At 55.6% G+C, this 57671-nt stretch carries 51 protein-coding genes and 1 riboswitch (2 of these 52 cut by a window edge); of the genes, 26 read left to right on the top strand and 25 right to left on the bottom strand.

Translation table 11 applies throughout. The features are described from left to right. From mntP to manX, 5 genes are all read right to left on the bottom strand, one after another. Positions 1-282: the 5' end (the start) of a manganese efflux pump MntP gene (mntP, locus tag QLG09_RS09485; protein WP_014170601.1), read on the bottom strand. The gene continues 285 nt to the left of window position 1, outside the view; the window shows 282 of its 567 coding nt (coding positions 1-282); it begins with the start codon at positions 280-282; the stop codon falls past the left edge of the window. 10 nt (positions 283-292) lie between these two features. Further along, a riboswitch (yybP-ykoY riboswitch) is annotated at positions 293-482 on the bottom strand. Between the two features lie 198 nt (positions 483-680). Then, complete coding sequence (locus QLG09_RS09490; protein ID WP_014170600.1) at positions 681-1139, bottom strand: DUF986 family protein; 459 nt, start codon at positions 1137-1139, stop codon at positions 681-683. 54 nt (positions 1140-1193) lie between these two features. Next, on the bottom strand, positions 1194-2045 hold the full coding sequence (locus tag QLG09_RS09495) for a PTS mannose transporter subunit IID (protein WP_006810994.1): 852 nt from the start codon (positions 2043-2045) through the stop codon (positions 1194-1196). A 12-nt stretch (positions 2046-2057) separates the two neighbouring features. Beyond that, positions 2058-2858, bottom strand: a complete 801-nt coding sequence (gene manY / locus QLG09_RS09500; RefSeq protein ID WP_014170599.1) for a PTS mannose transporter subunit IIC — start codon at positions 2856-2858, stop codon at positions 2058-2060. Positions 2859-2905: 47 nt separating this feature from the next. After that, positions 2906-3868 carry a PTS mannose transporter subunit IIAB gene (gene manX / locus QLG09_RS09505; RefSeq protein ID WP_014170598.1) on the bottom strand — a complete coding sequence of 321 codons (963 nt, stop codon included), beginning with the start codon at positions 3866-3868 and terminating at the stop codon, positions 2906-2908. 462 nt (positions 3869-4330) lie between these two features. Here manX and yoaE point away from each other — a divergent pair, with 462 nt between their 5' ends. After that, a complete protein-coding gene (gene yoaE, locus QLG09_RS09510; protein ID WP_040017767.1) occupies positions 4331-5890 on the top strand; it encodes a CNNM family cation transport protein YoaE in 1560 nt (519 codons plus the stop codon). A gap of 6 nt (positions 5891-5896) precedes the next feature. Here the strand turns inward: yoaE and QLG09_RS09515 are convergent, their stop codons facing one another. The 4 genes from QLG09_RS09515 to pabB all read right to left on the bottom strand — a co-directional run bounded on the left by QLG09_RS09515 (position 5897) and on the right by pabB (position 11117). Beyond that, positions 5897-7495, bottom strand: a complete 1599-nt coding sequence (locus QLG09_RS09515; protein ID WP_044865663.1) for an EAL domain-containing protein — start codon at positions 7493-7495, stop codon at positions 5897-5899. A 141-nt stretch (positions 7496-7636) separates the two neighbouring features. After that, positions 7637-9001, bottom strand: coding sequence for an L-serine ammonia-lyase (gene sdaA, locus QLG09_RS09520; protein WP_020883424.1), 1365 nt, complete (start codon positions 8999-9001; stop codon positions 7637-7639). Positions 9002-9185: 184 nt separating this feature from the next. After that, positions 9186-9764, bottom strand: a complete 579-nt coding sequence (locus QLG09_RS09525) for a CoA pyrophosphatase (RefSeq protein ID WP_014170594.1) — start codon at positions 9762-9764, stop codon at positions 9186-9188. Positions 9765-9770: 6 nt separating this feature from the next. Continuing rightward, a complete protein-coding gene (gene pabB / locus QLG09_RS09530; RefSeq protein WP_049023866.1) occupies positions 9771-11117 on the bottom strand; it encodes an aminodeoxychorismate synthase component 1 in 1347 nt (448 codons plus the stop codon). Positions 11118-11178: 61 nt separating this feature from the next. On the opposite strand from pabB, the gene QLG09_RS09535 reads away from it, so the two are divergent. Continuing rightward, a complete protein-coding gene (locus tag QLG09_RS09535) occupies positions 11179-11361 on the top strand; it encodes a YoaH family protein (RefSeq protein ID WP_020883426.1) in 183 nt (60 codons plus the stop codon). A gap of 6 nt (positions 11362-11367) precedes the next feature. On the opposite strand, the gene QLG09_RS09540 is transcribed toward QLG09_RS09535, so the two are convergent. Further along, complete coding sequence (locus tag QLG09_RS09540; RefSeq protein WP_014170591.1) at positions 11368-11712, bottom strand: RidA family protein; 345 nt, start codon at positions 11710-11712, stop codon at positions 11368-11370. Between the two features lie 131 nt (positions 11713-11843). Here QLG09_RS09540 and QLG09_RS09545 point away from each other — a divergent pair, with 131 nt between their 5' ends. The 5 genes from QLG09_RS09545 to rnd all read left to right on the top strand — a co-directional run bounded on the left by QLG09_RS09545 (position 11844) and on the right by rnd (position 18222). After that, positions 11844-13754 carry an ATP-dependent DNA helicase gene (locus tag QLG09_RS09545; RefSeq protein WP_049023865.1) on the top strand — a complete coding sequence of 637 codons (1911 nt, stop codon included), beginning with the start codon at positions 11844-11846 and terminating at the stop codon, positions 13752-13754. Positions 13755-13820: 66 nt separating this feature from the next. Then, a complete protein-coding gene (gene tsaB, locus QLG09_RS09550; protein WP_014170589.1) occupies positions 13821-14516 on the top strand; it encodes a tRNA (adenosine(37)-N6)-threonylcarbamoyltransferase complex dimerization subunit type 1 TsaB in 696 nt (231 codons plus the stop codon). Between the two features lie 37 nt (positions 14517-14553). Then, positions 14554-15135, top strand: a complete 582-nt coding sequence (locus QLG09_RS09555; protein WP_044867701.1) for a Slp family lipoprotein — start codon at positions 14554-14556, stop codon at positions 15133-15135. A 202-nt stretch (positions 15136-15337) separates the two neighbouring features. Further along, positions 15338-17023, top strand: a complete 1686-nt coding sequence (fadD, locus tag QLG09_RS09560; RefSeq protein WP_032669980.1) for a long-chain-fatty-acid--CoA ligase FadD — start codon at positions 15338-15340, stop codon at positions 17021-17023. A gap of 83 nt (positions 17024-17106) precedes the next feature. Continuing rightward, a complete protein-coding gene (gene rnd, locus QLG09_RS09565; protein WP_123266851.1) occupies positions 17107-18222 on the top strand; it encodes a ribonuclease D in 1116 nt (371 codons plus the stop codon). Between the two features lie 78 nt (positions 18223-18300). Here rnd and minE read toward each other — a convergent pair whose 3' ends face one another. The 3 genes from minE to minC are packed head-to-tail and all read right to left on the bottom strand — an operon-like array spanning position 18301 to position 20117. Further along, entirely contained in the window at positions 18301-18570 is a 270-nt protein-coding gene (minE, locus tag QLG09_RS09570; RefSeq protein ID WP_008500504.1) for a cell division topological specificity factor MinE, read from the bottom strand. 3 nt (positions 18571-18573) lie between these two features. Next, on the bottom strand, positions 18574-19386 hold the full coding sequence (minD, locus tag QLG09_RS09575; RefSeq protein ID WP_014170584.1) for a septum site-determining protein MinD: 813 nt from the start codon (positions 19384-19386) through the stop codon (positions 18574-18576). 23 nt (positions 19387-19409) lie between these two features. Continuing rightward, on the bottom strand, positions 19410-20117 hold the full coding sequence (gene minC, locus QLG09_RS09580) for a septum site-determining protein MinC (protein WP_020883433.1): 708 nt from the start codon (positions 20115-20117) through the stop codon (positions 19410-19412). A gap of 124 nt (positions 20118-20241) precedes the next feature. Here minC and QLG09_RS09585 point away from each other — a divergent pair, with 124 nt between their 5' ends. From QLG09_RS09585 to QLG09_RS09595, 3 genes are all read left to right on the top strand, one after another. Continuing rightward, on the top strand, positions 20242-20517 hold the full coding sequence (locus tag QLG09_RS09585; protein WP_020883434.1) for a YcgL domain-containing protein: 276 nt from the start codon (positions 20242-20244) through the stop codon (positions 20515-20517). Positions 20518-20564: 47 nt separating this feature from the next. After that, positions 20565-21224: a fumarylacetoacetate hydrolase family protein gene (locus tag QLG09_RS09590; RefSeq protein WP_049023862.1), complete on the top strand. Its 660-nt coding sequence runs from the start codon at positions 20565-20567 to the stop codon at positions 21222-21224. A 93-nt stretch (positions 21225-21317) separates the two neighbouring features. Further along, positions 21318-21761, top strand: a complete 444-nt coding sequence (locus QLG09_RS09595) for a YcgN family cysteine cluster protein (protein ID WP_020883436.1) — start codon at positions 21318-21320, stop codon at positions 21759-21761. A 27-nt stretch (positions 21762-21788) separates the two neighbouring features. On the opposite strand, the gene dsbB is transcribed toward QLG09_RS09595, so the two are convergent. Both dsbB and nhaB read right to left on the bottom strand, forming a co-directional pair. After that, on the bottom strand, positions 21789-22319 hold the full coding sequence (gene dsbB / locus QLG09_RS09600; RefSeq protein WP_020883437.1) for a disulfide bond formation protein DsbB: 531 nt from the start codon (positions 22317-22319) through the stop codon (positions 21789-21791). A gap of 143 nt (positions 22320-22462) precedes the next feature. Next, positions 22463-24001, bottom strand: coding sequence for a Na(+)/H(+) antiporter NhaB (gene nhaB / locus QLG09_RS09605; RefSeq protein WP_020883438.1), 1539 nt, complete (start codon positions 23999-24001; stop codon positions 22463-22465). A gap of 201 nt (positions 24002-24202) precedes the next feature. Between nhaB and fadR the strand changes: the two genes are divergently transcribed. Further along, positions 24203-24922, top strand: coding sequence for a fatty acid metabolism transcriptional regulator FadR (gene fadR, locus QLG09_RS09610; protein ID WP_025203875.1), 720 nt, complete (start codon positions 24203-24205; stop codon positions 24920-24922). A gap of 67 nt (positions 24923-24989) precedes the next feature. On the opposite strand, the gene QLG09_RS09615 is transcribed toward fadR, so the two are convergent. Then, positions 24990-26522 carry a SpoVR family protein gene (locus QLG09_RS09615; protein ID WP_020883440.1) on the bottom strand — a complete coding sequence of 511 codons (1533 nt, stop codon included), beginning with the start codon at positions 26520-26522 and terminating at the stop codon, positions 24990-24992. Between the two features lie 321 nt (positions 26523-26843). Between QLG09_RS09615 and QLG09_RS09620 the strand changes: the two genes are divergently transcribed. Then, positions 26844-28142, top strand: a complete 1299-nt coding sequence (locus QLG09_RS09620) for a D-amino acid dehydrogenase (protein ID WP_020883441.1) — start codon at positions 26844-26846, stop codon at positions 28140-28142. A gap of 9 nt (positions 28143-28151) precedes the next feature. Beyond that, positions 28152-29222, top strand: a complete 1071-nt coding sequence (gene dadX / locus QLG09_RS09625; RefSeq protein ID WP_025203876.1) for a catabolic alanine racemase DadX — start codon at positions 28152-28154, stop codon at positions 29220-29222. A gap of 60 nt (positions 29223-29282) precedes the next feature. Here the strand turns inward: dadX and QLG09_RS09630 are convergent, their stop codons facing one another. Beyond that, on the bottom strand, positions 29283-31016 hold the full coding sequence (locus QLG09_RS09630; protein WP_014170573.1) for a potassium/proton antiporter: 1734 nt from the start codon (positions 31014-31016) through the stop codon (positions 29283-29285). Positions 31017-31112: 96 nt separating this feature from the next. Continuing rightward, positions 31113-32027, bottom strand: a complete 915-nt coding sequence (ldcA, locus tag QLG09_RS09635; RefSeq protein ID WP_063435151.1) for a muramoyltetrapeptide carboxypeptidase — start codon at positions 32025-32027, stop codon at positions 31113-31115. A 107-nt stretch (positions 32028-32134) separates the two neighbouring features. On the opposite strand from ldcA, the gene emtA reads away from it, so the two are divergent. Then, positions 32135-32746 (top strand): membrane-bound lytic murein transglycosylase EmtA, encoded by a 612-nt coding sequence (emtA, locus tag QLG09_RS09640; protein WP_014170571.1) that lies wholly within the window; start codon positions 32135-32137, stop codon positions 32744-32746. A gap of 37 nt (positions 32747-32783) precedes the next feature. Here the strand turns inward: emtA and QLG09_RS09645 are convergent, their stop codons facing one another. Further along, complete coding sequence (locus QLG09_RS09645; protein WP_020883443.1) at positions 32784-33515, bottom strand: flagellar brake protein; 732 nt, start codon at positions 33513-33515, stop codon at positions 32784-32786. Between the two features lie 207 nt (positions 33516-33722). Here QLG09_RS09645 and QLG09_RS09650 point away from each other — a divergent pair, with 207 nt between their 5' ends. Both QLG09_RS09650 and QLG09_RS09655 read left to right on the top strand, forming a co-directional pair. Continuing rightward, on the top strand, positions 33723-33977 hold the full coding sequence (locus QLG09_RS09650; protein WP_010432765.1) for a GlsB/YeaQ/YmgE family stress response membrane protein: 255 nt from the start codon (positions 33723-33725) through the stop codon (positions 33975-33977). A 111-nt stretch (positions 33978-34088) separates the two neighbouring features. Next, positions 34089-36191, top strand: a complete 2103-nt coding sequence (locus tag QLG09_RS09655) for a TonB-dependent siderophore receptor (RefSeq protein ID WP_104440065.1) — start codon at positions 34089-34091, stop codon at positions 36189-36191. Between the two features lie 72 nt (positions 36192-36263). Here the strand turns inward: QLG09_RS09655 and QLG09_RS09660 are convergent, their stop codons facing one another. Together QLG09_RS09660 and QLG09_RS09665 are read right to left on the bottom strand one after the other, a co-directional pair. Continuing rightward, positions 36264-37949, bottom strand: coding sequence for an alpha,alpha-trehalase (locus QLG09_RS09660; RefSeq protein ID WP_047955757.1), 1686 nt, complete (start codon positions 37947-37949; stop codon positions 36264-36266). A gap of 362 nt (positions 37950-38311) precedes the next feature. After that, positions 38312-39268 carry an AraC family transcriptional regulator gene (locus QLG09_RS09665; RefSeq protein ID WP_025203880.1) on the bottom strand — a complete coding sequence of 319 codons (957 nt, stop codon included), beginning with the start codon at positions 39266-39268 and terminating at the stop codon, positions 38312-38314. Between the two features lie 115 nt (positions 39269-39383). On the opposite strand from QLG09_RS09665, the gene QLG09_RS09670 reads away from it, so the two are divergent. Then, a complete protein-coding gene (locus tag QLG09_RS09670; protein WP_044867390.1) occupies positions 39384-40571 on the top strand; it encodes an MFS transporter in 1188 nt (395 codons plus the stop codon). 70 nt (positions 40572-40641) lie between these two features. Here the strand turns inward: QLG09_RS09670 and gap are convergent, their stop codons facing one another. Further along, the gene (gap, locus tag QLG09_RS09675) at positions 40642-41652 is read right to left on the bottom strand and encodes a type I glyceraldehyde-3-phosphate dehydrogenase (RefSeq protein ID WP_049022657.1); all 1011 of its coding nucleotides are present in this window, start codon (positions 41650-41652) and stop codon (positions 40642-40644) included. 78 nt (positions 41653-41730) lie between these two features. Next, positions 41731-42711 carry a helix-turn-helix domain-containing protein gene (locus QLG09_RS09680; protein ID WP_044867387.1) on the bottom strand — a complete coding sequence of 327 codons (981 nt, stop codon included), beginning with the start codon at positions 42709-42711 and terminating at the stop codon, positions 41731-41733. A gap of 165 nt (positions 42712-42876) precedes the next feature. Here QLG09_RS09680 and QLG09_RS09685 point away from each other — a divergent pair, with 165 nt between their 5' ends. Next, positions 42877-43848, top strand: coding sequence for a fatty acid desaturase (locus QLG09_RS09685; protein WP_044867385.1), 972 nt, complete (start codon positions 42877-42879; stop codon positions 43846-43848). After that, positions 43841-44593 carry a PhnD/SsuA/transferrin family substrate-binding protein gene (locus QLG09_RS09690; protein ID WP_282488854.1) on the top strand — a complete coding sequence of 251 codons (753 nt, stop codon included), beginning with the start codon at positions 43841-43843 and terminating at the stop codon, positions 44591-44593. The genes QLG09_RS09685 and QLG09_RS09690 overlap by 8 nt, the downstream gene beginning before the upstream one ends. A gap of 12 nt (positions 44594-44605) precedes the next feature. Here QLG09_RS09690 and QLG09_RS09695 read toward each other — a convergent pair whose 3' ends face one another. Both QLG09_RS09695 and QLG09_RS09700 read right to left on the bottom strand, forming a co-directional pair. Then, the gene (locus tag QLG09_RS09695) at positions 44606-45508 is read right to left on the bottom strand and encodes a LysR family transcriptional regulator (RefSeq protein ID WP_044857110.1); all 903 of its coding nucleotides are present in this window, start codon (positions 45506-45508) and stop codon (positions 44606-44608) included. Positions 45509-45531: 23 nt separating this feature from the next. Next, the gene (locus QLG09_RS09700; protein ID WP_049022655.1) at positions 45532-47820 is read right to left on the bottom strand and encodes an FdhF/YdeP family oxidoreductase; all 2289 of its coding nucleotides are present in this window, start codon (positions 47818-47820) and stop codon (positions 45532-45534) included. Positions 47821-48822: 1002 nt separating this feature from the next. On the opposite strand from QLG09_RS09700, the gene QLG09_RS09705 reads away from it, so the two are divergent. The 7 genes in view from QLG09_RS09705 to tssA are tightly spaced (at most 28 nt apart) and all read left to right on the top strand, a layout consistent with a single transcriptional unit that may run on beyond the window. After that, positions 48823-49317 carry a hypothetical protein gene (locus tag QLG09_RS09705; RefSeq protein ID WP_014170557.1) on the top strand — a complete coding sequence of 165 codons (495 nt, stop codon included), beginning with the start codon at positions 48823-48825 and terminating at the stop codon, positions 49315-49317. A gap of 23 nt (positions 49318-49340) precedes the next feature. Continuing rightward, on the top strand, positions 49341-49844 hold the full coding sequence (gene tssJ, locus QLG09_RS09710) for a type VI secretion system lipoprotein TssJ (protein ID WP_014170556.1): 504 nt from the start codon (positions 49341-49343) through the stop codon (positions 49842-49844). 28 nt (positions 49845-49872) lie between these two features. Further along, positions 49873-51216, top strand: a complete 1344-nt coding sequence (gene tssK / locus QLG09_RS09715) for a type VI secretion system baseplate subunit TssK (RefSeq protein ID WP_044867005.1) — start codon at positions 49873-49875, stop codon at positions 51214-51216. Between the two features lie 17 nt (positions 51217-51233). Beyond that, positions 51234-52472, top strand: a complete 1239-nt coding sequence (locus QLG09_RS09720) for a DotU family type VI secretion system protein (RefSeq protein ID WP_020883455.1) — start codon at positions 51234-51236, stop codon at positions 52470-52472. 2 nt (positions 52473-52474) lie between these two features. Beyond that, positions 52475-56095 (top strand): type VI secretion system membrane subunit TssM, encoded by a 3621-nt coding sequence (tssM, locus tag QLG09_RS09725; protein ID WP_282488856.1) that lies wholly within the window; start codon positions 52475-52477, stop codon positions 56093-56095. Positions 56096-56111: 16 nt separating this feature from the next. Beyond that, a complete protein-coding gene (gene tagF / locus QLG09_RS09730) occupies positions 56112-56828 on the top strand; it encodes a type VI secretion system-associated protein TagF (RefSeq protein WP_020883457.1) in 717 nt (238 codons plus the stop codon). An 11-nt stretch (positions 56829-56839) separates the two neighbouring features. Beyond that, a protein-coding gene (tssA, locus tag QLG09_RS09735) for a type VI secretion system protein TssA (RefSeq protein WP_020883458.1) crosses the window boundary here: on the top strand, positions 56840-57671 show its 5' portion. The gene runs 185 nt beyond the window's last position; the window shows 832 of its 1017 coding nt (coding positions 1-832); its start codon is at positions 56840-56842; its stop codon lies off the right edge, out of view.

The raw sequence follows: 57671 nt of genomic DNA on the forward strand, positions 1-57671 counted from the left end.
ATCGCCATTGCCGCGAAAACCTTCAATCACCATTCGCCCCCCCAGAAATACGAGCAGCACGAAAGCGATCCAGTGGTTCCACTCCAGTATGAACTGGCTTGCCAGCATACCAAGACCCCAGCCGATGAGCGGTGTCAGCGTTTCGATAGCACCAAAGATAAGGCCTGTGCGTAGCGCTTCAGAGAATTTGGGTTTGTGCAGCGAGGCACCTTTACCGATGGAAGCGGCAAAAGCGTCCATGGACATACCGAAAGCAAGAAGAAGGGTTGCGGAGATATTCATTAAAGCGTCCAGACCGGGGGATATCCATATGACACATCACTGCCCCCAGTAAACAGCAGTTGATGTATCTATGGTCTCGCCTGACCGCCTTGCACAAATCTGTGCGGCAAACGGTCCGTACGTGCCACGTTTTTCAACGAGTATGTTGACACGTACATTTCCTGCGAACAGGAAATCAGCTACTCCCCAACGACGGGCGCAACCTTAACATATTTTGAGAATATAAAACAACAATGAAACGGCATTATTTCGTCAAGGTGTTGATAACGATTTTCATTTAGATTTATGCGTGAAAATAACGTTAATAAATATAAGAGAAATGACAGAATGGAATATAGCTTTGGCTATATCAGGTGCGCAAAATAAACGCAGAATATAGCCAAAGCTATGTGGTTAACTTACTGAGTTTTAAGCATAAGTTTGTATATTCTTTCCAGGTCGTCAATATTCTTGACCCGAATAAGCAGCCGGCGTTGCTCTAATTGCATCACCAGTACACCATCTTCCGATAAATTCATCTCTTTAATACGGTTATATTCTATCCATACATTGGCGAAGAAAAACCCGCGGCTTTTAAAAATGATTTTCGGAACACGGATCCAGAACAGATAAATCGCCATTAATGCCAGCGCACATAATAACCATGTGGTTAATATTGCACCATGACCGGTCACGTTGTTGTATATAAGAATGACGATGAGACCGGCGAAGATAAACGCATCCACGCGGCCGCGTCGCAGAAGGGGCAGGGAGAGCAGCGTTTCGCCGTGGCGGCGGGGCATGATGAACTCGTCATAGATCGCATATGCCAGAAGGGCCACAATAAACAAAACCAGTACGATGTCCGTGACAGTCATTCATCCTCCAGATAAAAAAACCGGGGGCAAGCCCCCGGCGTATTACGTGATGTCTTACAGGCCCAGCAGACCGACAGCGTAGCCCGCGATACCGATGACGAAGAAGCCAACAATGATCCACAGCGGGTTAACTTTCTTACGCAGCAGCCACATACAGGCGAAGGTCAGCAGCAGCGGTACCAGACCCGGCATCAGCTGGTCCAGAATCGTCTGCACGGTGGTAACACGGGTCTGACCATCCTGACCGGTGATGGTGGACACCACCAGCGGGATGTTCACGTGCGTCCACTTGTTAACCAGTGCCCCCATGACAAACAGGCCGAGGATTGACGCCCCCTCAGTCAGTTTCTGCAGGAAGCCGCCGCCCATATCCTTAACGATGTCCACCCCTTTACGGTAACCGTAAGCCACACCGTAGTAACGGGTCAGCAGACGCACCGCGTTGAACAGGATGAAGAACAGCAGTGGCCCAAGCAGGCTTCCGCTCATGGCGATACCGGCACCCAGCGCCGCGAAGACCGGACGCACGGTACCCCAGAAGATTGGGTCACCGACGCCTGCCAGCGGACCCATCAGACCGACTTTGATACCGTTGATGGCACCATCGTCAATCTCTGCGCCGTTTGCACGCTGCTCTTCCATCGCCAACGTCACGCCCAGAACCGGAGCCGCCACATAAGGATGGGTGTTAAAGAATTCCAGGTGACGCTTAATCGCCTGACGGCGCGCTTCGTTGTTTTCCGGATACAGGCGTTTGATAGCCGGTACCATGGAGAAACAGAAGCCCAGCGCCTGCATACGTTCGAAGTTCCATGAACCCTGAAACAGGTTAGAACGGATGAACACGCCACGAATATCACCCGGAGTGAGTTTTTTCTCGGTGGTAGTTTTTGTCATATCAACCATTTCGCTCACCTGCTAGTCCAGTTCGTTATCGAGATCGTTATTACCAGCAGCCTGCGCTGGGGCACCCGCAACGCGGTTATATTTCGGGCTGAGCTGGATGTAGAGAATCGCCATCACTGCACCAATCACACCCAACGCAACCAGGTTGAAGTTGGTGAACGCAGCAGTAACGAAGCCGAGGTAGAAGAACGGCATCAGGTAGCCTGCGCGCATCATATTGATAACCATCGCATAACCAACCACCACAATCATACCGCCTGCGATGTTCAGACCGCCGGTGACCACTTCTGGAATGGCGTTCAGCATGCTCTGTACTTCACTGGTACCGACGGAGATCGCAACGATAACGGCCGGGATCGCGATACGCATCGCCTGCAGGAACAGGGACGATACGTGGATCCAGGAGAGCGCCGTCAGGTTGCCATTTTCGGCCGCCTTATCCGCCGCGTGCTGGAAAGCCACGGTGATAGTACGCACGATGATGGTCAGTACCTGACCTGCTGCTGCCAGCGGGATGGCCAGGGCAATACCTGCACCGATACTCTGGTGACCGGCAATAACCAGAACCGTAGAAATGATGGACGCCAGCGCGGCATCAGGCGCAACTGCCGCACCGATGTTCATCCAGCCCAGGGCAATCATTTCCAGGGTACCACCGATGATGATCCCGGTTTTCATATCACCCAGAACGGCACCAATCAACGTACAGGCCACCAGAGGGCGGTGGAACTGAAATTCATCAAGTACGGATTCCATACCCGCAATACACGCGACGATGAACACCAGCACAATCTGAAGAGTGGTAATCTCCATTGTACTTCTCCTATTACATAAGCTTTATGTGAAAAACCGGCGCGGGCTTATTTCCCAACTTTACCGATCAGATCCATCATTTTCAGTTTCTGATCCGTGGAAACCTTACGGGCTTCCAGTTCGATACCGCGTGCATTCAGCTTGTTGAATGCCTCGATATCTTTCGCATCGACTGAAATGGCGTTGTTGACCTGCGTTTTGCCCTGACGGAATGCCATACCACCAATGTTTACGGAGGTAATTTTCACGCCGCCTTCAACCAGGCGTTCAACGTCTGTCGGGTTTGTGAACAGCAGCATCACGCGCTCGCCCGCATATTTCGGGTTGTTATAAACGCGGATCATTTTGGCGACATCCACCACGTGCGCGGTAACGCCAGGAGGAGCAACCTGTGTCAGAAGGGTTTTACGTACGGTATCAGCAGCAACTTCATCGCTGACGACAATAATGCGTCGAACGTTGGTCTCTTTGGTCCAGCGCGTTGCCACCTGGCCGTGGATTAAACGGTCATCGATACGGGCAAGGCCGATCACCATGTAATCATTCGGGCCCATGGGCTTCGCCGGGGCTGCGGCTTTTGGCGCCGCGGCCACTGGAGCAGGCTTCTCAACCGGTTGTGCTTTCAGCGCTTTCACGCCTTCGCGACCGGTTTCAACTGCCAGAGCGACCAGTTCATCGAAACTCGGATTGTCGTCGCGTGCCATGAAGGTTTCCACCAACATCGGGATATTCACCCCGGCGACAACTTCATAATGCTCTTTATCGACGACAATGCGGCTGGCAGCATTGAACGGACTGCCTCCCCATGTATCAACGAGAAACAGCACGCCTTTGCTGGTATCCAGTTTCTGCAGTTGAGCAGTGTACTTCTCAATCAGCGTTTCAGCGTTTTCACCGGGAACGAAATCGATCCAGCCGACGTTTTCCTGCTCACCCAACAGCATCTCTGCTGTTTTGAGTAACTGCTCTGCAGCCCAACCATGTGTGCCTATGACAATAGCAATGGTCACTTGCTACCTCCTTTTATTATCATTAATACGCCTGCCAGGCAGTCGCACTGTGAATCGTATCTGGCCAACCGAATCGATTCAGAAAAGGGTTAGAGTTAAAAAACTAAGACTTCCGCGAATTATTTTAGATAGTGAAAAAATAATTTATGTGATGAAGATCCGTAATTTAGCTATGGGTTACAGAATTATCTGTAAGGTAAAGCAGCTGTGTTACAGATCTTTGCAAAGGAACGTAAATCTTTGCTAAAAACGCATTGTCTCTGATATGTTTAGCATCCGTTTAATTGTTCAGGAGTATAGGGCTAAAGCCCACTATATGGACCGTCACCGACGTCAGTCATCCTCCAGGCCATTCCGCGCCTGTTTCACCGGCGATCCTCGCCACGTATCGACTCTGTCTGCCTCTGTTTTTCCCACGTTGAGTGGGGCACCGTTTGGTCATTCCGTTAGCAGGAGCGTTTCATGGAATTCTTAATGGACCCGTCAATCTGGGTGGGATTGCTCACGCTGGTCGTGCTTGAGATTGTTCTCGGCATTGATAACCTGGTGTTTATTGCCATCCTTGCGGACAAACTGCCGCCAAAACAACGTGATAAAGCGCGTCTGATCGGTCTCTCTCTGGCACTGGTCATGCGTCTGGCACTGCTGTCCGTGATCTCGTGGATGGTTACGCTGACGAAGCCGCTTTTTTCCGTCATGGATTTCACTTTCTCCGGCCGTGATTTGATCATGCTGCTCGGGGGGATATTCCTGCTTTTCAAAGCGACCACAGAGCTTCACGAGCGGCTGGAAAATCGCCAGCACGATGATGGACACGGTAAAGGCTATGCCAGCTTTTGGGTCGTGGTACTGCAGATCGTGGTGCTTGATGCGGTCTTCTCGCTGGATGCGGTGATCACGGCTGTCGGCATGGTGAACCACCTCCCGGTGATGATGGCTGCGGTGGTTATCGCGATGGCGGTGATGCTGCTGGCGTCTAAGCCACTGACGCGCTTTGTGAATCAGCATCCGACGGTCGTGGTGCTCTGCCTTAGCTTCCTGCTGATGATTGGTCTGAGCCTGGTGGCGGAAGGTTTTGGCTTCCATATACCAAAAGGCTACCTGTACGCAGCCATTGGCTTCTCGATCCTCATCGAGCTGTTTAACCAGATTGCACGACATAACTTTATCAAGCAGCAGTCTACCCAGCCGCTGCGTGCGCGTACGGCTGATGCGATTCTGCGTCTGATGGGCGGTCGCCGTCAGGTCAACGTGCAGAATGACAATGAAAGCCGTAACCCGGTTCCCGTCCCGGAAGGGGCATTTGTGGAAGAAGAGCGCTATATGATTAACGGCGTGCTCTCCCTGGCCTCCCGCTCGCTGCGCGGCATTATGACCCCGCGCGGTGAAATCAGCTGGGTCGATTCCCGCCTGAGCGTTAATGAGATTCGCCAGCAGTTGCTCTCTTCACCGCATAGCCTGTTCCCGGTATGCCGGGGTGAACTGGACGAGATCATCGGCGTGGTGCGTGCGAAAGAGATGCTGGTGGCGCTGGAAGAAGGGATTAACGTCGAAGCCGTCGCCGCCGCATCACCGGCGATTGTGGTGCCGGAAACGCTGGATCCTATCAACCTGCTTGGCGTCCTGCGCCGCGCACGCGGTAGCTTTGTTATCGTCACCAATGAATTTGGTGTGGTGCAGGGTCTGGTGACGCCGCTCGACGTGCTTGAAGCCATTGCCGGTGAATTCCCGGATGCGGATGAAACCCCGGAAATTGTCTCCGACGGTGACGGCTGGCTGGTGAAAGGCACCACCGATCTGCACGCGCTACAGCACACGCTGGGTCTGGAAAACATCATCAACGATGAAGAGGACATTGCGACCGTGGCTGGGCTGGTTATTGCCGTTAACGGACAAATCCCGCGGACCGGCGATATCATTGAACTGCCTCCGCTGCAGATCACGATAATCGAAGCGAATGACTATCGCGTCGATATGGTGCGCATTGTTAAAGAGCAGTCGGCCCACGACGAAGAAGAGTAACTGAGCCTAGCGTAACGGCATCAGCGGAACGATATGCCCGTTACGCGGTGCTGGCGGAGACGAACTCTCCGCCAGCCATTGCGGAAATTCCCTCAGCGGCATAGGCTGCGCAAACAAAAATCCCTGCAGTACCTCTACCCCGTGATGACGCAAATACCGCGCCTGCTCGGGCGTTTCTACCCCTTCAGCCACCAGCTCAATGCTAAGCCGTTGTCCGAGCGCAATGATGATGTCCGTCACCGTGGAGTTCACGGCATCAGTGCCGATAGCGCTGGTAAAGGACTTATCAATTTTCAGCACGTCCGGATGCAGCTTTTCCAGCCACGAGAGTGAGCTATTGCCGGTGCCAAAATCATCAATGGCCAGCTTCACGCCCTGACGGTGTAACTCTCTTACAATGCGATAATCCACGTCCTGCAGCGCGTCACGCTCCGTCAGCTCAACAATCAGCTGCTGGGTGGGATGCGCACTGAACCAGTAGCGGTTCAGGTCCTGAATGAGCGTTCCATGCCGGAAATGGCTGGCGGCGGCGTTGATGCCAATGTGGAAGCCGGGCGTTGCCGGAAAATAGCCAATCTGACTCACCGTCTCGTTAATGACGTAACGTGTGAGGGGGATAATCAGGTTGTGCTCTTCGGCGAGCGGAATAAAAACGTCCGGGGAGATCCATCCCTGACGGGGGTTGTTCCAGCGCAGCAGGATCTCCACCCCCACGCATTTCTGCGTGCGGGCATTCAGCAGCGGCTGGCAAAACAGCTCAAATTCACGCGCGGCCAGGCCAAGGTTAATTTCCCAGGTAAAACTCATGCGGTTCGCGGTCGCAAGCCAGGCGACGTAACCCATCAGGAGACTGAGCATCAGCGCCAGCGGCAGCTGAGAGGGCAAATATATCAACGCCAGCTCGCTGGCTCCCGGGCCACTGACGGTAATGGTGAACGGGAAATGGCTGGATTGCTGGCGCAGAACCCTCTCATCATCGTTTATTGTCAGCGAGTCGGAGACATTTTCACCGTAGCGCAGGTATTTATCCCCTACGGTCAGGGCCACGTCGGTGATAAGCGGGCGCTGTGGCTCCAGCATCAGGCGAGTGATGAGATCGATATTCACAATCTGCATCACACCATCTTCTCCGCTATCAGAAACCGGATACCACTGGATCAGGATCGGGCTTCCCTTGAGCAAGGATTTGTCGGTGGAGAGCACCAGTTTTGTTTCGGCGGAGGGCAGGGCAGGCTGAATCTCTCGCAACGGGACGTCGCGATTGCCGAAAATACTTGAACAGTAAAGGATACCGTCTTTGACCAGTGCAATTGAGCGCACCGTTTGCAGTGAGGCCGCCTGTTTTCGTAACACTAAATGCGCTTGAGAGCAGGGCGCTCCAACCAGCGCCAACAGCGGGCTGCGCCCTTTTTCCAGCGGCAATAAGACGTTATCCAGCACGTTGACGGAGTGCGCCGCAAAGTTCAGGGTGTTTTGCTGATTTACGTTACGCTGTGAAATAAAGCGTATACCCAGCGTAATGATGAGCGTAAGAAGCGCAACCATCACGCAGACGATGACGCGTTTTCGGCGATACTTTTTTATGATCCTCTGTGCTGTTTGCATGGGAGGCCGCCCAATACGCCTTCAGCACCAAAAGCCGAGGCAACACAGCAAGTGTAGTGGGGAAATATTAAGTCGACGAGAAAGGGATAAAAATTCGCCCATCCGTGGAAGATGGGCGAGAGAGGCGTTGAGGCGAAACGGTTAGTCGCACTGCACCTTTATCGCCAGACCGCCGCGGGAGGTCTCACGATATTTGGCGTTCATGTCTTTACCGGTTTCGTACATGGTCTCGATAACCTTGTCCAGCGAAACGCGTGGCTCGCTGGTACGGCGCATGGCCATACGCGTGGCGTTGATCGCTTTTACCGACGCGATAGCGTTACGTTCAATGCACGGTACCTGCACCTGACCCGCAACCGGATCACAGGTGAGACCGAGGTTATGTTCCATACCGATTTCAGCCGCCACGCAGACCTGCTCCGGGCTGGCGCCCAGCAGCTCTGCAAGACCGGCCGCGGCCATAGAACAGGCCACGCCCACTTCACCCTGACAGCCCACTTCAGCGCCAGAGATTGACGCATTCATCTTGTACAGCGCACCAATCGCCCCTGCTGCCAGGAAGTAGCGAATGTAGATATCAGGCGTTACGGGTTCAATAAAGTGATCGTAGTAGGCCAGTACCGCCGGAACGATACCGCACGCGCCGTTCGTTGGTGCAGTCACCACCCTGCCACCCGCGGCGTTTTCTTCGTTCACCGCCAGCGCAAACATGTTCACCCAGTCGACCACGTTCATCGGGTCGTTAGAGAATTTGTCTGTGGTGACCAGCATACGGCGCAGCGCAGAGGCGCGACGCGGTACGCGCAGTGGCCCAGGCAGTACGCCTTCGGTATTCATGCCGCGATCGATACAGGCCTGCATGGTTTGCCACACGTTCGCAAAATAGTCTTCAATCTCTTTTTTGCTGTGCAGCGCCAGTTCGTTCTGCATCACCATGCCGGAAAGTGACAGACCGGTTTCATGGCAGTAGTCCAGCATCTCTTTGGCGGACTTGAACGGGTAAGGTACGTTCACATCGCCCGTTGTATCTTTGCCGAAGTGTTCCTCATCAACGATAAAACCACCGCCAATGGAGTAATAGGTTTTGCTGTAGATCACTTTGTCGCCGTTAAAGGCGTGGATCTGCATACCGTTTTCATGCAGGGAGAGGTTATCGCTACGAAAACGCATGCCGTCATCATGCGGGAAATCCACTTCATGCTGACCGTTTGCCAGCAGCAGGCGGCCGCGCGTTTCCACGTCGCGGATAAATGCCGGAATGGCATCAATATCTACGGTATCCGGCATATTGCCCGCCAGACCCATAATAATGGCGATATCGGTGTGGTGGCCTTTACCCGTTAATGACAGTGAGCCGTAAACATCCACGGCGACACGGGTAACGCTTTCCAGTAATCCTTTTTCGACCAGATCATCGACGAACTGTTTACCGGCCTTCATCGGGCCAACAGTATGGGAAGACGAAGGGCCAATTCCCACTTTGAACATGTCGAATATACTAATCACTTTCACACTCCTGACAGGGTTACCGGGGTTCCAGTAACGATGTTATAACTGCGCATAGTGTAAGAGGGAAGACCGACCTCGGCTTAACTATTCACATGAATTAAACTAATGGTTAACGATGGTTTTGCTAATAGCGCGACGCCGATCGCAAACCTGGCAGAAGAGGGTGGAATGTAAAGTATAGTCAAGGCTTCAGGCCGATTTGCAGCGCCAGTTCACGAATGATGCCCGCCGTCATGCCCCAGACAAAATAATGCTGATACCAGGACAACCACACCCGGTGCGCATGACCCCGACGCTGGATATCCAGCGGATGATAACGCCCGAGCCGAAGAGCCTCTTCCAGTGGCATCTCAAACACCGCAGACACTTCATCGACGCTGGCGTGATATTGCAGATCCGGTGGGATAATGCCGACCACCGGTGTGACCTGAAAACCGGTCACGCTGTCGACCGGCGGCAGCACGCCAATGATCTCAACCGCTTCAGGCGGAATGGCGACCTCTTCCTGGGCTTCACGCAGCGCGGCGGCAATCAGCGAGGCGTCAGAACTGTCCACGGCACCACCCGGAAAGGCGACCTGACCGGCATGCTTACGTAAATGTGGCGAACGCTGGGTGAGCAGCAGGCCCGGCTGCTCACGACGGACCACCGGGATCAACACCGCTGCCTGACGTTGATTGAGGGCTTCGCGGCTCACGTTGGGCCGCAAAAGCTGAAAGCGCGACAGAAAATCATCCAGCGTCAGGTTCTCTTTTTCCACCCGTCATTACTCCAGTTGTTTCAGGATACGGTTAACTTTATCAAAGGTTTCCTGATATTCCGCATCGACCTGGCTATCCGCAACAATTCCGCCCCCTGCAGAACAGTACAGATTCCCGTTACAGGCGGTCAGCGTTCGAATGGTGATGCTGGTATCCAGCGTACCGCAGAGACTGATATAGCCAATGCTGCCGCACCAGGCGTTTCGACGATGCGGTTCCAGCTCATCGATTATTTCCATTGCCCGCACTTTAGGCGCGCCGGTTATCGAGCCCCCCGGGAACGCGGCGCGAAGCAGATCGCAGGCCGTGCGCGAGGCGGGCAGTTGCGCGGTAATGGTGCTGACCAGGTGATGCACCGCGGGGAACGGCTCGACGACAAACAGTTCAGGGACACGCACGCTTCCCGGTACGGCGACCCGGCCAATGTCGTTACGCATGAGGTCGACAATCATCAGGTTTTCAGCGCGATCTTTTAACGAGGCCGCCAGTTTTTCCGCCTGCTGGCGGTCGGCAACAGGATCGGCCAGCCGGGGAAGCGTGCCTTTAATCGGTCGCGTCTGAATAGTGCCATCGGCAAGATGAATAAAACGCTCGGGCGAGAGGCTCAGGATAGCGCCCTGTTCCAGGCGCAGAAATGCACTGAACGGTGCCCGGTTACTGGCGTTGAGGCGGGTAAATGCCTGCCACTCATCGCCTTCACAGGTTGCCTGAAAACGCTGGGCAAGGTTGACCTGATAGCAATCACCGCTCTGCAGATAGCCCTGAACCCGCTCAAACTTCGCGGCGTACTCCTGCACGGTCATGTTGGCGCGCCACGCAGAGGTCAGGTGGAAATCCGCTGTTGCGACGGGGACCTGTGCCTCAAGCCAGGCAAGCCGGGCGGACACATCCTGATGGCTGAGCAGAGAGACCGCCTGCTTGTGGTGATCGACGATTATTGCCCAGTCGTAAAGCCCCACCGCCATATCCGGCAGCGGAATGTCGTCCTGTGCAGTCTCCGGCAAGGTTTCGAAGCGGCGACCTAAATCATAGCCGAACAAGCCCAGCGCACCTCCCTGGAAGGGAAGGTCGGGATTTTGCGGAACGGTTAAGCCCAGCGCGTCCAGCGCCTGCTGAAGTAATGACAGCGGATCGTCCGTTGACTGCGTTTCGCCCGTCGTAGTCACATTCCCTTGTGTTATCAGGGTCTGCAGAGGGTCGGCGACCAGAATATCAAAGCGGCTATAGGGATGATCCGCATAACCGGAGTGCAGCAACATCGCAAAAGGAAGATGGCTGAGACGGGCAAACCAGAATTCCGCGGCGTCTGAACGCCAGGGTAATGAAATGACTGTAGGGGGTAACGGGTTCATGTGTGGCATACTACCGGGCAGCGTGAAATAATTAGCGCGGATAATTTAGCAGGAGTTGACAATGTTTGCAGGTTTACCTTCTCTGAGCCATGACCAGCAGCAGAAAGCGGTTGAGCGTATTCAGGAACTGATGTCCCAGGGGATGAGCAGCGGACAGGCGATCACGCAAGTTGCTAATGAACTTCGCGCCACCCACACCGGCGAGCGGATCGTGGCGCGTTTTGAGGATGATGAAGAGGAGTAATCCGGCTTAAACCGCCGCGATAATCTTAATTTCGACTTTGTATTCCGGCTTCATCAGCGTCGCCTGTACGGTACACCGTACGGGCGCATGTCCCGCCACAACCCAGGCATCCCAGGCTTTATTCATCGCCGCAAAATCGTCTTTACTGGCAAGAAAAATGGTCGCATCCAGAATGCGTGATTTGTCGCTGCCTTGCTTTTCCAGCACGGCGTCAATCTGCGCCAGCGTATTCGCCGTCTGTTCGAAGGCATCTGCGTCGAGATTTTCCGGTACACCGGTGTAGTAAAGCGTCTGGTTATGGATGACCACATCAGACCAGCGTGCTTCGGCATCAATGCGCACAATTGTCATAAACGTTTCCTCGTTATTTTCATGTCAGTCGGCAAGACTGCCATATTGTGTTCCCCTCGTCACTATTTGGGGTGGCACTGGAGAGGATGGGCTGACATAATCCCTGTGCAAAAATACAGTGAGAGAGCAACGTGGCAGACGATTTTTCCCCAGAAGGTCAGTTAGCACAGGCGATTCCCGGTTTTAAACCGCGTGAACCTCAGCGGCAGATGGCGCATGCCGTGGCCCGCGCAATCGACACCGCGCAGCCGCTGGTGGTGGAAGCCGGTACCGGCACGGGCAAAACCTATGCCTACCTGGCGCCAGCGCTGCGGGCTAAAAAGAAAGTGATCATCTCCACCGGGTCTAAAGCGCTGCAGGACCAGCTTTACAGCCGCGATCTGCCCACGGTCGCCAACGCCCTGAAGTATAAAGGCCGCCTGGCGTTGCTGAAAGGCCGCTCCAACTACCTCTGCCTTGAACGGCTTGAGCAGCAGGCGCTGGCGGGCGGTGATCTGCCGGTGCAGACGCTCAGCGATGTCATTATTCTTCGCGCCTGGGCCAATCAGACGGAGGAGGGGGATATCAGCACCTGCGCGAGCGTGCCGGAAGACTCTCCCGCCTGGCCGCTGGTCACCAGTACCAACGACAACTGCCTGGGGAGCGACTGCCCGCTGTATAAAGATTGTTTTGTGGTGAAAGCGCGTAAAACCGCCATGGATGCGGATGTCGTGGTGGTCAACCACCATCTCTTCCTTGCCGATATGGTGGTTAAAGATAGCGGCTTTGGCGAACTGATCCCGGAAGCGGACGTGATGATCTTCGATGAAGCCCACCAGCTTCCTGACATCGCCAGCCAGTATTTTGGCCAGTCGCTCTCCAGCCGCCAGCTGCAGGACTTAGCGAAAGATTTCACCATTGCCTACCGCACCGAGTTAAAAGATACCCAACAGCTGCAGAAGTGTGCTGACCGCCTGGCGCAAAGTGCGCAGGATTTTCGCCTGCAACTGGGTGAGCCGGGCTATCGCGGTAATCTGCGTGAGCTACTGGCAGACAAAAATATCCAGCGCGCGCTGTTGCTGCTCGATGATGCCCTTGAGCTTTGTTACGACGTGGCGAAACTATCGCTCGGCCGTTCCGCACTGCTGGATGCCGCCTTCGAGCGCGCCACGCTCTATCGGGCACGCCTCAAACGGCTGAAAGAGATAAACCAGCCGGGGTTCAGCTACTGGTATGAATGCACCTCCCGCCATTTCACGCTGGTCCTGACGCCGCTGACGGTAGCGGATAAATTCAAAGAGGTGATGGCGCAAAAACCGGGAAGCTGGATCTTCACGTCGGCAACCCTTTCGGTGAATGACGATCTACACCACTTTACCGGGCGTCTGGGGATTGAGGAGGCGGAGTCGCTGCTGCTGCCCAGCCCGTTTGATTATGAAAAACAGGCGTTGCTCTGCGTTCCGCGTAATCTGCCTCTGCCTAACCAGCCCGGCGCGGCGCGCCTGCTGGCGGCAATGCTCAGGCCGATGATCGAGGCCAACAACGGCCGCTGTTTTATGCTCTGCACCTCCCACGCGATGATGCGCGATCTGGCGGAGCAGTTCCGCGCCACCATGACTTTGCCGGTTCTGCTTCAGGGCGAGACCAGCAAAGGGCAACTGTTACAGCAGTTTGTCAGTGCCGGTAACGCCCTGCTGGTAGCCACCAGCAGCTTCTGGGAAGGGGTGGACGTGCGGGGAGATACCCTGTCGCTGGTGATCATCGATAAACTGCCGTTTACCTCACCGGACGATCCGCTGCTGAAGGCACGTATGGAAGACTGCCGTTTGCGCGGCGGCGATCCTTTTGATGAGGTCCAGCTACCGGACGCGGTGATCACCCTTAAACAAGGGGTAGGGCGCCTGATTCGCGACACAGACGACCGCGGCGTGCTGGTCATATGCGATAACCGGCTGGTGATGCGCCCTTACGGTGCGACCTTCCTTGCCAGCTTGCCGCCCGCGCCGCGCACGCGGGACATTAAACGCGCGGTTCGCTTCCTGGCAAACCCAACGGCGGAGTAATTTGCCCGTGAGTATGCTAAGATGCGCGCCATTTTGTGACTGACCATTGCGAGAGCGCGACGACTGATGCGAATTCTGGCTATTGATACCGCGACAGAGGCCTGTTCTGTTGCTCTGTTGAACGACGGTGCTATCTCTGCTCATTTCGAAGAGTGCCCACGAGAACACACCCAACGCATTCTGCCTCTGGTTAAAGAGATTTTAACCCGGGGCAACACCACCTTAACCGACCTCGACGCACTGGCCTTTGGCCGTGGCCCCGGCAGCTTTACGGGCGTACGCATTGGAATTGGCATTGCTCAGGGGCTGGCGCTGGGCGCAGAACTGCCGATGATCGGTGTTTCCACGCTGGCAACCATGGCGCAGGGCGCATGGCGTATGACCGGGGCAACGCGCGTTCTGGCGGCCATTGACGCCCGAATGGGAGAAGTTTACTGGGCAGAATACACCCGCGATGAAAATGGCATCTGGCACGGTGAAGAGACCGAGGCTGTCCTCAAGCCGGAAGCGGTGACCGAGCGGCTGAAACAGCTGTCCGGCGAGTGGGCGACAGTAGGCACCGGCTGGCCGGCATGGCCAGAGATGGCTAACGGTACCGGGATCACGCTGACAGACGGCAATATGCTTCTGCCCGCCGCAGAGGATATGCTTCCCATCGCCTGTCAACTGCTTGAGGCGGGCAAAACCGTGGCCGTTGAACATGCGGAGCCGGTTTATTTGCGAAACACCGTCGCGTGGAAGAAACTTCCGGGCCGGGAATGAATCTCAGTAACAGGAACTGAGAAAAAGGAGTCGCATCATGGCGGTTCAGACTAAAGTTGTACGCCTTTTTATGGCAGGCGCAGTGGCCATAGCACTGAGCGGATGCGTTTCCGTTCCTGATGCGATTAAGGGCAGCAGCCCCATGCCACAGCAGGATCTGGTTCGCGTGATGAATGCGCCTGAGCTTTACGTCGGCCAGGAAGCGCGCTTTGGCGGCAAGGTTATCGAGGTGCAAAACCAGCAGGGGAAAACCCGTCTGGAGATTGCCACCGTTCCGCTGGATAGCGGTGCGCGGCCCATCCTTGGCGAACCTTCCCGCGGGCGTATTTATGCCGACGTGGGCGGTTTTCTCGACCCGGTCGATTTTCGCGGACAGCTGGTCACCGTCGTCGGCCCGATTACCGGTTCGGTAGAGGGCAAAGTCGGCAACACGCCGTATAAATTTATGACCATGCAGGTCAACGGGTATAAGCGCTGGCGGCTGATACAGCAGGTCATCATGCCACCTCAGCCGATGGATCCGTGGATGTGGGGTCCACATCCTTATCGGTATGGCTACCCGGGCTGGGGCTGGTATAACCCGGGACCTGCACAGGTTCAGACAATCGTTACTGAGTAACTCCCTGTAATTGTTAGAAAAGAGACAGCGGCTCAGCCGCTGTCTCTGTTTTTTACGAATAAAACGAAAAAAAAGAGTGACGCGCTTCGCAACCTTAAATCTGAACAATTAATAAACTGGTACGCTGAGTTAATATAATGTTAACAAACTGTTTATTATCGGGGTTGTGATGACGACGAACACTCATTTCAGAGGTGATGCATTGAAGAAGGTTTGGCTTAACCGTTATCCCGCAGATGTTCCTGCCGAGATCAATCCTGACCGTTATCAATCCCTGGTTGAATTGTTTGAACACTCGGTGAGGCGTTACGCAGACCAGCCTGCTTTTGTGAATATGGGCGAGGTCATGACGTTCCGTAAACTTGAGGAGCGTAGTCGGGCGTTCGCCGCCTATCTGCAGGAAGGGCTGGGGCTGCAAAAAGGGGACCGCGTCGCGCTGATGATGCCGAACCTGCTGCAATACCCGGTGGCGCTGTTCGGTGTCCTGCGTGCCGGGATGATTGTTGTCAACGTTAACCCGCTGTATACGCCGCGGGAGCTGGAGCATCAGCTAAACGACAGCGGTGCCGCCGCCATTGTGATTGTCTCTAACTTTGCCCACACGCTGGAAAAAGTGGTCGACAAAACCCAGGTTAAACACGTTATCCTGACGCGTATGGGGGATCAACTCTCTACCGCCAAAGGCACACTGGTTAACTTTGTCGTCAAATACATCAAACGTCTGGTGCCGAAATACCACCTGCCGGACGCGATCTCCTTCCGCAGTGCGCTGCAGGCGGGCTACCGCATGCAATACGTTAAACCGGAAGTGGTATCAGAAGACCTCGCGTTTCTGCAGTACACCGGCGGCACAACGGGTGTGGCTAAAGGCGCCATGCTGACCCACCGTAACATGCTGGCAAACCTTGAGCAGGTGAATGCCACCTACGGACCGTTGCTGCACCACGGAAAAGAGCTGGTGATCACCGCGCTTCCGCTTTATCACATCTTCGCGCTGACCATGAACTGTCTGCTGTTTATTGAGCTGGGCGGTCAAAACGTATTGATCACGAACCCGCGCGATATTCCGGGGCTGGTGAAAGAGCTGGCGAAATATCCGTTCACCGCCATGACCGGGGTGAATACGCTGTTTAACGCGCTGCTCAACAATAAAGAGTTCCAGAAGCTCGATTTCTCCACGCTGCACCTCTCTGCGGGTGGCGGTATGCCGGTTCAACAGGCCGTTGCCGAACGCTGGATGAAACTGACGGGTCAGTATTTACTGGAAGGCTATGGCCTGACGGAGTGCGCCCCGCTGGTCAGTGTGAACCCGCACGATATCGACTATCACAGCGGAAGCATTGGCTTGCCGGTTCCGTCGACGGAAGCCAAACTGGTTGATGATGACGATAACGAAGTGGCGCCAGGTGAACCGGGCGAACTCTGTGTCAAAGGGCCGCAGGTGATGCTGGGCTACTGGCAACGTCCTGACGCGACCGATGAAATTATCAAAGACGGCTGGCTGCACACCGGTGATATCGCCGTGATGGATGAAGAGGGCTTCCTGCGTATCGTCGATCGTAAGAAAGACATGATTCTGGTTTCCGGTTTCAACGTCTACCCGAATGAAATCGAAGATGTGGTGATGCAGCACAGCGGCGTGCTCGAAGTGGCTGCCGTAGGCGTCCCTTCCGGGAGCAGCGGCGAGGCGGTGAAGATTTTTGTGGTCAAAAAAGACCCTTCTCTTACGGAGGAGGCGCTGATCACCTTCTGTCGTCGTCAGCTGACCGGCTACAAGGTGCCGAAGCTGGTTGAGTTTCGCGAGGAACTGCCGAAATCGAATGTCGGAAAGATATTACGACGAGAATTACGTGACGAAGCCCGTGGCAAAGTAGACAATAAGGCCTGAGCTTCACGCTAATCGCCCAGACGCCGGTTAAGCCGGCGTTTTTTATGGGCGCAAACAAAAGAGAATCCGTTTTGAATTACCAGATGATCACGACCAACGACGAGCTGGCTTCGCTGTGCGAAGTGACGCGCGACTTTCCTGCCATTGCCCTGGATACCGAGTTTGTCCGCACCCGGACCTACTATCCGCAGCTGGGGTTGATTCAGATGTACGACGGTAAACACGTGTCGCTGATCGACCCGCTCGGCATTACCGACTGGACGCCGATGCGTGACCTGCTGCTCGATACTGCGGTAACAAAATACCTGCACGCAGGCAGTGAAGATCTGGAAGTCTTTCTGAATACTTTTGGCGTCATGCCACAACCGTTGATTGATACACAGATCCTCGCGGCCTTCAGTAATCGACCGCTCTCATGGGGCTTTGCCGCCATGGTTGAGGAGTATACGGGCCTGACGCTGGATAAAAGCGAATCCCGCACCGACTGGCTGGCACGCCCATTAACCGAGCGTCAACTGGAATACGCGGCGGCAGACGTGTTTTACCTCCTGCCGATCGCTGGCCAGCTGATGAAAGAGGCGGAAGCGTCAGGCTGGTTGCCCGCCGCGCTGGATGAGTGCCGAATGACGCAGCAGCGTCGTCAGGAAGTGGTTGATCCGAAAGAGGCCTGGCGCGATATCAGTAACGCCTGGCAGCTGCGTACGCGTCAGCTGGCGTGTCTGCAGCTGTTAGCGGACTGGCGTTTGCGTAAAGCACGCGAGCGCGATCTGGCCGTTAACTTTGTGGTACGCGAAGAACACCTCTGGGCGGTCGCGCGGTATATGCCGGGCAGCATGGGCGAACTGGACAGCATCGGGCTTTCCGGCAGCGAGATCCGTTTCCACGGTAAAACCCTGCTTGCGCTGGTGGCAAAAGCGCAGGAAATGCCGGACGAAGCACTGCCGGAGCCACTGCTGAATCTGATGGATATGCCGGGCTATCGCAAGGCGTTCAAGGATATCAAAGCGCTGGTGCAGGACGTCGCGACGCAAAGCAAACTGGGCGCGGAACTGCTGGCGTCACGCCGTCAGATTAACCAGCTGCTGAACTGGCACTGGAAGCTGAAACCTCAGAATGGTTTGCCGGAAATGATGGCGGGCTGGCGCGGGGAATTGATGGCCGATCGCCTGAATACGGTGCTGGAAGGTTATCCGCGATAATGAAAATGCCGGGTCATGCTGACATGCCCGGCACATTTCCCCGGCGGCATACGCTTACCGGGGATACACAATCCCGAACTACGGACGTGACTCTTCGGCTTCCGGGAGCGTAACGTTCAACTCCAGAATCGAAATATCCCCGTCTTTTTGCTCCAGCTGCACCGTGACCATCTCCGGGTCAATCTGCACATACTTACAGATCACTTCCAGGATGTCCTTACGCAGCTGCGGCAGGTAGTGTGGCTCGGCGTCACTACGACGACGCTCCGCAACGATGATTTGCAGTCGTTCTTTTGCGATGTTGGCGGTGTTCTTTTTCCGCGAGAGAAAAAAGTCCAGTAATGCCATAACTTATCCTCCGAACAGGCGTTTGAGGAAACCTTTCTTCTCTTCTTCAATGAAGCGGAAAGGACGTTCTTCTCCCAGCAGACGGTCAACGGTATCCGCGTACGCTTTACCTGCATCTGCCATTGTATCCAGGATCACTGGCTCGCCCTGGTTAGAGGCGCGCAATACGGATTGATCTTCCGGGATCACGCCGACCAGTTTGATGCGCAGGATCTCCAGCACGTCTTCCATGCTAAGCATGTCACCTTTGTTCACGCGACCCGGGTTATAGCGGGTCAGCAGCAGGTGCTCTTTAATGGGTTCTTCGCCATTTTCCGCACGACGCGATTTGGAGGCGAGGATCCCCAGAATACGGTCTGAGTCACGCACGGATGAGACTTCAGGGTTGGTGGTGATGATGGCTTCATCAGCGAAGTAGAGTGCCATCAGGGCGCCCGTTTCGATGCCGGCAGGGGAGTCACAGACAACGAAGTCGAACTCCATTTTTTTCAGCTCGTCGAGCACCTTTTCCACGCCTTCGCGGGTCAGGGCGTCTTTATCACGCGTCTGAGAAGCCGGAAGGATGTAGAGGTTTTCGGTGCGCTTGTCTTTAATCAGCGCCTGGTTCAGTGTGGCGTCGCCCTGAATGACGTTCACGAAGTCATAGACCACGCGACGTTCACATCCCATGATCAGGTCGAGGTTACGCAGACCGATATCGAAATCGATAACGACGGTTTTCTTTCCCTTCTGGGCCAAACCAGTAGCGATGGCCGCGCTGGAGGTGGTCTTGCCAACGCCTCCTTTACCCGAAGTAACAACAATAATGCGTGCCATAGAAATTCCTTGTTAAAAAGGGATCAATTCAACGGTTGAACGGTCAACGCGTCGTCTGCCAGTCGCAGACGAGCCGCTTTGCCATAAAATTCGGCTGGGATCTTGTCGCTCAGCCAATATTCACCTGCGATGGACACCAGTTCCGCCGTCAGATGAGTACAAAATATTTGCGCATCCCTGTCACCACTTGCACCCGCGAGTGCACGCCCACGCATCATACCGTATACGTGAATATTGCCATCTGCAATCAGCTCTGCGCCAGCGCTGACGTGGCTTGTAACAATCAGATCACAGTTTGGTGCATAAATGCGCTGACCGGAACGAACCGGCACATCAATCAATCGCGTTTTTGTGACAGGTGTAACGTTTTGCACCGGAGGAGGAGGCGTTTGGACTGCCGCAGGGGCAGGACGCGCGGCTTTTTCTTTGCCTTCGGTCAGAATGGGCAGACCCGCCCGGTCAATTTCTGCTTTCAGCTCAGCATCTTTGCAGCCGCTGATACCGACGATACGCAGCCCGGTCGCGGCCACGGCTTGCTGGAGAAGTTTCCAGTTAACCGGTGCATCCAGACCACTGACATTCACGACGACGGGGGCATGTTTCAGAAAAGCGGGAGCCTGCGCAATTTTGTCTTCTAACGCCTGACGAATAACCTCGGGTTTTGCATCATGCAAATGTACCACTGATAAGGTGAAGCTACTGCCTTTAAGCTCGATTGGCGTGTTTGACATCCTGGCCTTACTCAATTTGCTATTAACCGCAACACCGCCGTTGCGATATTCCGAAGAGTATCAGGCATGTTATAGTCAGGAGTATATTGAGGCAAGCAACCACCCATTAATTCAGAGTAAAAACATGTTTTGTGTGATCTACAGAAGTACAAGTCGTGACCAGACCTATCTTTATGTCGAAAAGAAAGACGATTTTTCGCGCGTACCTGAAGAATTAATGAAGAACTTTGGCCGACCTCAGTTGGCGATGCTGCTGCCGCTGGATGGCCGTAAGAAACTGGTCAACGCCGATCTGGAAAAAGTGAAAACCGCATTAGCGGAGCAAGGCTATTATTTACAGCTCCCGCCACCACCCGAGAATTTATTAAAACAGCATCTTGAGGTGAACGGGAAAAAATAGTCCCGGCTGTTTTCGGGGTTAACACATCAACCGTTTAGGGGTCGTACATGTATCAACATCATAACTGGCAAGGTGCATTACTGGATTATCCCGTCAGCAAAGTGGTCTGCGTAGGCAGTAACTATGCCAAACATATTCAGGAGATGGGCAGCGCGACGCCAGACGAGCCGGTCCTGTTCATCAAGCCAGAAACCGCGCTGTGCGACATTCGCCAGCCGCTGGCGCTGCCGCAGGGGTTGGGGTCGGTGCATCATGAAGTGGAGCTGGCCGTGCTGATTGGCGCGACGCTGCGTCAGGCCTCCGAAGAGCATGTGCAAAAGGCGATTGCCGGATACGGTGTCGCGCTCGACCTGACCCTGCGTGATGTTCAGGGCAAAATGAAGAAAGCGGGGCAGCCGTGGGAAAAGGCCAAAGGGTTTGATAACGCTTGCCCGATTTCCGGTTTTATTCCGGTAAGTGAATTTACCAACGATCCGCAGAACACCCCGCTCAGCCTGAAGGTTAACGGCGAGATCCGCCAGCAGGGCACCACGGCAGATATGATCCATAAAATTGTGCCGCTGATTGCCTACATGAGCCGCTTCTTTACCCTGAAACCGGGCGATGTGATCCTCACCGGTACGCCAGAAGGTGTCGGCCCGCTGCAGGCCGGTGACGAACTGGACGTCAGTTTTAACGGCCTGTCACTGAAAACTCGCGTGCTGTAAAAGCATCTTGCCGCCTGAAGAGGGCGGCAAAACTTGCAACAACGTGCCAGACTCGTTATAAGGTGCGCTCTCTTTTGACGTGTGGACATCCTGATGAACAACATTCCTTTCTGGCAAAGCAAAACTCTCGACCAAATGACAGACGTGGAGTGGGAATCGTTGTGTGACGGTTGCGGGCAGTGCTGCCTGCATAAACTGATGGATGAAGATTCGGACGAAATCTATTTCACCAATGTTGCCTGCAAGCAGCTGAACATCAAAACCTGCCAGTGTCGCAACTATGAGCGTCGCTTCGAGTACGAGCCGGATTGCATCAAGCTAACCCGTGAGAACCTGCCTACCTTCGAATGGCTGCCGCATACCTGCGCCTATCGTCTGCTGGCGGAAGGCAAAGACCTGCCAAAATGGCACCCGCTGCTGACGGGCTCCAAAGCGGCGATGCACGGTGAACGCATCTCTGTGCGTCATATTGCGGTGAAAGAGTCAGAGGTGCAGGACTGGGAAGATCACATCATGAATCATCCCAACCGTGGATAAGAAAAAACCCGCCGAGGCGGGTTTTTTTTACCTGCCAAACAGGTCGCGTTTCTTGGGTTTGAACGGCTGTGCGATGAGCACCAGCAGCGCCACAATGAAGTAGGCCACAAAAATCCCCACCAGCCACTGCGGCATCTCAAGGCTCAGGAATTCCCACTGGCGCACAGAGCAGTCACCGGAAGCAACAAACACCTGCGGCAGCCACTTATCAAGCGGCAGCCAGCTCGGGAAGCGGGCGGCGAAATCACAGGTCATAAAGGGGGACGGATGCAGCTGCATCATGGTGTGCTGCCAGGAGAGCTCAATACCTTTCCAGGCGCTGTACAGCCAGATGGCAATTGCGGCATAGCGTAACGGCGATTTAGGGGCAATCGCGCCCACCAGACCCGCACCCATAATGCCGAACAATGCACAGCGTTCGTAAATACAGAGTACGCAAGGCTGAAGTCCCATCACATGCTGGAACCACAGTGCGACCATTTCCAGCGCAAAGGCGGTCAGGGCCATTAACAACCACGCTCCGCGACCGCGAGAGCACTGGTTTAAAAATCTCAACATAATCATTTCCCTGGAACATGCTTAGAAAGCGCAGTGTAAACGAATTCGTTTTTCGCGCCACCTGTACCTGACGAAATAAAACGTAATTGGATGTTTATCGTGCGAAAAGGTAAACGGGCAGCAAGCTGCCCGATATATCAGGTTTACTGCGCGGCAAGTATACCCGCTTGTATCAACCATTGCGTACAGGGAATAAGGGTAATTTTGACGCAAAGCAATCCTACAAGCGTGAGCACCAGCGTATAGGGAAGCGCCATCCAGACCATTCGCCCATAAGAAAGACGTATGAGTGGAGCCAGCGCAGAGGTCAGCAGGAACAGAAACGCTGCCTGACCGTTGGGCGTCGCCACCGACGGCAGGTTGGTCCCGGTGTTAATTGCCACCGCCAGCAGTTCGAACTGTCCGGCGCTGATGACGCCTTGCTCCATGGCCGTTTTGGCCTCGTTGATGTAGACCGTGCCAACAAACACGTTATCCGAGATAGACGACAGTAGCCCGTTAAACAGATAAAACAGCGAAAGCTGAGCATCCGGTGCCGCCTGCAAGACAAAGGTAATGATCGGCGCGAAAAGTTTCTGGTCGATGATCACCGCGACGACCGCAAAAAAGACGGCCAGCAGGGCGGTAAAGGGCAGGGCTTCCGTAAAGGCTTTGCCGATCGCATGCTCATCCGTCACGCCGGTAAAACTGGTGGCGAGAATAATCACCGACAGGCCAATTAAACCGACTTCGGCAAGATGAAACGCCAGCGCGGCGATAAGCCAGACGCCAATGACGCCCTGTGCAATAAGACGCAGCGTCTCCTGACGCGTCCGCTGGCTACGGCTTTGTTGGTCGAATTTCTGCAGCTCCTGACGCACGGGCGCCGGAATGTGCGCACCATAGCCAAAGAGGCTGAATTTCTCCACCACCACACAGGTCGCCAGACCGCACACCAGAACCGGTATGCTCACCGGTGCCATTCGCAGGAAGAAATCACCAAAATGCCAGCCCGCAGCTTTAGCAATAATCAGGTTTTGCGGTTCACCCACCATCGTCATCACGCCGCCCAGGGCGGTCCCGACGCCGGCATGCATCATCAGGCTACGCAGGAAGGCGCGGAACTGTTCCAGCACCTCGCGGTGGTCATTATCGACCTGGCTGTCATCAAGCAGGTCATCGCCGGGACGTGAAGAGGCCACCCGGTGATAAATACCATAAAACCCGACCGCGACGCTTATCACCACGGCGACCACCGTCAGCGCATCCAGGAAGGCTGAAAGAAATGCCGCAGCCACGCAGAAAGCCAGCGACAGGAGCGTTTTTGAAGGAATGCTCAGCAGCAGGCGGGTAAAAATAAACAGCAGCAGCTGTTTCATAAAGTAGATGCCGGCCACCATAAACATCAGCAGCAGAAGCACTTCAAGGTTTGAGGCCAGTTCTGCTTTTACATGCTCGGCGCTGGTCATCCCAATGACAACCGCTTCAATGGCCAGCAAACCGCCAGGCAGCAGGGGATAGCACTTCAGCGCCATGGCCAGGGTGAAGATAAACTCCGCGACCAGCAGCCACCCGGCAATAAACGGGTGCACAATAAAGATGAGAGGATTAACAACCAGGAACACCAGAAGTATCAGCTTGTACCAGTCGGGAGACTGGCCTAAAAAATTGCGCCATAACGCGCGCCCAAAAGAAATTTCCACGACAGACGTTCTTCCCCGTGAAGTAAAACAAAACATCAGTATACGCAAAAATCACGGCCTGGAGGGGGATTCGGCTGCAATGTAAATTTCATAAAAATGAAACGGCGATCCCTCTTTTCTCTCACTGCTGCGCTATCTGCCTCTGCGAGCCTCTGGTATGATGAGTGCAATTTGCTAAAGCTGTGTAATGGAAATCTCACTATGGTCATTAAGGCGCAGAGCCCGGCGGGTTTCGCGGAAGAGTACATCATTGAAAGCATCTGGAATAATCGTTTCCCTGCAGGGTCCATTCTTCCGGCTGAACGCGAACTCTCTGAACTGATTGGCGTCACTCGCACCACGCTTCGGGAAGTGCTCCAGCGACTGGCGCGTGATGGGTGGTTGACGATTCAGCATGGCAAGCCAACAAAAGTAAACAATTTCTGGGAAACCTCCGGGCTGAATATTCTTGAAACGCTGGCGCGCCTCGATCATGAAAGCGTGCCGCAGCTGATTGATAATCTGCTCTCCGTGCGTACCAATATCGCTACCATCTTTATTCGTACGGCTTTCCGTCAGCACCCGGAAGATGCGCTCCAGGTTCTGGCCAGTGCCAACCAGGTGGAAGATCATGCGGATGCGTTTGCCACCCTTGATTACAACATCTTCCGCGGCCTGGCGTTTGCCTCCGGTAACCCGATTTACGGCCTCATCCTTAACGGCATGAAAGGGCTCTATACCCGTATCGGTCGTCACTACTTTGCCAATCCGGAAGCCCGCAGTCTGGCGCTGGGCTTTTACCACAAGCTGAGCGAGCTCTGTTCCACCGGTCAGCACGATCAGGTGTATGAAACCGTGCGCCGCTACGGTCGCGACTCCGGTGAAATCTGGCACCGGATGCAAAAAACGCTGCCGGGTGACCTGGCCATCCAGACCCGCTAAAAGAAAAAACCTCTCAGCTGAGAGGTTTTTTTTCGCCCTGACGCGGGCGTTTCGGTTCAGGCCGGCACTACAGCGTATTCATCCGCGTCGGGCAGCGCTCCAGCAGCTCCACGCTACCGTCTTCATTCTGCTGCTCCAGCAACACGTCAAAGCCCCACAGGCGATGCACATGCTTCAGCACCTCTTTGCGCCCTTTATCCAGCGGGGCACGGTTGTGCGGGATGTAGCGCAGCGTCAGAGAGCGGTCACCGCGGAGATCCACGTTCCATACCTGAATATTGGGTTCAAGATTGCTCAGGTTGTACTGGGAAGAGAGGCGAGAGCGGATCTCCCGGTATCCCTCTTCGTTATGAATCGCTGAAATTTCCAGGAAGTTGTTACGGTCATCATCCAGCACGGTGAAGAAGCGGAAATCGCGCATGATCTTCGGCGACATAAACTGGCTAATAAAGCTCTCATCCTTGAAATCGCGCATCGCAAAATGCAGCGTTTCCAGCCAGTCCGAACCGGCAATATCCGGGAACCAGTATTTGTCCTCTTCCGTTGGCGACTGACAGATACGTTTGATATCCTGGAACATCGCAAAGCCGAGGGCATACGGGTTGATGCCGCTGTACCACGGGCTGTTGTAAGGCGGCTGGAACACCACGTTGGTATGGCTGTGGAGGAATTCCATCATAAACCGTTCGGTGACTTTCCCCTCGTCATACAGATGGTTGAGGATGGTGTAATGCCAGAATGTCGCCCAGCCTTCGTTCATCACCTGCGTCTGTTTTTGCGGATAGAAGTACTGGCTGACCTTACGCACAATGCGCAGGATCTCACGCTGCCATGACTCCAGCAGCGGCGCGTTCTTCTCCATAAAGTAGAGCAGGTTTTCCTGTGGCTCAGACGGGTAGCGGCGCGCCTCAGCGACAGCTTTCTCTTCTTCACGCTTAGGCAAGGTGCGCCACAGCATATTCACCTGGCTTTGCAGATACTCCTCGCGGCTTTTCTGCCGGGCTTTCTCCTCCTGCAGGGAAATTTTCTGCGGTCGTTTGTAGCGGTCTACGCCGTAGTTCATCAGCGCATGGCAGGAGTCGAGCAGTTTCTCCACTTCATCGACGCCGTAGCGCTCTTCGCAGTCGGTAATGTATTTACGGGCGAAGATCAGGTAATCGACGATCGAGCTGGCGTCCGTCCAGCTGCGGAAAAGATAGTTATTCTTGAAGAAAGAGTTGTGCCCGTAGCAGGCATGCGCCATCACCAGCGCCTGCATGGTAATGGTGTTCTCTTCCATCAGGTAAGCGATACACGGGTTGGAGTTGATGACGATTTCATACGCCAGCCCCTGCTGGCCGTGTTTATACAGCCGTTCCGTTTCAATAAATTTTTTACCAAACGACCAGTGCGGATAATTGATCGGCATCCCGACGCTGGAATAGGCATCCATCATCTGTTCGGAGGTTATGACTTCAATCTGGTGAGGATAGGTATCCAGGCGATAGAGTTTTGCTACCCGGTCGATTTCAGCGAGGTAGACATCCAGCAACTCAAAGGTCCAGTCGGGTCCATCGCTGAGACGTGTGTTGTCCTTGTTCAGGGAATCAATAGTAGCCATTAGCGCGCCCTCGTTGTGGGTGCTCTCTCTGTCTGGAGAGCCTCCTTTCAAGCATAGATCAACGTGTTAAAAAGCGTGCTGGAGCAGAAATTTTTTCTTTACGATTTCCCGTTTTCAATACGGTAAAAAAAGCGGTTCACGCAGAGTTTTATGCTGGTTAAAAATAACGCGCAGCAGGAGATCCCAAATAAGTCCTTTCCCCGCCAGCAGGGGAAGATGTGAGATAAGTCACCATAAAAAAGTCGTATGTTGAATAATATTTTCAACTAGGTTATCAATCTGTAATTAGAAGATTGTTCTTTTGCACATTATGGAGTGGCTATGCGTGTTGTCATACTGGGAAGTGGTGTGGTTGGCGTAACCAGCGCCTGGTATTTAAGTCAGGCGGGGCATGACGTTACCGTTATCGATCGTGAGCCAGGCCCTGCGCTGGAAACCAGCGCGGCGAATGCCGGGCAAATCTCTCCGGGCTATGCGGCACCGTGGGCGGCTCCCGGTGTGCCACTGAAGGCGATTAAATGGATGTTCCAGCGCCATGCGCCGCTGGCCATTAGCCTCGACGGCACGCAGTTCCAGCTTAAGTGGATGTGGCAGATGCTGCGCAACTGCGACACCCGCCATTACATGGAAAACAAAGGGCGTATGGTGCGTCTGGCGGAATACAGCCGTGACTGCCTGAAAACCTTGCGCGCCACCACAGGCATCGAGTACGAAGGCCGTCAGGGCGGTACGCTGCAGCTGTTCCGCACGGCGCAACAGTACGAAAACGCCACCCGCGATATCGCCGTGCTGGAAGATGCCGGTGTTCCGTATCAACTCCTCGAGGCCAGTCAGCTGGGGCAGGTTGAACCGGCGCTGGCGGAGGTGTCCCACAAACTGACGGGCGGCCTGCGTTTACCCAACGATGAAACCGGCGACTGTCAGCTCTTTACCCAGCGTCTGGCGCAGATGTGCGAGCAGGCAGGGGTAACATTCCGCTTTAACACGCCCGTCGATAAATTGCTGTCGGAAGGCGGTAATATTTACGGCGTGAAGTGCGGCGAAGAGGTGATCAAAGCGGATGCCTACGTCATGGCCTTTGGCTCTTACTCCACCGCCATGCTGAAGGGTATTCTGGACATTCCGGTCTATCCGCTGAAGGGGTACTCCCTGACCATCCCGGTGAAAGAGGACAGCGGTGCACCCGTCTCCACCATTCTGGATGAAACCTATAAAATCGCCATTACCCGCTTCGACAACCGTATCCGCGTAGGCGGCATGGCGGAGATTGTCGGCTTCAACACCGAGCTGCTGCAGCCGCGTCGTGAAACGCTGGAGATGGTCGTGGGCGATCTCTTCCCACGCGGCGGTTTTGTCGAGCAGGCCACGTTCTGGACCGGTCTGCGTCCAATGACGCCAGACGGCACGCCGATTGTGGGCCGCACCCCGTTCAAAAACCTGTGGACGAATACCGGACACGGCACCCTCGGCTGGACAATGGCCTGTGGCTCAGGTCAGCTGTTGAGCGACTTGATTTCCGGGCGCACCCCGGCAATTCCGTTTGACGATTTAAGTGCCGCGCGCTATCAATCTGGGTTCACCCCCTCGCGTCCACAGCACCTGCACGGCGCGCATAACTAAGGAGTTGTCATGTCCCGTCCTGTTCTGGCTCAGCTGGACTTGCAGGCCCTGAAGGATAACCTGCAGATTGTTCGCCGTGCTGCGCCAGGTTCACGCGTCTGGTCGGTGGTGAAAGCGAACGCCTACGGCCACGGTATTGACCGCATCTGGAGCGCGCTCAGCGCGACCGACGGTTTTGCGTTACTGAATCTGGAAGAGGCCATTTTGCTGCGCGAGCGCGGCTGGAAAGGCCCTATCTTATTGCTGGAAGGGTTCTTCCATGCCGACGATCTGCCGTTGCTGGATAAGTACCGGCTGACCACCAGCATTCACAGCAACTGGCAGGTTAAAGCCCTGCAGGACGCCAGACTGCATGCCCCGCTCGACATTTATCTCAAGGTGAACAGCGGCATGAACCGCCTGGGCTTCCAGCCCGAGCGGGTACATACGGTATGGCAACAGCTGCGCGGCATCAAGAATGTGGGCGAAATGACGCTGATGGCGCACTTTGCCGACGCGGAAAAACCCGATGGCATCGCCGAGGCGATGGTGCGGATTGAGCAGGCGGCTGAAGGTCTGGCGTGTTCGCGCTCGCTCTCTAACTCGGCGGCCACGCTGTGGCACCCGGAGGCGCACTACAGCTGGGTACGCCCGGGGATCATTCTGTACGGCGCGTCACCGTCAGGGCAGTGGCAGGATATTGCCAACAGCGGCCTGAAACCGGTGATGACCCTGCGCAGCGAAATCATCGGCGTACAAACGCTGAAGGCCGGTTCCACGGTGGGCTACGGCAGCCGTTACCGGGCGACAGGCGAACAGCGAATTGGCATTGTGGCGGGAGGCTATGCCGACGGCTACCCGCGTATCGCTCCGACCGGCACGCCGGTGTGGGTGGATGGCGTTCGCACGGGTACCGTGGGGACGGTCTCAATGGATATGCTGGCGGTAGACCTCACGCCGTGCCCGCAGGCGGGGATTGGTTCACCGGTTGAGCTGTGGGGAAATGAAATTAAAATTGACGATGTGGCCGCTGCTGCAGGGACCGTTGGCTATGAGCTGATGTGCGCTCTGGCGCCGCGCGTACCGGTTGTGACGGTGTAACTATGCGATGTGCCGGGGGGCGATAACGCCTTCCCCGGCCAGTAAGACACGAAACCTAAACTACTCTGACTCTTCTTCCATCGGCCTTACGCCGACTTTGCGTACCGCGTTATCTTCTTTCTCGGCCACCGTCCAGATCATCCCGGCAAACTCGACCTGGTCGCCGACAACAGGTGCTGCGCCAAGCAGTTGCTGGATAATTTCCCCCAGCGTTTGCTGCTTATCGCGATACTCCAGCCCTTCATCCAGACCGTAAATCAAGGCAACATCTGCAAATTTGGCGCTCGCTTCCAGAATAAAATCGCCGAAGAAACGCTGATCCAGCGCCACCGGTGGCGACTGGCTGAACAATTTACCCAGCGCGGGCAGGTCGCGCTCGCGGCCAATCACGCACAAAATATCCCCTTCACGCAGACGGGTGCTGCCGGTAGGGTGAAGCAGAACATTGTCGCGGAACAACGCGGCAATCCGCGTTTCGGCGGGCATATGCAGATCGCGTAGCGACGCGCCCACGCACCATTTGTCTTCGCTAAGCTGATACACAAACTGTTCCCACGGGTTTTCCGGATGAATATCCAATCCGACGCGGGAGACGGGCCAGCCAACGGGGGGGATCACCACTTTTGCCTTTTTCGCCGCCCAGCCGAGTGACGTGCCCTGGAACAGGAGTGAAATCAAAACAACGAAGAATGCGACGTTGAAGAACAGTCGGGCGTTATCCAGGCCCGCCATCATCGGGAACACGGCAAGGATAATCGGCACCGCGCCGCGCAGACCCACCCAACTGATAAAGATACGCTCGCGCAGGTTAAAGCCGCGAAACGGCAGCAGGCCTGCAAACACCGACAGTGGACGGGCGAAGAAGATCATCCACGCCGACAGCATCAGCGCCGGCACGGCGATAGGCAGCAGGTCTGAAGGGGTAACCAGCAGGCCAAGTACCAGGAACATGCCAATCTGCGCCAGCCAGGCCAGTCCGTCGAAGTTCTGCAAAATGGCGTGACGGTTGCGAATAGGGCGGTTACCCATCAGGAAGCCACAGAGGTAGACGGCAAGAATGCCGCTGCCATCCAGTGCGGTGGTGACGGCAAAAATCAGAATGCCGCCGCTCAGCGCCAGCAGAGGGTAAAGCCCGGCGGGAAGTGAAATCCGGTTGATCATCTGCTGCAGGAGATAGCCGCCGCCGAGGCCAAGAATAATCCCCAGACCAAACTGCTGCAGGATATGCCAGGCAAACATCCAGCTCAGCCCGCTTTCGTGCTGCTGGATCATCTCAATCAGCGTGATGGTGAGAAACACCGCCATGGGATCGTTACTGCCGGATTCAATCTCAAGCGTGGAGCCAACACGTTCGTTAAGCCCTTTACCGCCAAGCAGGGAAAAGACCGCCGCCGCATCGGTTGAACCGACAATAGCGCCAATCAGCAAGCCTTCCATGATATTGAGATGGAACAGCCAGGCGGCCATCATCCCGGTCAGGCCGGATGTGATTAATACGCCTACGGTCGCGAGCGACAGCGCCGGCCCTAAGGCGACGCGGAACGAGCTCGCCTGAGTGCGCATCCCGCCGTCCAGCAGGATCACTGCCAGCGCGAGGTTACTCACCATGTAGGCGAAAGGGTAGTTATCGAAAGGGATACCGCCGATGCCATCGATGCCAGCCAGCATGCCGATAGCAAGGAAAATAACGAGAATAGGTATGCCGAGACGCGATGAAAATGAACTTAATAATATACTACAGGTTACAAGCACAGAACCCAGAATGAAAAGGCTGATTATCGCTGCGGCATCCAATGTTGTCTTACTCCCACCTCAATGTTAACGCTGTTACTAAAACCCTAACATATTAACCACGGCAACAGCGTTTTATTAAGGGGTTTAACGGCTTTTTTATGCCTTTATGACCGGATGACCGCTTATTGTTAACCGACTGCCTGAATCATCATGTATCAGGGACGCATGTGCCCCCAGCGCAAGGGTTACGGTTTGTTGCTCATGGCCAAAATCCAGACCAGTGATAACCGGGATATCGAGACGGGAACGGATGAAATCAACCATCGTTTCAAGAGAGTAACCGGCGTCGTAATCATTGGGTGCCGCACCGCTAAAACTGCCCAGCACGATTGCTGACTGACGTTCAAGGATCCCGGCATGATAAAGCTGCAATAACATGCGCTCGACGCGGAACGGATGTTCGTTAATATCTTCCAGCACCAGAATGCCGTCTTCGATGTCCGGCAGCCACGGCGTACCGATGAGCGAGACCAGCATTGCCAGGTTACCGCCCCAGAGTTGGCCTTCACAGGCCCAGTACGGCCCCTGGCCTTGCCACGTTATGCTGTAGGTTGGGTTTCGCAGGGCGCGCCAGAAATGCTCAAGGGTAAACGCATCGAGCGCCGGCGCACCAAAATTTCCGGCCAGCATCGGGCTGCTGAAGGTAATGACGTTATGCAGCGCCAGCAGCCCAAGCTGGATCACCGTGAAGTCGCTGTGGCCGCATATCAGCAGCGGGTCCTGCTGTTGACGCTGTGCCAGACCTTGCCAGTCAATGCTCTCCAGTAACCGGCTCGCGCCATAGCCCCCCCGCACCGCAAGCACGATCCGATCCTCACCCTTCAGGTTCACCAGGCTGTTGATATCATTCAGTCTCTGGGCCTCGGTGCCGGCAAAACGCTGCTGGCGGCGAGGGATAATCGTCTGATTTTCTACCTGGTGGCCGAAGCCCAGTAAGCGCTGAACGCCCCGTTGTGCCGCGTCCTGATTGATGCAGTAGCCCGACGGTGCGATAAGATGAAACTGAGACATGGCAATTCCTTGCTGAATGAGAAACTAATTGTCTATATCATGCCGCTTATACGCTGCCCGCTTCAAGGGGCGGCGCACTGCGATGACCGGCTATAAGGATAGATGACGTGAAATTGAGATGGTTTGCTTTTTTGATTGTGTTGCTTGCGGGCTGTAGTTCCAGACATGACTATCAAAATCCGCCCTGGAACCCGGAAGTGCCGGTGAAACGGGCCATGCAGTGGATGCCGATCAGCGAGCAAGCCGGGAAGGCATGGGGCGTCAGTCCGCGTCTTATCACCGCGATCATTGCCGTTGAATCCGGCGGTAATCCCACGCTTGTCAGCAAATCAAACGCAGTGGGGCTGATGCAGCTTAAAGCGTCTACCGCAGGTAAAGAGGTCTACCGCTACATGGGCTGGAGCGGTCAGCCGTCGACCAGCGAGCTGAAGAACCCGGAGCGTAATATCTCCATGGGGACAGCCTATCTCAGCATTCTGGAGCATGGCGTACTGAAGGGCATCGACGACCCGGAAGTGATGCAATACGCGCTGGTGGTCTCTTACGTCAACGGGGCCGGGGCGCTGTTGCGAACCTTCTCCTCTGACCGTAAAGAGGCGATAGAAGAGATTAACGGCATGGACAAAGATGAATTCGTTGAACATGTGGCGAAAAATCATCCGGCACCACAGGCTCCGCGTTACATCTGGAAAGTACAGAAAGCGATGGATGCCATGTAATGCCGCAGGCGGGCGGCGGTCACGCTGCCCGTTTTCCTCACAGAACTTTATTCGCACGTTCCCGTGCTTCGCGCTCCAGTGCAAAGATAATGCGCTGCAGTTCGCGCTCTGAACCGGGTCCGACGTTCAGGAAGCGAAAACTCAGACGCGGCGTGGTAATCGTTTCGTTTTTGCTGTCCACCACCTTACGCTCGCTGATGGCAATCAACTGGGCATCAAAATAAAACCGTCCCCAGCCGGCCATATCCAGTTCAATTTGCGAGAATCGCATGCCTTCGACCAGTCCGTCAGGTTTCGGCGTATCCATCAGCGCGCCCATACCGCCCAGCGACAGGTCGAAGAGGCGGAAGCGGAGCTCTTTTTTGTCCGGCATTTTAGCCTTACAAAAATAGGCAGGGTGAAGGGGGGCGCTGATGCGGAAATATTCCCGGCGCTGCACAAACCACAGGTTGGCAGGCAGCGGTGTGACAAACGCGGGAAGACCCTGGTATTCGCTCATTTCGAGGCGCGGGAGCACAAATTCCACTTTTGCACCGTGGGTCTCTGCCATCACCGCGAGTTTCTCTGCTTTCAGTGCGGCGCGGTTTTCATACTCCTGACTGCCCAGATCGATAACCAGTCGCTCCTGCGAGACGTCGAGGATCTTGCTGATGAACTGATTGTTTGACCAGCTGATGCGCAGCGGCACTTCACCTTTTTGCAGGTCACGCAATACCCCTAATACAGCCAGCGGATTTTGCTTGAGGAACTGCTCACTGTAATTACTCACGCCGGATGGCTCCTTGATAGATGACAGACTGTCTTTGCGTTATCGGCACTGCACAATGAAACTTAATACAAACCGATGAGTTTTTTTTCAGATTGCAGAGAAGATAAGTCGGTGAGATGAAATTAGTTTTCCAGGGATGACCTATACTTAAGTTACCTGCGCAGAAGGTTTTCTGCGCATGCATTAAACCTGCAAGAGGGCATCGCTATGGGTATTATCGCCTGGATTATCTTTGGTCTAATTGCTGGCGCTATCGCTAAACTTATCATGCCGGGAAATGATGGCGGCGGCTTCATACTGACGTGTGTGCTCGGTGTCGTGGGGGCGGTTGTAGGCGGCTGGCTGGCGACGATGTTTGGCTTTGGTGGCAGCATCAGCGGTTTTGACCTGCACAGTTTCCTGGTGGCTGTCGTGGGTGCCATTGTGGTGCTGGGCATTTTCAGGTTACTGCGACGGGCATAACTTCACTAAAACGGCTCTCAAGGAGGGCCGTTTTTTTACGTGCATATTGATTTGCTAATCGAAATGATAATAATTGTCGTTCCTGATTACATTTAATCACAAGACGACTTTATGAACCCCTCTCGTTTCACGTTATGCGCGTTGGCAGGAGCCGTGACGCTGGCATTGCAGGTCCAGGCGTTTGCCGAAGAATCAACCATCGTAGTCACGGGCTCAGAGCAGGGCAGCGTACTGCCCGACTGGACGAACAGCGCAACAAAATCAGCCGTTGCCGAGAGTAAAACCCCGCAGGTGATCAATACCCTGTCGGCACAGGAAATCGATAAACGTCACGCGAACTCCGTGAATGAGATCCTGCGCTATGCACCGGGTGTGTCGACCGAGGTGCGCGGAAACACCTCCTACATGAGCGAATATAAAATTCGCGGATTTACCGTCGATCAGGAGTTCTACAACGGGCTGCAGTTACCCTATAACGTCACCGGCAATACCAAAGCCCGCATCGATCCGCTGTTGGTTGAAAGCGTTGATATCCTCAAAGGTCCCTCATCGGTACTGTACGGCGGAGCCTCGCCGGGTGGGCTGGTGAATATTCAGAGTAAAAAACCGCAACAAGCCGCACGGACCGAACTGGGTTTTAACACCGGCAACCGCAACCTGAAAGAGGGGTATCTGGATTCGACCGGGCAAATTGCCAATAGCGACTGGAACTACCGTCTGCTGGGGAAAGCGACGGAGAGTGACGATCAGCCGCACACCTCCCGGTATGAAAACTACCTGGTTGCGCCGTCTGTCACCTGGCAACCGGACAACAAAACGCGCCTCACCCTTGATGCGCTGGCGCAAAACTCTCCAAGCCTGACGCCGTCTAACCCGCTGCCGCTCGCCTGGCTGCGTTCGAAATATGCGGGCAAGCGAGATTATGCCGGCGACGAATGGAGCGGGTTTAAACAGCGCCAGTGGATGCTGGGTTACAGCTTTGAACATGAGTTTGACAGCGGCTGGGGCTTTAACCAGAAGGCGCGCTATTTTGACATTGATACCCACCAGCGCAGTATTTATGCAACCGGGCCGGGCAGTGAAGTCAATCAGCTTAACCGCTTTGCCTACACCACGGATGAAGATCTCCGGAGCGTCAACATTGATAATCAGGTGACCAAAACCGTTGCGCTGGGTGAGTGGAAACACCATCTGCTGGCCGGGTTTGATTACCAGAAGCTGAATTCCCACTTCCACTACCGCTATGCCTCGACAACACCGGGGATTGATATGCGCAATCCGGACTATTCACAGGTCCATGAGGATGCGCTGGGACTGTATACCGCGCAGAAAAACCGTCTGAGCTATCAGCAGAATGGGTATTACCTGCAGGATCAGGTGGAGTTTGGCGGCTTAAATCTGTTGGGCAGCCTGCGCTATGATGATTATCGCTCCGTCACCACCGATTATCTGCATAACGGCGACAAGGCGTGGGTATCGCAGGATCGCGTTACCAAACGACTGGGCGCGCTCTACGCCTTCGACAACGGTCTCTCTCCGTTTATCAGCTATTCAGAAGGGTTTGCCCCGGTCTCGCCGCAGGGAACCCTGACGGCGAAAGAGGTCAAGCCGACCACCAGCAAGCAGGTGGAGGGCGGGGTGAAATATCTGCTGGCAGAGTACGCCACCACCTTTACCGCCTCGGTGTTTAGTATTCGCCAGAAAAATGTCGTCACCTCCGATCCCGGTTTCCTGAACTATCGTCAGACCGGCGAAGTGGAGTCTAAAGGGGCGGAGTTGTCTGTGATTGGCCGTCCGACAGACAATCTGAACCTGATTGCCAACTACGCATACACTCACGCCATCAATACGCAGGACGATAAGTATCAGGGCAAACGCCCTACGCAGGTGCCGGAAAATGCATTCAACCTGTGGGGGGATTACACCTTTGAGAATACGCCACTGAAAGGATTGATGCTGGGGGCCGGGGCGCGCTACACCGGGCCGATGGAGATTTCACCGGCGAACGACGCGGGTAAACTCGGTGGCACCACGCAGTACGATCTGGCGGCATCCTATCGGATGGGTGAAATTCTGCCTTCGCTTGAAGGGCTGACCCTGAAAGCGAGCGCGCAGAACATCACCAATAAAGAGACGCTGACCTGTTACGATGCGACCAACTGCTGGATTGGACGTGACCGAACCTATCAGTTAGGTGCGAGCTACAGCTTCTGACGCCCTGTTAAACCCCGTAAGACGGCCCATTCACCCTCTCCTGGTGGGAGAGGGTGAGGGAATGCGGCCGTTTTATTGCGCCGTACTTTTCGCCGGTGCGACAGCATCGTTTGCCGCCGGCTGATTCTCTGGCACGCTGTCGCACGGTTTCTCTTTCGGACAGACCAGATCCAGCATTTTCAGCGTCACGCCGTTGCTCCAGCCGAAGCCATCCTGCAGCGGATATTCACCGCCGCCGCCCCCTGTACCGGTACTCGAAACGTCATACTTTTCTACCAGCTTCTGTTCGCGGTCATAGGTATGCTGAACATTTTTCAGGAAGCGCCAGGTCACGTCCATTGCCACCTTATCCTGCCCGTAATTCTGCAACCCCTCTGTCGCCACCCACTGCAACGGTGCCCAGCCGTTAGGTGCATCCCACTGCTGGCCGCTGTTGATGGTGGTGGTGGAAATGCCGCCCGGTTTGAGCAGGCGTGACGATGCCGCTGCAGCGACCTTATCAGCGCGATCCTGCGAAGCCGCCTTCACATAGAGCGGATAAAGTGCGGCTGCCGTAAGCTGATTACGCACCTTTTTGCTCTTAAGATCGTAATCCGCGTACCAGCCCTCTTTATCATTCCACAGATGGCTCTCGATCGCTTTCTGACGCGCGGTCGCCAGCGCGTCATACTTGCTGGCAGCGGAGGTATCGCCGGATGCCTGGCTTGCCCTGGCCAGCAATTTTTCCATCTTAAACATCAGGGCGTTAAGATCGACAGGCACAATGCTGGTGGTGCGGATCGTGCCCAGTTTTTGCGGATCGTCCATCCAGCGGGAGCTAAAGTCCCAGCCCGAGGCGGCCGCTGAGCGTAAATCGCGGTAGATCTCCGTGGCCGGTCGGTTAGGATTGCTTTTAGCGGTGGTCATATCGTCGAGCCAGGATTCAGGACGCGGCGTATCGCGGTCATCCCAGTAGCGGTTGAGCACTGAGCCATCGTCCAGCTTCACCACACGTTTGTTGGCTTGTCCGGCCTGCAGCGTGTCGGCCCCCTCCATCCAGTAGGCGTACTCTTTCTCCATTTGCGGACGGTATTTCTTCAGCGCATCGCTGTCATGGGTCGCCAGTAACTCGACCATCAGCGCGAAGAACGGAGGCTGGGAGCGGCTCAGGTAGTAGCTGCGGTTGCCGTTCGGGATATGTCCCCAGCTGTCCAGCTCGTAAGCGAAGTTGTCCACCATATCGCTGATTTTGTCCCAGTGGCCACTCTCAGCCAGCCCTAACATGGTGAAATAACTGTCCCAGTAGTAGACCTCGCGAAAACGTCCGCCAGGCACGACATAGGGTTTAGGCAGCGGCAGAAGGGAATCCCACTTATTACTCGCTTTATCGGTGGTGCGGGTCAGTACGGGCCACAGGTCATCAATGTGTGCACGTAAAGTTTGCCCGGCAGGCGGGACGTATTTTTCACCCTCCGCTGGCAGCGTAAAGTTCATTTCCACAAAGTGCTTCAGATCGAAGCCAGACTGGGTGCGCTGCATACGATAATCCGCCAGAATCATCAGCGGATCGCTTTTTGGCACGGCGTCAGCAAAGGTCTTTTGATCGGGAAACAGTTTGGCACTTTGCACATCATTAAAGAGAGGACCAAGTAAAATATCGGGGGAGCTTGTCTGGGTGGTGAGTTGTTCTTCCGCATAACCCCATGTTGTCACACCGAGTAACGCGCCGCCCAAAGCCAGGTGCAAAAGAGCAGGGCGTAGTGTACGAGGTCTTATCATCGGTTCATCTCCTGTATTCGCTGAGCAGCGTTGCCGCTGTTATCAATCACCTGAAAACCTTAGACGAATATTGGCCGCTTCGCGTGTCGAATATCCCATTTTGCGCATAACCAGACAATTTACCGTCTGGTTATGCGCCGGAAGGGATTGGGAGAATTTGCTATCTCGATGAAAGATAATTCTTTTTTATGATAAATAATTATATTGCTTTTTATTTAATCAATGGGCGCAAATCATGGCGCGATAATAATATGCGCGGAATGCTCTTTTATTCTGTAATAGCGCAAGGTGCTCCCTTAGCACGCCCCATAATTAAATCGCGAAAGGCGACTGGCAAAAAATACGTATCGCTAACGCCTGGCTCAGACCTCTTCCGGGGTCTGGCTGGTCTCGCGCAATGTGCCCGGTGCATGCCCAATAATGCGCTTAAATGCCCGACTGAACGCGGCCAGTGAACCGTACCCCAGACGCAACGCGACGGTTTCAATGGGCTGATTTTCGTGGCGGATGTACTGAATGGCCAGCCGCATCCTCAGTTCGCTGAGATATTTTGCCGGTGTGGTTCCCGTGGCCGCCAGAAAACGTTCAGCAAACACGGAGCGGGAAGTGCCCGCTTCTTTCGCCAGATCCGCCACGCTCCAGTTCAGGCCTGGCTGCTGGTGCATGGCGTAAATGGCCCGGCTCAAACGCGGGTCGCGCAATACCTGCACCCAGCCGGTAGCTTTGCCGCAGCCTCCTTCAACCCAGCCACGCACGATCAACGCGGCCACCACGTCGGCAAGTCGCGCGAGGATCCCGGCGAATCCGGCCTGGCGGGTCATTGATTCCCGCTCCATCGCTGCCAGCAGCGGATGAATTTCCGGCCATGTGGACATCAGCCGGCTCACCATCATCACTTCCGGCATCGCCTTGATCAGCGGTTGCATCCCGCCCAGTTCAAAATCCATGCATCCACTGAAGATGATGGTGTTCTCGCTTTCCGGACACGGCTCACAGGTGATCGCGCAGACCGAACCGCAGATAGGCTCGCTGGGGAATGCACTGACCGGGGTAATGCTGGCGTGCTCGTCAGAGAGCAGGGCATGGGCGTTGCCGTTTGGGATAAAAAGGGCGTCGCCGCCATTCAGCGTGAAGGTGGCGCCACTCTCCATACGCAACAGGGCGCTACCGTGGCTGACAAAATGGAACTGGGCTTTGCCGGGCGCCTGGTGAAACGCCACGCCAAACGGCGCGCTGGCCTCAATCCGACGGTATTTCACGCCCGACAGGCGCATGCCGTGCAAAAGTTCGCTGATCAAATCGGGTGACTGAGCGGTCATGACGCAACTCCGGACGAATAATCAATAAGTGGAGATTATATGTCATAGATCGTCCAGGGTGAACCCACTATGCTTTTGCGACAGTTGTCACATTTTTATTACGGGAGAACAACAGATGAATTCATGTGTCGTGGCGAGAGAGGCGGTCACGCCTGCAAAACCCGCCTGGCGAGCCGTCTACTCACTGGGGCTTGGCGTATTCGGCCTGATCACAGCAGAATTCCTGCCCGCCAGTTTGCTGACGCCGATGGCCGCGAGCCTGGGGGTGTCCGAGGGGATGGCCGGACAAGCGGTGACGGCCACTGCGCTGGTGGCGCTGGTCACCGGGTTGCTCATCACGCCGGCCACCAAAAATATCGACCGTCGCTGGGTATTGATGTTCTTCTCGGTGCTGCAGATCATCTCCAGCCTGCTGGTGGCTTTTGCGCCCACGCTGAACGTCCTGCTGATGGGCCGGCTGTTGTTGGGTGTGGCGATCGGGGGATTCTGGGCGATGTCGACCGCCACGGCGATGCGCCTGGTGCCCGCCGATAAAGTGCCGAAAGCGCTGGCGGTGATCTTCTCCAGCGTCTCGATTGCGACGGTGGTAGCGGCGCCGCTGGGAAGCTATCTGGGTAGCCTGATTGGCTGGCGTAACGTCTTTATTCTCTGCATTCTGCCGAGCATGCTGGCGCTGCTGTGGCAGCTCTGGGTACTGCCGTCCATGAAGCCAGAAAGCAGCGGCAGCCTGAGTACGCTGTTCCGCGTGCTGCGTCGTCCGGGGATGATTGGCGGCATGCTGGCGACCATTCTTATCTTCAGCGGCCACTTTGCCTTCTTTACCTACCTGCGTCCGTTCCTTGAAACGGTGGGGCAGGCGAGCGTGGAGAGCATCTCGCTGATCCTGCTGGGCTTTGGGATTGCCAACTTCATCGGCACCTCCGTCGCCGGGCATCTGCTGGCGCGTAATCTGCGCCTGACGCTGGCACTGGTACCGTTCGCGATGGGCGTGCTTGCTCTCACCATGGTGGCGTTTGGTCATCTGGCGATGCTGGACGGGTTACTGGTCGCGCTGTGGGGATTTGCGTTTGGTCTGGTACCGGTGGGCTGGTCAACGTGGCTTGCCACCACCGTGCCGGATGAAGCCGAAAGTGCGGGTGGTCTGCTGGTGGCCTCTATCCAGCTGGCGATAAGCGCCGGTGCGGCAGTGGGCGGGGCGGTATTCGACCTCAACGGTGCCAGCGGCGTCTTCGCGGGCAGCGGTTTCCTGCTGGTGACGGCCATGGTAATTGTATTTATGGGCGTGAAAGTCAAAGCAGAGTGACGAGCGCGTGCCCGGTCAGCGAAAGGCTACCGGGCAGCGACACCCACTCAGAGTGGGAACGGGGGGAAGGTTACAACCCTTTCTTATCCATCAGCACCACCAGATCCACCAGACGGTTTGAGAATCCCCACTCGTTGTCATACCACGCCAGGATCTTCACCATTTTGCCGCCAATCACGAGGGTGGAGAGCCCGTCGATAATTGACGAGCGCGGGTCGCCCTGATAATCACTGGAAACCAGCGGTTCATCGCTGTAACCCAGAATGCCTTTCAGGGGGCCACTGGCAGCGGCTTTCCGGAAGGCGTCATTCACCTCCTCGGCGGTAACGTCACGGCTCAGGGTTACCGTCAAATCCACAATCGACACCACCGGAACCGGCACGCGCAGGGAATACCCGGTCAGTTTACCGTCAAGTGAGGGGATCACTTTCCCCAGCGCTTTCGCCGCACCGCTGGAGTAAGGCACAATCGACAGCGCTGCCGCACGTGCACCGCGCAGATCCTTCTCTGGCTGATCGTGCAGTGCCTGACTGTTGGTATAAGCGTGCGTGGTGTTCATCAGGCCATGTTCAATCCCGAACTGCTGATGCAAAACCTGAGCGGCGGGGGCCAGACCATTGGTCGTACAACTGCCGTTACTCACTACGTAATGCTGAGCCGGATCGTACTGTTCATGGTTGACACCCATGACCACCGTCAGGTCATCGTTTTTGCCGGGGGCGGAGATGATGACGCGCTTAGCCCCACCGTGCGTGATATGCACGGCTGCTTTTTCCCGCTCCGTAAAGAAGCCAGTGGCTTCAATAACCACGTCAACGCCGGCGTCACGCCACGCGATATTCGCCGGATCGCGTTCGCTAAAGACGACGATCCGCTGGCCATCGACCTGCAGTGCCCCGTCCGCGGCTTCAACGGGAGCCGGCAGCATGCCGAGAAGGGAATCATGTTTGAGCAGATGGGCGAGGGTTTTGCTGTCCGTCAGATCGTTAATTGCCACAATCTGCACATCCGGGTTACCCAGCGCCGCGCGCAGGAAATTACGTCCGATACGGCCGAAACCGTTAATGCCGACCTTAACCATAGTGCACTCCTTATCTCTGTTGTCTGGAGTCACTGTAGGCGTCAGGCCGGATGGCGTAAACGACAAAAAAGGATCACATTATGCCATTTTGCGACAGTGGAAGCGCTGACGATACTCGCCAGGCGTGAGGTGGAGTTGTTTCTCAAAGACGCGACGCAAATTGATGCTGCTGCCAAACCCGCTCTGCTCAGCAATGCGTTCGAGAGGGTCGCTGGTCTGTTCAAGCAGTTGCCGGGCGGCGGCAAGGCGTGCTTCGGTGACATAACGCGCCGGAGAGGCGCCCGTTTCACGGGTGAACACGCGGGTGAAATTGCGCGGGCTCATCGCCGCTTTGTGCGCCAGATTTTCCACGCACAGGTCAGCGGTCAGGTTCTCCAGGATCCAGGTTTGCAGGTCGCTTATCGGGCCGGAGGTGCCGGGCTGCTGAAGATTATAGCGACTGAACTGCAGCTGCCCGCCGGGGCGGCGCAGATACATCACCATATCCTGCGCCACCTCGCGAGCGAGGGTAAAACCGTAATCGTCTTCCACCAGCGCCAGGGTCAAATCAAACCCGGAGCTAACCCCACCGGAGGTCCAGATGGGACCGTCCTGAATATACAGCGGGCCACCTTCCACATGGATGGCCGGGTACTGGGTTTCCAGGGTCTCCAGCAGCCGCCAGTGGGTGGTCGCCCGGCGTCCATCAAGCAGGCCGGTCTGGGCCAGCAGCATCGCGCCGCCGCAAATGGAGGCTATCCGCCGCGCGTGTGGCGCAGCCAGGTGCAGCCAGTCCACCACCGCCGTGCTCTCTTGCTCGTTCATTCCGCGTCCGGTGATAATAATCGTATCAAGCGGTTCACGCGGATCCAGCTCCGGCAGGCGATAATCCGCCAGCAGATTGAGGCCGGACTGGCCGTGGATCACCTGGTGAGGCTGGGTGGTGGCGATGATAATGCGGTAACAGGGATGGGCTAGGCCTTCCGGATGCAGCCGGTTCGCCTGCATCAGAATGTCTGCGATACCGGCGGCTTCAAACAGCATGCCGCCGTCAGGGACGATAATCAGGATCTTCTTCATGTCCTGAAAAGTACCTTTATTGCAAAATAAGTCAAGCTGCAAACGAGAGGGATATCTCGCGCTGCCCGCGTTTCTGGCAAAGCAAAGCGATATAAGTTCTTTGTTATTTCAGGCGTTTTCCCCGATCGTCAGGGTATTCTCTCTGGCGAAACGGCGTCTGAAGGCATGGGTAAACGAAGCTCCCTCTATTTACATCCGCAACAACGCGATCAAATTCACCACCTCGCCTCGGGGTTTTTGTGGCGAAGCGAACTGCCCACGTGGATCGTCATCATCACCCTTTACAGTGGCTGGTTTGCCACGCTGGCGTACTGGAAAACGCTGGGATTGCTGCCCGCTACGCTGCTGCTCATCGGATTTACCACCTGGTATATGTCACTCCAGCATGAACTGATCCACGGCCATCCCACGCGGTTTGCCTGGCTTAACGCGCTGTTTGGCACGCTTCCACTGGCGGTGTGGTATCCGTATGGTCTGTACCGGGACTCTCATCTTGCCCATCATCGCCACGATAGCCTGACGATCCCGGTGGATGACCCGGAGTCGTACTATTTTACCGAGGAGAGCTGGGCACGCTTTTCGCCCTGGCACAAGCGCGTGATCCATGCACGGAATACTTTCTGCGGCCGGCTGTTGCTGGCACCGCTGCTGGATATCCTGCAGACGCTGGCCAGCGTCGTGACGGCGTTTCGCCATCTTCACCTGCGCGCAATGGCAATGTGGCTCGTCCACGCGTCGCTGCTGGCAGCGCTGTTTGCCTGGATGATGCACAACGGTTTCTCGCCCGTCTGGTTTGTGCTGGCGGTAAGTTATCCGGCGCTGGCGCTGACCAAAGTGCGCTCCTTTTATGAACATCGCGCGGCGGATGATCCGCTGGCGCGTTCTGTCATCAACGAAGCAGGGCTGTTCTGGCGGGTGCTGTTTTTAAATCTTAACTACCATTCAGTCCATCACGATTTACCGGGTGTTCCGTGGTATGGGCTAAAAAGCGTCTATCTGCAAAACCGGGCGGCGTACCAGAAGCGTAACCATGGTTTTCTGGTCAGGGGTTATAGTGAATGGATGCGACAGTTTTGGGGGCGGGCGGTCAACGTCACCGCTCACCCAGGGCGTCAACACGAGGGAAGTCATGAGTAACCCGCTGGCGTTTCCGATGTATGCCATCAATCGCGCCGACACCGATGCCCTCTGGCGAGCGGTACAGCACCTGCTTGCTGAACGCGGCGTGCCGGTGAGCGAGGGCGTACCCGATGATTCTCTGCTGGCCCACTGGCAGCAGCCCGGGCTTGTCCTCAGCCAGACCTGCGGCTACCCGCTGATGACGCAATTGCCGGACGTACAGGTCGTGGGCTGTTTTCACTACCAGGCGCCGGGCTGCGAAGCGTTTTATTACCGTAGCCTTCTGGTGACGCGCACCCAGAAGCGCCCCCTGACACTGGCTGATTTTCGCGGCCGATGGGCGGTATGCAATTCTGCGGATTCGCAGTCCGGTTATCATGCGCTGCGAAAAAAAGTGGCACCTCTTGCATCCGATGGCCATTATTTTGCCCGGACGACCTTTAGCGGCAGCCATCGCCAGTCGCTGATTGATCTAAAAGAGGGTAAGGGCGATATCGCCGCTATCGACTGCGTGACGTACGCGCTACTGCAGCGTCATGAACCGGCGTTGCTCGACGGGCTGGCGGCGATCGACAGTACTCCCCTGACACCCGGGTTACCGCTGATTACCGCGCACAACACATCCCCTGAAACGCTTAACGCTCTCCGTGATGCGCTGAACACGCTGGTGAATGCCCCGCAATACCGGGACGTTTGCAAGGCGGTGCTGATCGGCGGGTTCAGTGTGGTGACGCGTCAGTCTTATTCGGTGTTGCTCGACTGACGCGTTATCACCTCACTCAATGCCGTTGTTCTCTGCAAGATAAAGCGCCTGCGCGTCGGTGAAACAGCGCAGTGCCAGTGAGGAGACGGGGGCCTGTCGACGCATGATCAGGCCGATCGGGGCTTCGATGTTCGAGTCGGTTATGGGGGTTATCCGGAAGTGGTTGTTCAGGTTCTCCAGCCCGTTGTTCAGCGGCATCACGGCACAGCAGACGCCGCTTTGTACCGCCTGAATAATCTGGAAAGTGGAATCGCTTTCGAAGACAGACTCGGGATTAATGCCGGCAGATTTAAAGCTCACCTCCATATGCTCACGATAATGCATCCCCTTGGTCAGAAACCCCAGCGGAAATGCCATCAGTTCCTGCCAGGTCAGCGTCTCCTGATCCAGCTGGAAGTGGCGGATATCGTGCAGCAATCCCATTTCGGTTTTTGGCAGCTGGATAATATCAAACGGACGGGTGTCGATGCTGTTCAGGTAGCAAATCCCCAGTTCAAGCTGATTCCGGCTGACGCCGTCGGCAATTTGTTGCGAGGACATTGAGTAGAGGCTGTAGGTCAGCTCCGGGTATTTTTGCGTCAGCTGGCGGATAAAGATCATTGGATCCACGCTGGCCAGCGGCACCATTCCCAGACGCAATTCACCCACCACTTGCCCTTTGCACAGCGAGGCTTCGGCCTGCAGGCCGTCGTGAGCGGCCAGCACCGCGCGCGCCCATGCCAGAATGCGTTCGCCTTCGGGCGTAAAGCCTTCAAAACGTTGCCCGCGAGTAATCAGCACCAGCCCCAGCTCCTCTTCCAGGCTGCGAATACGCATGGAGAGGGTCGGCTGGGTGATGTTGCACTGCGAGGCTGCTTTACCAAAATGCCGGGTCTGATCGAGTGCGATTAAGTACTTTAACTGTTTTATATCCATCGTATTTCTCTGCGCGGAAAGCCTTACAGCACGCGGATCTCTTTCGAACGCAGGATGAGGCGGACCGGAACCGATTTATAAGACGGCGTACCGCTGTCCTTATCCAGATAATCAAGCGGAACCAGTACGTTGGCCTCCGGGTAGTAGGCTCCGACGGAACCCGGCGCAATGCTGTAGGCCACAACGGTAATGTCTTCCAGACGCTGAACGCTCCCCGGCAGGGCGGTTTCGATATCCACGCGATCGCCATGCTCCAGGCCTGACTGCGCCATATCGTCTTCATTCATAAACAGCACATCGCGACGGCCAAAGACGCCGCGGTAGCGGTCATCAAGGGCGTAAATGGTGGTGTTGTACTGGTCGTGGCTGCGCAGCGTGATCAGGCGCAGCACATTATCGCCTTCACCACTGGCGTTCTCATTGACGCCGTCGAAAACCGAAAACATCGCTTTGCCCGTCGCCGTTGGCCAGATACGTTCTGTGGGCGGCAGCGGCATGCGAAAACCACCAGGAATGCGGATCCGTTCATTGTAATTCTCGAAGCCCGGAATGGTCCGCTCAATCAGGTTGCGGATACGGTCATAATCCTCAACCAGCGTCATCCAGTCCACGCGGGTCTCCCGCAGGGTGGCTTGCGCCATTCCGGCGACAATGGCCGGCTCAGCGCGCAGGCGCGGAGAGGCGGGTTTCAGCTTACCGGAAGAGGCATGCACCATCGACATAGAGTCCTCCACGGTAATGGACTGGCGTCCGGTGGCCTGGACATCCAGCTCGGTACGACCGAGGCACGGCAAAATAAAGGTCTCTTTCCCCACCAGCAAATGGGTGCGGTTGAGCTTGGTACCGATGTGCACGCTCAAATCCAGCGTATTCATTGCCGGAAAACCGTTCTCGTGATCGGGCATCGCCACCGCAAAATTTCCCCCCAGACAGATCAGCGCTTTTGCACGTCCGTCGATCATGGCCTGCGTTGCCTGTACCGCATCATGGCCGTGGTGGGCAGGGGGCTCAAAACCGAATACCTCCTTCAGGCGGTTGAGAAATGCCGGTGTCGGTTTCTCGCTTATACCCACGGTGCGGTTACCCTGAACGTTCGAGTGGCCGCGCAGTGGGCATATCCCCGCGCCGGGTTTGCCAATGTTACCGCGCAGCAGCAACAGATCAGCGATCAGGCGGACATTCGCGGTGCCTTTATTATGCTGGGTGATGCCCATCCCGTAGGTGATGATGGTGGCATTCGATTTTGCGTAGGCCTCGGCCACGGATTTGAGCGCTGCCCGGCTCAACCCGGACTCACGCTCAATGGCCTCCCAGTCGGTTTGCGCAATGTCCGCAGCAAACGCCTCAATACCCTGGGTGTGTTCAGCAATAAAGGCGCGATCGAGCACGTTTCCGCGTTCGTTCTCCATCTCCAGCAGGTGTTTTGCGATCCCTTTTAACGCAGCGGCATCGCCCCCGGCTTTCACCTGGAAATAGGTGGAGGCGATATCGGTAGAGCTGTAGGTTGCCATCTCAATAACGCTTTGCGGATCCGCGAAACGTTCCAGCGCGCGCTCGCGCAGGGGATTAAAAACGATAATCGGTACGTTGCGGCGAGCCAGCTCATGCAGCGTGCCCATCATCCGCGGATGGTTGGTACCAGGGTTATGACCAATGGAGATAACCAGCTCCGTTTTATCGAAATCATCAAGTGAGACGGTCCCTTTCCCGATACCAATGGAACGGGGTAAACCGACGCTGGTGGCTTCATGGCACATATTCGAGCAGTCGGGGAAGTTATTGGTACCGTACTCGCGGGCGAACAGCTGGAACAGATACGCTGCTTCGTTCGAGGCTCTGCCGGAGGTATAAAATTCGACCTGGTCAGGCTCAAGCCCGCGCAGCACCTCACCGATACGCTGGAAAGCGTCGTCCCATTCCACTGGCTGGAAGGTATCACTTGCCCGGTCATAGCGCAGGGGATGGGTGAGACGACCGTAACCTTCCAGCTCAAAATCAGATTTAGCCAGCAGCGAGGACACGCTGTTTTTGGCGAGAAAATCCGTGGTGACGCGTTTATTGGTGGCTTCCCAGGTGACGGCTTTCGCCCCGTTCTCACAGAACTGGAACGTGGATTTGTGTTCTTTATCGGGCCACGCACAGCCAGGGCAGTCAAAACCGTCAGGCTGGTTTGTGCGCAGCAGGGTTGCGGGGGCATCCAGCGTATCCATTTGGGTACGTACCGCAATGGCCGTCGCCTTTAACGCCCCCCAGCCACCGGCTGGGCCGTCATAGTGCCTGATACCGGGAACTGAGCGTCTTTTCTTATTCATATCAACTCCTGACTTGTGCGGTCATGACATCACCTGCGCCTATAAACCACCGGGTTTGCCAATAAGCGAAAACAATGATGGCGTCTGTTACCAGAGGCCAGAGCAAAGTTAAATGCATTGAATTGAATGGCGATATTTTACAGTGGCTTACAAGCTAATCGGCGTAAACATTTAAAGAAATTATAACGAAATTTTATCATTTTTATAATAAATCTTATCTATCACCTGTTCACTCTGCGCTATGGCGAAAGCGAAGCGATGATGAAGTCAGCGTTAAATTTCAGATGAAGGTGGCTGAAGGGCAGGGCGACGAAGACCCCTGCAGACAGGAGGAATCGGTGCAAATTAATCGTCGCTTTAACCAGGAATATGTAGCTGTGCTTAATTGTTAATATCGGAAAATTACCAGATTAAATCCGAAAGGGAGATTAAAAGACAAACTTATTTTGAGGTGTAAAATTAACTTTTCTCAGTTTCCCTGAAACAATTTCATATATTGAGACAGGTCTGGCTGAAATTGAAAGTTACCTCGATAATGCAACAAATAATTCATATTGGATATATTTTCTTCGCCCCGCATAAAGCCAGATTCTACTAATTATGGTAGTAGCAGTAATAGGGTTATTGCGTTAATGAAAGTGATTCTCTTTTGTGGAATTTCATTTTAAATCAGATGGATATGTGATTTTGGCTTGAGGGGAATAGACGATTTTAGCTAAATCGTATTTTTTTCTCAGATTAATCCTATAATGTCTCGAGTGCTTCATTAACCATCAGTTATGAAGCGGTAAATATTGAATTGGTGGCAAGCTCATGTAAACTTGCTTACCGTTTGTCAAAATATGTCAGGAAGACGCTGGGCCTTATTCTGAAGGGCTCGTGCGGTAGCTATGCCCTTAAATAGTAACGCCCCGAAAATATACTGACTATTTTAACAATAGCACCTAAGTCAAACTTCATCCCCTTTATCTCCATCATCGAAATATCGCTACGGAAAAGCATATGAAAATGCGCGTACTGTTTTCACTTCTGTTTGTAATGGCGGTGGCGGGCTGTAAAGCGCCGCAGAAACCTGTGATCAACGACGACACGATCGTGACCAGCCAGGTCAATGGCGTCACGTTAACCCACCGTCATGCTGTTTTACCTCCAGCAGAGTTTACTCAGCTCAATGAGCCGTATCGTGCCATGTATCCGGCCTCGCTGATGAGCCGTCCTGACTTCGGCGGAAAGGTTATCCGTACCCTGGAAACCGGTAAAACGTATGTGGTCCTGGGTCAGGTTGAGCACTACTGGATGGCGCTTGCCGATGAGGGAAATGATCAGCTGATTGGCTACGTCCCGATGCGTGCAGTGATCAAAGCCGATCAGTACGAAGCGACCGTCCGTAAGCAGGCCCAGCGTGCGAAAGTGCGTAAGAAGGCAACCTGTGTTGATGTGGACGGTAACAGCAAAGCCTGCAAAGACAGCGCTAACGGTACCTGGATCCTGAACTAAACCGCGTCCCTGAGCGTATTTTTATGAATAATAAAAATTTTCATTGGTTGTGGTCCGTCTTTTACGCGGCGATTTTCGCCCTTGTCAGTGGTTGTACGTCGTCTTCACACAGCGACCCTTCCCGCTACAATCTGCAGTTTCAGGCTCATCCACAAATCAATGAATCTGCGCCGCTAAAAGTCAGAGTGCTGTTGCTGAAATCCGATGCGGATTTCATGTCCAGCGACTTCTATTCCCTGCAGAACAACGCGTCAGCCACGCTTGGCGCGAATCTGCTGAACAGCGATGTTTTCTTCCTGATGCCGGGTCAGCTCTCGAAAACCCTGAGTGGACAGAGCTCTCCCGACGCCCGCTACATTGGTGTGATGGCGGAATATCAGATGCTGGATGGCAAAAAATGGCGCGTTTCACTCCCTCTGCCTGTGCCAGGCGAAAACCATATCTACCAGTTCTGGAAATGGTCAGCGGATGAACTCCAGGCCAACGTTTTTCTCGACGTGAATGGCATCCGGGTCATCAGCCAGTAACGCGCTTCATAACAGGAATTACATCATCATGACGAAAGCAGAAAAGGTCGTCTGGACCGAAGGCATGTTCCTGCGCCCACACCATTTTCAGCGGACTGAAAGCTATCTGCTCAACCACGTTCGTGAATGGGGTGCGCTGCAGCGTTCATACCTTTGGGGCTTTCTCGACGTTGAGCTGGACGAAGCGATGCTGCGCCAGGGATGCATTGCCTTGAGCTACTGCAGCGGACTGCTGCCTGACGGAACCTTTTTCCAGGTGCGCAACGGCCGCAATGGTCCGGTGCCGCTGAAAATCCCTGACAATCTCACCAATGAAAAGGTGGTGCTCGCACTGCCGGTTCGCCGTGGAGAGAGAGAAGAGGTGATCTTCAGTGAAGAGCCGGCCTCGCTGGCGCGCTTCATCGCCTTTGAGCAAGAGGTGGAAGACGACAACGCCATGTCGGTAGGCGATGCCACCGTGCAGTTTGGCCGTCTGCGTCTGACCCTGATGCTGGAAAAAGATGTAACGGCAGAGTGGACCGCTATCGGCGTGGCGTTTGTGACCGAGAAACGCAACGATAACCACGTGCGTCTCGATAGCAGCTACATTCCGCCGATGCTGAATGCCAATAACAGCCCGCAGATCTACAGCATGATTAACGATCTGCACGGCTTACTGGTGCAGCGCAGCCAGCAAATTGGCGGTCGTCTGCGCCAGCCTGGCCGCTTTAATACCTCGGAACTGATTGAATTCACGCTGCTCTCACTGGTGAACCGTCATCTGGGCGAGGTTTCGCATTTAAAAACGCTTCCGCTGCTGCATCCAGAAACACTCTGGCGCAACTGGCTGCCGTTTGCGACCGAGCTCGCCACCTGGGCGTCTCAGCGTACCGCTGAAAGCGTGCTGCCAATTTACGATCACGACGACCTCGCGGGTTGCTTCAGCAAACTGATGATGCTGCTGCGTCAGGGGCTGTCTCTGGTGATGGAAGACCATGCCATTCAGCTGCCGCTTAACGAGCGTTCCCACGGTCTGAACATCGCGACCGTGCCGGAAACCAGCATGGTGCGTGAGTTCGGCTTCGTGCTGGCGGTCAAAGCCAACGTGCCTGGCGAACACCTGCAAACCCATTTCCCTGCCCAGATGAAAGTGGCGCCGGTCTCGAAAATTCGCGATCTGGTTCAGCTGCAACTGCCTGGCATTATGCTGCGCGCCATGCCGGTCGCACCGCCGCAGATCCCCTGGCATGCAGGCTACAGCTACTTCGAGCTGGAGAAGGGGAGCGAGCTGTGGCACGAGATGGATAAGTCCGGCGCTTTCGCCCTGCATCTCGCAGGCGAGTTCCCGGGACTTGATATGGAGTTTTGGGCCATCCGTAGCCCGACTGAATAATAAAGCGAGCGCTTAATATGCAGGAACGACAGGATACCGGCAGTGATGCCGCGTTTACCGGAGCCAGTAGCAACAATCAGCTGGTGGCGGCCGCCAATCCGCTGCTCAATGCGATTCCGCAAATCCGTCATTCGGTATCACATGACGATCAGGTGGCGTTGCGCCAGCGCCTGATCGATGAGATCCGCCGGTTCGAAGTGCGCTGTCAGCAGGCCGGTCTGGCCTATGAGGTGATCGTCGGGGCACGTTACTGCCTGTGTACGGCACTTGATGAGGCCGCCGCGCTAACCCCCTGGGGCAGCAGCGGCGTCTGGTCCAGCAATGGTCTGCTGGTGACGTTTCATAACGAAACCTGGGGCGGCGAAAAGTTCTTCCAGCTGCTGGCGCGTCTGTCGCAAAACCCGCGCGAACATATTCTGCTGCTGGAGATGATCAACTACTGCCTGCTGCTCGGCTTCGAGGGGCGCTATCGGGTGCTGGATAATGGCCGCACCCAGCTTGAAACCATCAAGCAACGGCTGTGGCAGATGATTCGCGGCGTGCGTGGCAGTTACCCGCCACAGCTCTCACCGCATCCGGAAGATCGTCCGGTACTGCGCAAGCTATGGCGACCCATGGTACCTCTGTGGGCCTGCGTGGCGCTGGCCGGGTTTATCGCCTGCCTGTTCTATATCGTGCTTAACTGGCGGCTTGGCGATAACACCAACCCGGTATTAGCAAAAATTTATCAGTCACAGCTTCCCGAAACGACTATCCAGCAACCTGCCCGCCAGCTGCCTGCGGTGCTGAACCTGCGTGGTTTCCTGAAGCCGGAAATTGAAGCCGGTCTGGTTGCGGTAAAAGATGAAGCGGACCGTAGCGTGGTGATCCTGAAAGGGGACGGCCTGTTTGCTTCCGCCTCAACCGTGGTACGTGACCGTTATGAGCCGGTGATAAACCGTATTGCACAGGCCATGAATAACGTCAGCGGTAAAATTCTGGTGGTGGGCTACAGCGACAACGTGCCAATTCGCAGTGCGCGCTTTGCCTCTAACTATGAACTGTCGCTGGAACGTGCCCGGTCAGTTCAGAAAATGCTGCAGGGAAGCCTCTCTCAACCTGAACGTGTGAAAGCGGAAGGCCGCGGCGAGATTAATCCAGTGGCACCTAACAATACGCCGGAAAACCGTGCCCGTAACCGCCGGGTGGAAATTACTCTGCTGGTGTCGCCTGAAAATACCCAGGCTGAGCTGAACGGATTGCCGCAAGGAAACTAAGGATGCTGACTACTCTTCTTTCCATTTTGACCAATCGCATTCTGTGGAGCTTCCTGGGCGTCACTGCGCTTGCGGCGGTTATCTGGATGATTGGCCCATTGTTGTCCATCGTGGACACCCGACCGCTCGAATCTGAACAGAACCGCATCATCAGTATTGCGGTGGTTTATCTGCTCTGGGCTCAGGGCCACATTCTGCCGCGGCTGTACAATGCCTGGCTGAACCGCAAGCTGATGGACAAACTCAATGAGAACACCACCAGCCCGGAAGCAGCGGATCCGCAGAAGCGACTGAACAACGAGGAGCAGATCCTCGCCAGCCGTTTTGACGAAGCCGCACAGATGCTGAAAAAAGCGCACTTCAGCAAAGCGGGACAGGGTGCCCAGTGGACGCAGCGCTTTAGCACGCAATATCTGTATCAACTGCCGTGGTACGTCATCATCGGCGCGCCGGGCAGCGGTAAAACCACGGCGCTGGTCAACTCCGGACTGCAATTCCCGCTGGCCGACCGCTTCGGTAAGACCGCGCTGCGCGGAATCGGCGGCACGCGTAACTGCGACTGGTGGTTCACCAACGAAGCCGTACTGCTGGACACCGCGGGTCGCTATACCACCCAGGAGAGCGAACAGGTTCAGGACGCCGGTGAATGGCTTGAGTTTATGGGGTTACTGCGTAAGTATCGCCGTCGCCAGCCGATCAACGGTGTGATTATTACCATCAGCATTTCTGACCTGCTGACGCTCTCGCCTGAAGCGTCACGCCAGCAGGCGGTCAACCTGCGCCAGCGTCTCTCTGAGCTGCATGAGCAACTGGGTATTCGCTTCCCGGTGTATGTCATGGTGACCAAAGCTGACCTGCTTAAAGGCTTCCGTGCCTGGTTTGCCGATTACGACAAAGCGCAGCGCGACCAGATCTGGGGCTTCACGCTGCCGTGGGAGCAAACCAAACACGCTGATTACGACCTGATGGGTAACTTCCAGCAGGAATTTTCCCTCTTACAGCAGCGCCTGGATGCCGGACTGCCGGAAACCCTGCTGCAGGAGCATGATGCAAAAGCGCGCGCGGAAGCGTATCTCTTCCCGCAGGAGTTTGCCGCACTGCGTCCGCTGCTGGCTGACTACCTGAGCACGGTCTTTGCCCGCTCTAACTTTGAAACCGAATTCTCCCCGCGCGGGATCTATTTCGCCAGTGGTACCCAGGAAGGCATGCCGTTTGACCGGGTGATGGGCGAACTTAACCGTGCGCTCTCCTTGCCGGAAGGTGAAGAGGGAAATCGCTGGGATTCCGTCAGCAAAGAGGCTCCGATCCCGGGGGCGAAAGGGCAGAGCTTCTTCATCAAGAACCTGCTGCAAAACGTCATTTTCCAGGAAGCTGGCATCGCCGGGGAAAACCGCTGGTGGGAACTGCGTAACCGCGCCGTCATTTGGTCCGGCTATGCGGCGCTGCTGGCCCTGCTGGTGATCCTCGGTGGACTGTGGCTGACCAGCTATGCCAGGAACAAGGCTTATCTGGAAGAGGTGGACGCAAAGGTGCCGCTGCTGGATCAGCAGAGCAAGGCGCTGCAGAATCAGCCTCAGCGCGATCTGTTTGACCTTCTGCCCTTGCTGAATGGCCTGGTCGATCTGCCGAAAAGTGACGCGTTTGATGTTAACGATCCGCCTGTTTCACGCCGTATGGGGCTCTATCGTGGGGATGACGTCAGCGATGCATCGCAGTCTCTGTACCAGAAAGCGCTGGACCAGATGCTGCTCCCTGCCGTGGCGATGCACATCACCACCTGGCTGCGCAACGATAACGGCAGCGATGTGGAATACAGCTATGAAGCGCTGAAGGCCTACCAGATGCTCTATCAGCCGAAGCACTACGATGGCAAATTCCTGCACTCCTGGGTAATGCTCAATCTGCAGCGTAACCTGCCGCAGAACGTGACTCAGGCGCAGCTTCAGCAGCTTGAATGGCACCTGACTCAGCTGCTTGAACCGAAAATTCAGGCCTCGCCGTACGCGCAGGATGAATCCCTGGTCGCGCGTGAAAGGGCGCTAATCAACCAGCAGCCACTTTCCACCCGGGTGTATGGTCGTCTGAAGCGTCTGCTGGAGCATAATGAAAACCTGAAACCGGTGTCGCTCTCCGACCTGGGCGGTCCGCAGAGCGAGCTGGTGTTTTCACGCAAAAGCGGCAAGCCGGTGAGTGAAGGCGTACCGGGTCTTTATACCCCGGACGGTTACTGGAAAAGCTTCAACGGCCAGATTGACAGCGTCACCACTGCCCTGCATGAAGACGATGCGTGGGTGCTGGGGGCGACCTCAGCCCAGGAAGATAAACAGCAGATCGATAACGCCGTGCGTCAGCTCTACATGCGCGACTTTATCGCCAACTGGGATCGCTTCCTCGCCGACATTCAGCTTAATAACAGCGCCGATCTCTCCCAGCGCATCAATACCGCGCGTCTGCTCTCCGGGGCAAACTCGCCGCTGCGCCGTCTGGTGCTGAACCTGAGCCAGGTCCTGACGCTTTCACGTAATGCGCCAGCCCCGGATGATGCCGGTAAAGCGCAAGCGCAAAGCAACCGTGCCACCCGCACGCTCGAAGCGTTATTCAGTAATAATGACAATGCCCCGACGCAGGCCGCGGTGGTCACTCAGGCACCTGAACAGCTGGTAACCGATCACTATGCTCCAATGATTGAGCTGGCGCAGCCGCTGGAGAAGGGCGGGAAGACCATCGTCTTTGATGATTTTCTCAAGCAGGTCGATGAACTTTACCGCTACCTGACTGCCGTTCAGGACGCGGCCAATAGCGGCATGCCTGCTCCGGGAGGCGAGGCGATTAGCCGTCTGCAGGCCAGTGCCGGTCGTCTGCCGGGCGGTCTGCAAACCATGTTCAGCAATATGGCGGTGGGGGCCAGCAGTGATACCCAGCGTCGCGACCTCGAAAACGTGCGTAAGCGGATTAACGTCGAAGTCGGTGGTTTCTGCCGTCAGGCAATCGCTGGCCGTTACCCGCTGGTGCGCAGCGCCAGTACGGAGGCCACGCCGGACGATCTCGCGCGCATGTTTGCGCCAGGCACCGGGCTGATGGACACCTTCTTTCGTGACAACCTGACCAATAAAGTCGATACCACGCAGGCGAACTGGCGCTTTATGCCGGGCATTGATGGAAAAACGCTGCCGGGAAGTGAAGGTCTCCTGAGACCGTTCCAGCAGGCGCAGTCCATTCGCGATGCTTTCTTTGCTAACGGTGCTACCACGCCTTCTTACAAAGTGACGGTGCGCACCGTCAGAATGGATAACACGATCCTTAACCTGACGCTGGATGTTGACGGTCAACTGCTGCGCTACAGCCACGGTCCACAGGCTGTGCAGATCATGAACTGGCCGGGGCCGGGCGGGACCAACCAGGTGCGTATGCAGCTGGGTCTGGCTAATGGCAGCACGGCTACGCTGGTGACGAACGGTTCCTGGGCGCTGAACCGCTTTTTCGATAAAGCGCGTACCAGCCCGGGGGCGGGAAGTCTGAGTCGCCAGGCGACCTTCAACGTAGACGGACATCAGGTTACGCTGGAATTTGCGCCAAACAGTATTCGTAACCCGTTCCAGCTTCCCCGTTTCTCATGCCCATAACCGCAAGGACAGCCGTATGACGAATACCCCTGCGATGAACCGCTACAGCTGGTATGGCAAACTGCCCAGCGCCGGAGATTTTTTGCAGCGTCGCTTTCCTGACACCCTGCAACGCCAGTGGTCACACTGGTTCCAGGTCGGCCTGCTGGCCTGGCAGCAGGAAGAGCAGCGCAGCGGTGAGCGCCCGTTTAACAAAGCGCCGGTCTGGAATTTTGTCGTACCGCCGATGCTGGGCAGCCAGATGATTCAGATGGGCTGCCTGCTGCCGGGACGTGACAGCGTTGGTCGACAATATCCGGTCTGCATTCAGCTCAGCTTTGCCCCCGCGGACTGGTCGTCACGCCTGCTCAGTCAGGCTGAAAGCTGGTATCAGCAGATTGGCCGTCTGGGCCTGCATGCGGTACGTAACAGTTTTTCTGCCTCACAGCTCGATGACATGCTGATGTCCATTCCGGCACCGCAGCCCGTCGAGCCGCAAAAGCGTTCAGATATTCTCGACGTGATTGGTTATGACGAAGACGGCCAGAGCACGCTGGGCTGGCCTCAGGCAGCAGAGTGCTTTGACCCGCTTCGCCAGACCAGCTACTGGTGGACCAACCGCTGCGACGGCTACCCGCTCTACACCCATGTTCACAGCGGCAACTTCACCGGGCAGCTCTTTACGCTGCTGTTCGACCCGGCAGGTGGCGCCCGTCCGGGCCGTCACGGTCTCTATCCGCCCATGTTTGAATAAGCAGGGATCTTATGAATATCGAAGAATTTCTCGCGCCAATAAGCCCCGACAAGCCCTGTGGCGAAAACCTGGAGTATGACGCTGATTTCCAGCTCATGAATCAGGCCAGCCAGGGCAAAGCAGAGCAGCAGTTTGGCGACACCATCATTCCGGCAGAACCTGCTGACTGGAATACGGTGGAAAAATTCGCCACCAGCCTGCTGAGCCGCACCAAAGATCTGCGCGTCATGCTGGCGTTAACACATGCATGGACACGTCGCCGCGGCCTTGCGGGCTATGCCGACGGGTTGTTACTGGTGCAGGAGGCGATCACGCGTTACTGGGAGCCGCTCTATCCGCTGCTGGAAGAGTATGGCGAAACCGACCCGTTTTACCGCATTAACGCCCTGGCCGGGCTGAGTGATAAGTCTGACCTGACCGTCGCCGTGCGTAACGCCTCGCTGCTGCGATCAAATGGCGATGAAATTTCACTTCGCGACGCTCAGGCACTGCTGGATGGCAGTAAAACCGAATGTCCGGATTATCCCGGTGGCCGTCCAAGACTGATTGACGAGCTGGCCCGCGGCGATCAGCCGGGCACGTCGGCGGTGATAGTGATTAACGAACGGCTGCTGGCCATTCGTGAGTTGCTCACCGGCCATCTTGGTGAAAGCGGCGTTCCGGAGATGGAACAGCTGCTGAAAACCGTCGGGCTGGTCGCCAGCGCCTGTCAGGTGACCGACATCAGCAAGCTGCTGCCCAACCGGGAGGCACAGGCTGAGCTCAGCGCTGAACCTCAACCGGCGGTCGCACAACCCGTTCAGCAGGTTACAGACTGGCGCAGCGTGCAGGTCACCAGCCGCG

The sequence above is a fragment of the Enterobacter sp. V89_11 genome (assembly GCF_029967775.1).
Classification (GTDB): domain Bacteria; phylum Pseudomonadota; class Gammaproteobacteria; order Enterobacterales; family Enterobacteriaceae; genus Enterobacter; species Enterobacter ludwigii.

Excerpts from the sequence above, each read along its gene's own strand:
- QLG09_RS09490 (WP_014170600.1), bottom strand. The coding sequence starts at position 1,139 with ATGACTGTCACGGACATCGTACTGGTTTTGTTTATTGTGGCCCTTCTG.
- QLG09_RS09495 (WP_006810994.1), bottom strand. The coding sequence starts at position 2,045 with ATGGTTGATATGACAAAAACTACCACCGAGAAAAAACTCACTCCGGGT.
- manY (WP_014170599.1), bottom strand. The coding sequence starts at position 2,858 with ATGGAGATTACCACTCTTCAGATTGTGCTGGTGTTCATCGTCGCGTGT.
- yoaE (WP_040017767.1), top strand. The coding sequence starts at position 4,331 with ATGGAATTCTTAATGGACCCGTCAATCTGGGTGGGATTGCTCACGCTG.
- QLG09_RS09515 (WP_044865663.1), bottom strand. The coding sequence starts at position 7,495 with ATGCAAACAGCACAGAGGATCATAAAAAAGTATCGCCGAAAACGCGTC.
- pabB (WP_049023866.1), bottom strand. The coding sequence starts at position 11,117 with ATGAACCCGTTACCCCCTACAGTCATTTCATTACCCTGGCGTTCAGAC.
- QLG09_RS09535 (WP_020883426.1), top strand. The coding sequence starts at position 11,179 with ATGTTTGCAGGTTTACCTTCTCTGAGCCATGACCAGCAGCAGAAAGCG.
- QLG09_RS09540 (WP_014170591.1), bottom strand. The coding sequence starts at position 11,712 with ATGACAATTGTGCGCATTGATGCCGAAGCACGCTGGTCTGATGTGGTC.
- tsaB (WP_014170589.1), top strand. The coding sequence starts at position 13,821 with ATGCGAATTCTGGCTATTGATACCGCGACAGAGGCCTGTTCTGTTGCT.
- QLG09_RS09555 (WP_044867701.1), top strand. The coding sequence starts at position 14,554 with ATGGCGGTTCAGACTAAAGTTGTACGCCTTTTTATGGCAGGCGCAGTG.
- rnd (WP_123266851.1), top strand. The coding sequence starts at position 17,107 with ATGATCACGACCAACGACGAGCTGGCTTCGCTGTGCGAAGTGACGCGC.
- minE (WP_008500504.1), bottom strand. The coding sequence starts at position 18,570 with ATGGCATTACTGGACTTTTTTCTCTCGCGGAAAAAGAACACCGCCAAC.
- minD (WP_014170584.1), bottom strand. The coding sequence starts at position 19,386 with ATGGCACGCATTATTGTTGTTACTTCGGGTAAAGGAGGCGTTGGCAAG.
- minC (WP_020883433.1), bottom strand. The coding sequence starts at position 20,117 with ATGTCAAACACGCCAATCGAGCTTAAAGGCAGTAGCTTCACCTTATCA.
- QLG09_RS09585 (WP_020883434.1), top strand. The coding sequence starts at position 20,242 with ATGTTTTGTGTGATCTACAGAAGTACAAGTCGTGACCAGACCTATCTT.
- QLG09_RS09590 (WP_049023862.1), top strand. The coding sequence starts at position 20,565 with ATGTATCAACATCATAACTGGCAAGGTGCATTACTGGATTATCCCGTC.
- QLG09_RS09595 (WP_020883436.1), top strand. The coding sequence starts at position 21,318 with ATGAACAACATTCCTTTCTGGCAAAGCAAAACTCTCGACCAAATGACA.
- dsbB (WP_020883437.1), bottom strand. The coding sequence starts at position 22,319 with ATGTTGAGATTTTTAAACCAGTGCTCTCGCGGTCGCGGAGCGTGGTTG.
- fadR (WP_025203875.1), top strand. The coding sequence starts at position 24,203 with ATGGTCATTAAGGCGCAGAGCCCGGCGGGTTTCGCGGAAGAGTACATC.
- QLG09_RS09615 (WP_020883440.1), bottom strand. The coding sequence starts at position 26,522 with ATGGCTACTATTGATTCCCTGAACAAGGACAACACACGTCTCAGCGAT.
- QLG09_RS09620 (WP_020883441.1), top strand. The coding sequence starts at position 26,844 with ATGCGTGTTGTCATACTGGGAAGTGGTGTGGTTGGCGTAACCAGCGCC.
- dadX (WP_025203876.1), top strand. The coding sequence starts at position 28,152 with ATGTCCCGTCCTGTTCTGGCTCAGCTGGACTTGCAGGCCCTGAAGGAT.
- ldcA (WP_063435151.1), bottom strand. The coding sequence starts at position 32,027 with ATGTCTCAGTTTCATCTTATCGCACCGTCGGGCTACTGCATCAATCAG.
- QLG09_RS09650 (WP_010432765.1), top strand. The coding sequence starts at position 33,723 with ATGGGTATTATCGCCTGGATTATCTTTGGTCTAATTGCTGGCGCTATC.
- QLG09_RS09655 (WP_104440065.1), top strand. The coding sequence starts at position 34,089 with ATGAACCCCTCTCGTTTCACGTTATGCGCGTTGGCAGGAGCCGTGACG.
- QLG09_RS09660 (WP_047955757.1), bottom strand. The coding sequence starts at position 37,949 with ATGATAAGACCTCGTACACTACGCCCTGCTCTTTTGCACCTGGCTTTG.
- QLG09_RS09665 (WP_025203880.1), bottom strand. The coding sequence starts at position 39,268 with ATGACCGCTCAGTCACCCGATTTGATCAGCGAACTTTTGCACGGCATG.
- QLG09_RS09670 (WP_044867390.1), top strand. The coding sequence starts at position 39,384 with ATGAATTCATGTGTCGTGGCGAGAGAGGCGGTCACGCCTGCAAAACCC.
- gap (WP_049022657.1), bottom strand. The coding sequence starts at position 41,652 with ATGGTTAAGGTCGGCATTAACGGTTTCGGCCGTATCGGACGTAATTTC.
- QLG09_RS09680 (WP_044867387.1), bottom strand. The coding sequence starts at position 42,711 with ATGAAGAAGATCCTGATTATCGTCCCTGACGGCGGCATGCTGTTTGAA.
- QLG09_RS09685 (WP_044867385.1), top strand. The coding sequence starts at position 42,877 with ATGGGTAAACGAAGCTCCCTCTATTTACATCCGCAACAACGCGATCAA.
- QLG09_RS09690 (WP_282488854.1), top strand. The coding sequence starts at position 43,841 with ATGAGTAACCCGCTGGCGTTTCCGATGTATGCCATCAATCGCGCCGAC.
- QLG09_RS09695 (WP_044857110.1), bottom strand. The coding sequence starts at position 45,508 with ATGGATATAAAACAGTTAAAGTACTTAATCGCACTCGATCAGACCCGG.
- QLG09_RS09700 (WP_049022655.1), bottom strand. The coding sequence starts at position 47,820 with ATGAATAAGAAAAGACGCTCAGTTCCCGGTATCAGGCACTATGACGGC.
- QLG09_RS09705 (WP_014170557.1), top strand. The coding sequence starts at position 48,823 with ATGAAAATGCGCGTACTGTTTTCACTTCTGTTTGTAATGGCGGTGGCG.
- tssJ (WP_014170556.1), top strand. The coding sequence starts at position 49,341 with ATGAATAATAAAAATTTTCATTGGTTGTGGTCCGTCTTTTACGCGGCG.
- tssK (WP_044867005.1), top strand. The coding sequence starts at position 49,873 with ATGACGAAAGCAGAAAAGGTCGTCTGGACCGAAGGCATGTTCCTGCGC.
- QLG09_RS09720 (WP_020883455.1), top strand. The coding sequence starts at position 51,234 with ATGCAGGAACGACAGGATACCGGCAGTGATGCCGCGTTTACCGGAGCC.
- tssM (WP_282488856.1), top strand. The coding sequence starts at position 52,475 with ATGCTGACTACTCTTCTTTCCATTTTGACCAATCGCATTCTGTGGAGC.
- tagF (WP_020883457.1), top strand. The coding sequence starts at position 56,112 with ATGACGAATACCCCTGCGATGAACCGCTACAGCTGGTATGGCAAACTG.